Here is a 50468-nt window from a genome sequence, read left to right as displayed (position 1 = left end):
CGCAGAGGGGCTGGCATGGGGCAAGTATAATGGAGGGGCACCAAGGCACCCGCACGCAAAGGTTGCCCCACCGGCCAAAGTCGAAGTGGCGTGCTCATGGCCTCTTTGGGGCCCCCGCCGTGGCGCAAGCCACGACGGGGTACTTAGCGGGATGCCCGCGCGGGAGAGGGTCGCCCCAAGGGGGCTTTAGGCCGTAGAATGGCCGGCATGGAGCTTACCCCCGAGCTGCTGCGCAAGCTGGAGGGTCTGGCAAAGTTGCGCCTCTCCCCCGAGGAGGAAGCCCTTCTGCTTGACGATCTAAAGCGCATCCTGGAGTTCGTGGACGCCCTGCCCCGGGTAGAGGAGGAAAGAGAGGGGGAAACGCCAGGCCGTCTTCGGGAAGACGAGCCCAAGCCCTCCTTGTCCCAAGAGGAGGCCCTCTCCGTGGCCCCAGAGAAGGAAGAGGGCTTCTTCCGCGTGCCCAAGGTGCTGGAGTAGCCATGGTGGACCTAAAGCGCATCCGCCACGAGCCCGAGCTCTTTCGGGAGGCCATCCGCCTCAAAGGGGTGCGGCTGGACCTGGACAAAGTCCTGGCCTTGGATGAGGAGGTGCAGGAGCTGAAGAAACAGCTACAGGAGGTCCAGACCGAGCGCAACCAGATCGCCAAACGGGTGCCCAAGGCCCCGCCAGAGGAAAGGCCCCTCTTGGTGGCCCGAGGGAAGGCCCTGGCCGAGGAGGCCAAGGGGTTGGAAGAGGTCTTACGGGAAAAGGAAGCAAGGCTTTGGGAGCTCCTCCTCCAGGTACCCCTTCCCCCCTGGCCCGGCGCCCCTGTGGGCCCGGACGACTCCGCCAACGTGGAGATCAAGCGGGTGGGCACCCCGCCGGAGTTCCCCTTTCCTCCCCTGGACCACGTGAGCCTGCTGGAGAAAAACGGCTGGTGGGAACCGAGGGTGAGCCAGGTTTCGGGAAGCCGCACCTACGCCCTCCGCGGCGACCTCGCCCTTTATGAGCTGGCCCTCCTCCGCTTCGCCATGGACTTCATGGTGGGGAAGGGCTACACCCCCCTCACCCTCCCCTCCTACGCCCGGGAAAAGGCCTTCATCGGCACCGGCCACTTCCCCGCGGCCCGGGACCAGGTCTGGCCCATCGCGGGCACGGACCTCTACCTCACGGGCACCGCGGAGGTGGTCCTGAACGCCCTCCACAGCGGGGAGATCCTGCGGCATGAGGAGCTTCCCAAGCGCTACGCGGGCTACGCTCCCGCCTTCCGCTCGGAGGCGGGAAGCTTCGGCAAGGACGTGCGGGGCCTCATGCGGGTGCACCAGTTCCACAAGGTGGAGCAGTATGTGCTCACCGAGGCGAGCCTCGAGGCCTCGGACCGGGCTTTCCAAGAGCTTCTGGAAAACGCCGAGGAAATCCTGAGGCTTCTGGAACTCCCCTACCGCCTCCTGGAGGTCTCCACCGGGGACATGGGCCCGGGCAAGTGGCGGCAGGTGGACCTGGAGGTCTTTGTGCCCTCGGAGGGGCGGTACCGGGAGACCCACTCCTGCTCGGCCCTCTTGGACTGGCAGGCCCGGCGGGCGGACCTCCGCTACCGCGACCCCGAGGGGAAGGTGCAGTACGCCTACACCCTGAACAACACCGCCTTGGCCACCCCCCGCATCCTGGTGATGCTCCTGGAAAACCACCAGCTCCCCGATGGGCGGGTGCGGGTGCCCGAGGCCCTGGTACCCTACGTGGGGAAGGAGGTGCTGGAACCTTGCGGATAGAAGCGGCTGAGCTTCGCATCCTGGAGCTTCCCCTGAAGTTCCGCTTTGAGACCAGCTTCGGGGTGCAGACCAAGAGAACCATCCTCCTCCTTCGGCTCTTCGGGGAGGGGCTGGAAGGCCTGGGGGAGGGGGTGATGGAAAGGCTCCCCCTCTACCGGGAGGAGACGGTGATGGGGGCCCGCTACCTCCTGGAGGAGGTTTTCCTGCCCCAGGTGCTGGGGAAGGACCTCGCGAACCCCGAGGGCCTCCGGCAGGCCCTGGCGCCCTTCCGGGGCAACCCCATGGCCAAGGCGGTGCTGGAGATGGCCTTCTGGGACCTCTGGGCTAAGGGCCTGGGCAAGCCCCTGTGGCAGGTCCTGGGCGGGGTGCGCACCCGGGTGGAGGTGGGGGTCTCCCTGGGCATCCAGCCCACGGTGGCCGACACCCTGAAGGCGGTGGAGCGGCACCTGGCCCAGGGGTACCGGCGCATCAAGCTCAAGATCCGGCCCGGCTGGGACTACGAGGTGCTGAAGGCGGTGCGCCAGGCCTTCCCCGAGGCCACCCTCACCGCCGACGCCAACAGCGCCTACCGCCTGGCCGACTTCCCCCGGCTTAAGCGCCTGGACGAGCTTTTCCTGGACTACATCGAGCAACCCCTGGGCTACGATGACCTCCTGGACCACGCCCGGCTCCAGCGGGAGCTGGCCACCCCCATCTGCCTGGACGAGAGCCTCGCCTCGGCGGAGAAGGCGAGGAAGGCCATTGAGCTTGGAGCAGGGCGGGTCTTCAACATCAAGCCGGCCCGGCTTGGGGGCCACGGGGAAAGCCTCCAGGTCCACGCCCTGGCCCAAAGCGCCGGCATCCCCCTCTGGATGGGGGGGATGCTGGAGGCGGGGGTGGGCCGGGCCCACAACCTGCACCTGGCCACCCTGCCCGGCTTCACCAAGCCCGGGGACGTGAGTTCGGCCAGCCGCTACTGGGAAGAGGACCTGGTGGAGGAGGCCCTCGAGGCGGAGGAGGGCCTCATGCCCGTGCCGGAAGGCCCTGGCATCGGGGTGCACCTGAAGCTTCCTCTTGTGGAGCGTCTCACCCTATGGCAGAGGTACGTGTCCGCGAGCTAAGGGGCCCCGAGGAGATGGAGGCCGTGGTGGAGCTCCAGCGCCAGGTCTGGGGCCGTGCGGAGAGCGACCTGGTGCCCAAAGGGCTCCTCATCGCCGCCCAGGACGAGGGGGGGCTGGTGGCGGGGGCTTTCGTGGAAGGGCGGATGGTGGGCTTCGTCTTCGGCTTCCCCACAAGGGACCCCACCCTGCAGCACTCCCACATGCTGGGGGTCCTCGAGGCCTACCGGGGCACGGGAGCCGCCCTCCTCCTCAAGCGCTTCCAGCGGGACTGGTGCCTGGCCCGGGGCATCCGCAAGGTGGTCTGGACCTTTGACCCCTTGCGGGGCGTGAACGCCAACTTCAACCTGAGGAAGCTGGGGGCCACCGCCAAGACCTACCTTCCCGACCACTACGGCCCCATGACGGGCATCAACGCCGGGGCCCCCTCGGACCGGCTCTTGGCGGAGTGGGAGCTCCTCTCGGAGCGGGTCTACACCCGCATCTACGACCCGCCCCCTGAGCCCCAGGTGGAGGGCCTTCCCCAGGCCAACCGGGTGGAAGGGGAGGAGCCCGTGGAAGCCGACTTGGACCTCGAGGCCCCCCGCCTCCTCTTCCAGATCCCCGAGGACTGGGGGCGCATCCTGCGGGAAGACCCCACCCTCGCCCTGAGGTGGCGGGAGCATAGCCGCCTGGTCCTGGGCCACTACTTCGCCCAGGGCTACCGGGCGCTGGACTTCGCGCGGGGGCCCAACCGCTATGTTCTGGCTAAAGACTGAGCTCTGGACCGCAGAGGTGGTCTACACCGGCTTCGGCACCCCCATGCTCCAAGGGGCCATCGCCGTCCAGGGAAAGCACGTGGTGGGCCAAGGCCCCTTGGAGGAGCTGAAGCGCCGCTTCCCCGAGGCGGAGGTGGTGCATAAGGGCAAAGCCCTCTTCCCTCCCCCGGTGAACGCCCACACCCACCTGGACCTCTCCCTCCACCCCCGCTACCAAGGCCCCTTCTCCGGCTTTATCCCCCACGTGGTGGCCCACCGGGAAAAGCGGGGGCTGGAGGCGGCGCGGAAGGGCCTGGAGGAGCTTCTGGCCTCCGGGGTGGGGGCCTTCGCCGACATCGTGTTCCATGACGAGGTGATGGCGTTTCTCCTGGAGGAAAGCCCCCTCCCTGGGGTGGCCTACTACGAGGTCTTCGCCCCGGACCCCAGCGTGGCAGAGGAGGTCTTCGGAAGGGTACGGGCCAAGGTGGAGGCCTGGAGGCGGAAGGAGGGCCGGGTGCGGGTGGGCCTCGCCCCCCACGCCCCCTACTCCGTGAGCGCCCCCCTCCTCCGCAAGCTGGCCCAGTACGCCCAGGCGGAGGGCCTTCCCCTCATGGTCCACGCGGGGGAAAGCCCCGAGGAGGTGGCCTTTCTCCTAAGGGGGGAGGGCCCTTTGGCCGAGGTCCACCGCCGCTTCAGCCGGACCCCCTGGGAACCCCCAGGCCTCACCCCCGTGCGCTACCTCCACGCCCTAGGGGTCTTAGGGCCCGGCACCGCCTTGGTGCACGGGGTGCAGGTGGATGAGGAGGAAGCGAGGCTCTTGGCGGAAACGGGCACCAAGGTGGTCCTCTGCCCCCGCTCCAACGCGGGGCTGGAGGTGGGCGAAGCCCCCCTCGCCCTCTACGCCCGCCACGGGGTGGAGGTGGCCCTGGGCACCGACTCCCGGGCCAGTAGCCCCGACCTGGACGTGAAAAACGAGGTCCTTTCCCTCTGGGGGAAGGCGGACCCAAGGCTCCTGGTGCGGGCCCTGACCCGGGGAGGGTACCGGGCCTTGGGCCTCCCCACCCCCCGCCTGACCCGGGGAAGCCCCACCAGTCTGGTACACTCCCTCTGATGCGCCCCTTGGGCCGCGGCCCCCAGCTCAACCTCTCCTCCCTCTGGGACGAGGAGGTGCGGCAGACCGGCCCCCTCATCCTCTACAGCGCCTTTACGGGAGCCCTGGCAGGGTTGCTGGTAGCCCTGCTCAACGCCCTCCTCCGCTGGCTTAGTGAGCTTACGGGCCTCTTTTTCGGCTACCTGGCCCCCGAGCCCCCCGGGGAAGGAGGCCTGGCCCAGGCCTTCACCGGACCATCCCTCTGGCCCCTTGCCTTCCTCCTACCCCTCCTCTTCGCCCTCACCAGCTTCCTGGGAACCGGACAGGGGCTTGCCGCTTTTCTTCTACAAGCCCGGGAGGACCGGCCAAGCCCTCCTTTCTCCCACCTGCGGGCCGTGTTGGGAGGGATACTCCAGCTTTCCCTCTATTCCCCCATGGGGCGCGAGGGCCCCTTTGGGGTGCTGGGGCTTTGGCTAGGCCGGGGGCTGGACCGGCGCTTTCCTCGGCTGGGCGGGGGGCTGGCCTTTGCCGGGCTCGCCGCCGGGCTTGGAGCCAGCCTGCACGCCCCCGTGGCCGGAGCCCTTTTGGCCACGGAGATTCTCTATCGGAGCCTCCTCCTCGAGGCCCGAGCCCTTACCCCGGCTTTGATTGGCGCCTTGGCTGGTTTTGCCGTCTACGGAGCCTTCTACGGCTACACGCCCCTTCTAACCTTCCAGGCCCGGGTGGATATGGGTGCCCTCCCCGCCGGCGCCCTGGTAGGTCTGGTGGCCGCTGCCCTGACCACCCTGTGGGTGGAAGGCTCGCGCTTTCTGGAAGCCCGCATCCGCCCTCTTCCCTACCCCTGGCGCCATGCCCTCCTGGGCCTGGCCTTAGCCCTGGCCCTTCTCCTCCTGCCCGAAGCCCTAGGCAGTGGCCTGGCCTGGGTTGCCGTGGCCACCACTCCCCTTCTGCCCCCCCTAGCCGTGCTGTCCCTGCTTTTCGCCAAACTCCTCCTTCTCCTCCTGGCCAGCGGGATAAGGGCCTACGGGGGCCCCTACACCCCTGCCCTGGTCCTGGGAGGGCTCTTGGGAGCTTTCCTGGCCCACCTGCCGGGCCCGCTGGCCCTTCCTCCTGAAACCCTGGCCTTGGCCGGGGGTGTGGCGGTGCTGGCGGGGATAGCCCGGGCTCCCTTCGCCGCCACCGTTCTGGCAGCGGAGTGGGGCGGGTACGCCACCTTGCCCCTGGTCCTTCCCGCAGTGCTCTTAGCCTACGTGCTCACCCCTGCCTACAATCCCGCGGGAGGCGTCAGGGAAGAGCAGGCCACGCTGGAGGGGAGTCCGTCTGAAACGCCTCCGCAAAGGGAACCCCCGCCTCCCGACCTTGAAGGCGCCGGCGGGCGCGAAACTCCTCCAGGGTAAAGGGCCAGCGGTAGAACTCCTGGTAAAAGGCAAACACCGCTTCGGCCACCTCTTGGGTGACGGTGGTATCCACGTAGAGCCATGGTCTCGCAAGCTCCTTCCTGGGATAGTGGTAAAGCCGTACCGGCTTCCGGTGCGCTTCCCCCACGAGTTTGGGTATGCGGCAGAACTTCAAGGCGGAAAGGACCGCCTCGTGCGTGGCCCGGTGGTCAGGGTGGACGTCCAGGGGATCCCAGGTGATCACCGCATCCGGCCGAAACTCGGCCATCAACCGAGCCAAGGCCAGGGCTTCCTCCCTGCCCCCGGTGAGAAAGGTATCGCGAAAAGGTAGAAAACGATACTCGGCCCCGATCAACCGGGCCACGTGGGCCCCGTGCCCCTCCCGTATCTCAGCCACCCTGGCCTCTTCCAGGTCTCCGAACTGGCTCGCCAGCTCCCCCTTGGTCATCCAGACCAAAAGCACCCGGTCCCCCCGCTGGGCGTGGAGGGCCAAGGTGCCTGAAGCCCCGATCTCGTCATCGGGATGGGCGAACACCGCCATCAGATTCACAACTCCCAGTCTACCCGTCTTGTACCAAAGGCCTAAACCCCTTAGCATGGAGCCCAACTATGGTCCGGGGCATCAGGGGTGCCATCACCGTGGAAGAGGATACGCCGGAGGCCATCCATCAAGCCACGCGGGAGCTTCTCCTTAAGATGCTGGAGGCAAACGGCATCCAAAGCCACGAGGAGCTGGCAGCCATCATCTTCACGGTTACGGAGGACCTGTGTTCGGCCTTTCCCGCGGAGGCCGCCCGTCAGATCGGCATGCACCGGGTTCCCCTGCTCTCCGCCCGGGAGGTGCCGGTCCCGGGGAGCCTGCCCCGGGTGATCCGGGTGCTGGCCCTATGGAACGCGGACGTCCCCCAGGAAGCGGTGAAGCACGTCTACCTGCGGGAGGCGGTGCGCCTAAGGCCCGACTTGGAAAGCGCGCAGTAGGGTCACCCCGCCCCCAAGGTTCCGGGGCGGGGGTTTGGGCGCGGCCAGGGCCTAAGTATCCGCACGCAAAGGTTACCCCATCGGCCAAAGCCAAAGCGGCTTGCCCATGGCCTGTTTGGGGCCCCCGTCGTGGCGCAAGCCACGACGGGGTACTTAGAAACCTAGGACCTCGGCCCAGGGGGTAGGGGCCTTGGGGCTCACGTAGCCGGTGTCCATCTGGGCCAGTTGGAGCTTCCCCGAATATTCCTCGTTCACCGCATGCCAGTAGGTGTACTCCTCTATGACCCAAATCCCGGATTCCCGGGCCCCGTTGCCGCTGGCCTTCACCCCACCGAAGGGTAGGTGGGCCTCCGCCCCCACGGTGGTGTTGTTGATGCTGGTCATCCCGGCGCGGATGCCCACCTTGAAGAGGTAGGCCCAGTGGCGGTGGTTGGTGTAAATGGCGCTGGATAGGCCGTAGGGCGTGGCGTTGGCCACCTCGATGGCCTCCTCGATGCCGTCCACCCTCACCAGGTTGACCGTGGGGCCGAAGATCTCCTCCTCAAACTGGCGCATGCCGGGCCTGGCCTCCCAGACCGTGGGCCAGCCGTAAAGCCCGGCCTCTGGGTCCCCTAGGAAGTGCGGGTAGGGGTTTTCCCGGGTGATGCGCCCTTTGCCGAAGAGCAGGGTGGCCCCGTCCTCCTCCCCCCAGGCGTAGTGCTCCTGCCACCTCTGGAAAAGCCGCTCGTTGAGGAAGGGGCCGTAGGTGACCTCGGGGTGGAGGAGGGGGTTCCCCACCACCGTGGCCTCCGTCTTCTCCAGGAAGCGCCGTTTGAACTCCCCGTAAATGGGGGCGTCCACGATGATGTTGCCCGCAGAGGTGCACCGCTGCCCCCCTGTGGCGAAGGCGCTCCACCAAGCCCCCTCCACCGCCAGGTCCAAGTCCGCGTCCCGCATGACCACCAGGGGGTTTTTGCCCCCCAGCTCCAGGGTGGGCCTTATGAGGTTTCTGCCCGCCACCTCCCCGATCCAGCGCCCCACCTTGGTGCTCCCGGTGAAGGCGAACTTGTTGAGGAGGCCCTCGTCCATGAGCTCCACCAGCCACTGGCCCGTGGAGTCCTTTCCCCCGCCGAAGACCACGTTGATGACCCCGGGGGGCAGGCCCGCCTCCTCAAAGAGCTTGACGAAGAGATAGGAGAGGGTGGGGGAGTCGTCGGAGGGCTTCCAGACCACGGTGTTCCCGGCCAGCACCGCCGGGATCAACTTCCAGCTGGGCACGGCGATGGGGAAGTTCCCGGCGGTGATCATGCCCACCACGCCCAAGGGGCGGCGGAAGGTGAAGAGCTCCTTGTCCCGCATCTCGCTGGGCACGGTCTGGCCGTAGAGCCTGCGCCCCTCGGAGGCGAAGAAGATGGCGGTGTCGATGGCCTCCTGCACGTCCCCGCCCGCCTCCTTGAAGGTCTTCCCCACCTCCCTGACCATGAGGCGGGTCAGGGTGGGCTTCTCCCGTTCCAGGATCTTGGCCAGGTTAAAAAGCACCTGCCCCCGCACGGGAGCCGGGGTCTCGCTCCACTCCTTGAAGGCCTCCCGCGCCTTTAGGGCGGCTTTCCTCAAGGTTTCCTTGGTGCCCTCGGGGAAACGGGCCACCAGGTCCTCGAGGTCCGAGGGATTCCGCCTCTCCAGGACCCTCCCTTCAAAGACCTCCTCCCCCCCGATGAGGTGACCAAACTCCAAGGTGTTCCCGTACTTGCCGGAAAAAGCCTTCATGACAACCTCCAAGGGGATTTTACCCCTGGCCGAACTTGGCCTTGAGGGCCCTAAGGGTAGCCGGGGGCACCAGCTTGGACACATCCCCCCCGTAGCGGGCGATCTCCTTGACCATGGTGCTGGACACAAAGGAGTACCGGGTGGCGGCCAGGATGAAGAGGGTTTCCAAACCCGGCAAAAGCTGGCGGTTCAGGTGGGCCATCTGGAGCTCGTACTCGTAGTCGGAAACCGCCCTCAGGCCCTTGACGATGGCCTGGGCCCCCACCTGCCTCACGAAATCCACCAGAAGGCCTGAAAAGGTGCGGGCCTCCACGTTGGGCAGGTGGGCAGTGGCCTCCCGCACGATGTTGAGCCGCTCCTCGGCGGTAAAGAGGTACTGCCCCCGCTTGTTAGGGTTTTCCAGCACCGCCACCGTGACCCGGTCAAAGAGGCGGCTTGCCCGCTGGATAACGTCCAAATGGCCGTTGGTAAGGGGATCAAAGCTTCCGGGATAGACCACGTGCATCTAAGCCTCCACCAGGGTGAGGGCGTTTTCCCCGTAAACCCGCCTCTCCCCGAAGGGCAGGTGCAGGTCCTTAGGGTGCTGCAGGATGTAAAGCCCCCCCTTCTCCACCAGGCCGCTTTCCAAGAGGGCCTGGAAGGCTTGGACCAGGTCCATGGGGTAGGGGGGAGCCATGAAGGCCACCGTGTAGCGTTCGCCCCGGGCCTTGGCCTCAGGGAGGAAGACCTCCACGGGAAGGGGCACGATCCGGGCCCTTAGCCCCGTGCGGCGGAGGTTTTCCTTAAGAAGAGCCACCGCTTCCTGGTCCTTCTCCACCAGGGTGGCCTCAAAGCCCTCGCTGGCCGCCTCGAGGCCCACCGCCCCGCTCCCCGCATAGAGGTCCAAAAACCGCCCCCGCTTGGGGTAGCGGAGGCGCAGGTGGTCAAAAAGAGCCTTCCGCAGGCGCACGGGGGAGGGCCTAGCGGAAGCCGGCACCTTCAAGGGCACCCCCTTGGCCTTGCCGCCCAGGATCCTCACCACGCTTTCTAGCTTAAAGCTCCAGGACCAGGCGGCAAAGCCTATCCACCCCGCTGGAAACCTCCTCGAGGGTGATGAGGAGGTCCAGGTGGGCCAAGGTGGTGGCCCGGCTTTCCGCCCTGCCGCTCTCCAAACGGCTCAGGTGGGCCCGGCGCAGGCGATCCAGAAAGGCCGCCACCTCCCTTTCCTCAGACAAAACCCCCTCCGCCAGGGCCTTTTCCCCCGTGGCCAAGGCGGCTGCCATGCGCTCGAGGCGGCCTAGAACCAGCCTCCCCGCCTCTAAAAGGTCCTCCTTGCCTTCCGGGCTGAAGGTCAAGCCCTGGGCCCAAAGCTTCTCCGCCTGCCGTACCACCCGGCGCACCAGATCCCCCAGGTGCTCAAGCTCCGAGGCCGCCACGAAGAACCGCACCGCCCGCTCGTCCCGGGTGCGGGTGGAGAGCTCGGCGGTATAGAGGACCACCTCCCGGGTAAGCCGGTCCACCTTGCCCTCCAGCGCCTCGAGCTCCGCCTCGCCCCCTTCCTCCTGGGCCAGAATCCGCACCGTCCGCGCCAGCATGTCCCGCACGGCATCCGCCACCCGGCCCAGCTCCCGTTGCACCAGGGCGTAGGCCAGGCTAGGGGTTTCCAAAGCCTCGGGGGAGAGGTACTTGGGGCTTACGGTGCGGCGGGGAAAGAGATCTTCGGTAAGGCGCAGGTAACGCCCCTGGAGGGGAAGAAAGGCTATGGCGTAGGCCAGATGGCTTAGAAGGTGGAGCCCCACCACCCCTATCCCCCCAAGCGGCCCAAGCAGAAGCAAAAAGGGCAGGGAAAAGAGAAAGCGATGCCCCAAAAGGACCACCCCCAAAGCCCATCCCTCCCGCCTGCCCCCCAAGGCCGCCAGAAAAAGGGCACCCGAAACCCCCACCCCTGCCCCCAGGGTCAAGGCCATACTCCCCTCCTGTCCCAAAAAGGGCATAAGGGCTAGGGCCAAGGCCGCCACCCCGTTGGCGGTTCCCAGGAAAAAAGCCAGGACCATCCCCACCAGGTACAGGGCCCATGGACCTGGATTAAGCAGGCTCAAAAGGGGCGCAAAAGCCTTGGCCCCCTGGCCCATCTCCAAAAAGCCCAGGAAAAGAAGGCCCAAGCCCAAAAGGACCAACCCCCCGCTTCGGCTTCCCCGGAAGAGGAAAAGAGGGAGGCCCAGAGCCAGCAGGACCTCGGCCACCTCCCTCTGGGCCAGGGCCACCACCCCCACCCAGGCGCTGGCCCCGGCGGTGGCCGCCAGGGAAAGGAGGGCGGCCTGGCCCAGGAGAAAGATCCCTCCTTCCAAAAGCCCTAGGGCCAAGAGGGAAAGGCCGGTGCCGCTACCCGAAAGAAGCCCCAGGAGAAGACCGGAAAATAGAAGGCTCCCCGGCCTGGAAAAGGCCCGGGCCAGCAAGTATCTCTTTCCCTTGACCGAGGAAAGCCCTTCCCCGATCAGGTGCAAGCCTAAAAGCAAAAGGGCAAGGCCCGCCAGAAAGCCCACGGGAGGAGTATACGAAAAGCCGGCCCTTGGGCCGGCTTTCTGGTCGGGGAGACTGGATTTGAACCAGCGACCCCCTCGTCCCGAACGAGGTGCGCTACCGGGCTGCGCTACTCCCCGTAGCGGAGTTCAGTATAGGGGAGGAGGGCCAAAAGGTCAAAGGGTGTTGACGGCCAAGCCCCAAGCCCCTACACTGACCCTTAACCGCGCCGGGGCGCGGCGAAAACCAGCCCGTTCTCTTATCCAGAGCGGTGGAGGGTACGGCCCTGTGAAACCGCGGCAACCTCCCATCCCTTCCGTTTCATGGCCGGATGCGGGTGGGGCTGGTGCCAAGGCCGGCCCGGGTGGGGGAAACACCCGGGGACGATAAGAGAGGGGGGTAAGCGCCACGCCCAACCCCTTCCAGGCGAGAGAACGGTGCCTCTTGCTGGAAGGGGCCTCTTTTTGGCCCCTTCCCAAGCGCCCCAGGCGGGTTCTTGGAAAGGAGGCCAAGGATGCGCTTTGAAACCTTGCAGCTCCACGCCGGCTACGAGCCCGAACCCACAACCCTAAGCCGCCAGGTGCCCATCTACCCCACCACCAGCTACGTCTTCCAAAGCCCGGAGCACGCCGCCAACCTTTTCGCCCTGAAGGAGTTCGGCAACATCTACTCCCGCATCATGAACCCCACGGTGGAGGTGCTGGAACGGCGCCTAGCAGCCCTAGAAGGGGGAAAAGCCGCCTTGGCCACCTCCTCGGGCCACGCCGCCCAGTTCCTGGCCCTCACCACCCTGGCCCAGGCCGGAGACAACATCGTTTCCACCCCGAACCTCTACGGGGGCACCTTCAACCAGTTCAAGGTGACTCTGAAGCGGCTTGGGATAGAGGTGCGCTTCACCTCTAGGGAAGAGCGCCCCGAGGAGTTCTTGGCCCTCACCGATGAGAAAACCCGGGCCTGGTGGGTGGAGTCCATCGGCAACCCCGCCCTGAACATCCCGGACCTCGAGGCCCTGGCCCACGCGGCTCGGGAGGTAGGGGTGGCCCTCATCGTGGACAACACCTTCGGCATGGGGGGCTACCTCCTTCGGCCCCTGGAATGGGGGGCCGCACTGGTGACCCACTCCCTCACCAAGTGGGTGGGGGGGCACGGGGCGGTGATCGCCGGCGGCATCGTGGACGGGGGGAGCTTCCCATGGGATAACGGCCGCTACCCCCTCCTCACCGAACCCCAGCCCGGGTACCACGGCCTCAGGCTGGTGGAGGCCTTTGGGAACCTGGCCTTCATCGTGAAGGCCCGGGTGGATGGGCTTCGGGACCAGGGGCAGGCCTTGGGACCCTTTGAGGCCTGGGTGGTGCTTCTCGGCATGGAAACCCTTTCCTTAAGAGCCGATCGCCACGTGGAAAACACCCTGCACCTGGCCCATTGGCTACGGGAACAGCCCGAAGTGGCCTGGGTGAACTACCCAGGGCTTCCGGAACACCCCCACCATGCCCGCGCTCAGAAGTACTTCCGGGGGAAACCCGGGGCGGTCCTCACCTTTGGCCTCAAGGGAGGGTACGAGGCCGCCAAGCGCTTCATCTCCCGCCTTAAGCTCATCTCCCACCTGGCCAACGTGGGGGATACCCGTACCCTGGCCATCCACCCCGCCTCCACCACCCACTCCCAGCTCTCCCCGGAGGAGCAGGCCCTGGCGGGGGTTTTGCCGGAGATGGTGCGCTTGAGCGTGGGCCTCGAGCACGTGGAGGACTTGAAAGCAGAGCTTAAGGAGGCCCTGGCATGAGCGAGATCGCCCTGGAAACCTGGGGGGAGCACGAGGCCCTCCTCCTCAAGCCCCCCCGCTCCCCCCTTTCCATCCCCCCGCCCAAACCCCGGACCGCCGTCCTTTTCCCCAGGCGGGAGGGGTTTTACACCGAGCTTGGGGGCTTCCTGCCCGAGGTGCGCCTGCGGTTTGAAACCTACGGCCGGCTTTCCCGGCTTAGGGACAACGCCGTCTTGGTCTTCCACGCCCTCACGGGAAGCGCCCACCTGGCGGGCACCTACGACGAGGCCACCTTCCAAAGCCTTTCGCCCCTGGAACAAGCCTTTGGCCCCCAAGGCTGGTGGGACGCCCTGGTGGGCCCGGGGCGCATCCTGGACCCCGCTCTTTACTACGTGATCTCCGCCAACCACCTGGGAAGCTGCTATGGCTCCACCGGACCCCTTTCCGTAGACCCCCGCACGGGAAGGCCCTACGGCAAGGAGTTCCCCCCCCTTACCATCCGCGACCTGGCCCGGGCCCAGGCCAGGCTTTTGGACCACCTGGGGGTGGAGAAGGCCATCGTGATCGGGGGAAGCTTGGGCGGCATGGTGGCCTTGGAGTTCGCCCTTATGTATCCGGAAAGGGTGAAGAAACTGGTGGTCCTGGCCGCTCCCGCCAGGCATGGACCCTGGGCCCGGGCCTTCAACCACCTAAGCCGCCAGGCCATCCTCTTGGACCCCGAGTACCACGAGGGCCATCCTGCCCCCCAGGGCATGGCCCTGGCCCGGGGCATCGCCATGATGAGCTACCGCGCACCCAGGGGCTTCGAAGCCCGCTGGGGCCAGGAGCCCGAAAAGGGGGAAACCTACCTGGACTACCAGGGGGAGAAGTTCCTTAAGCGCTTCCACGCGGAAAGCTACCTGGTCCTCTCCCGGGCCATGGATACCCACGATGTGGGACGGGGAAGGGGTGGGGTGGAGGAGGCGCTGAAGCGGCTAAAAAACCTGCCCTCCCTCTTCGTGGGCATAGACACCGACCTCCTCTACCCCGCCGAGGAAGTGCGGCAGGTGGCCCGCTTAAGCGGAGGAAGGTACAGGGAGATCCATAGCCTCCACGGCCACGACGCCTTCCTGATCGAGACCGACCAGGTGGAGGCCATCCTGGATGCCTTTCTGCCCTGAAGGGCCCGGTTACTTCCCCACGCAGAAATTCTGGAAAACCCGGGCCACCACCTCCTCGGAAACCTCCTTCCTGCCCCTCAAGGAAGCCAGGGCCTTGAGGGCCTCCTCGAGGGCCAATCCCATGAGGTCCTCCGGGAGGTTTTGCGCCTCCAAAAGCCTCTCCCTGGCCTGATGAAGGGCCTCGATCTGCCGCTCGCTGAGGAGGTACTCCCCTTGCTCCTTGCCCAAAAGCACCTCCCGGATGGCCTCCTTCAGCCGCTCCAGGCCCTCCCCCGTCACGCTGGACACCGGGATGAACCCCGGGTCCTCCCAAAGGGGAGGTAGGTCCGCCTTGGTGGCCACCTTTAGACTCCGAGGGGGCAAGGGAGGGGGGGAAGGCTTGGGGGCAGAGCGGTCGGCCACGTAGAGCACGAGGTCGGCTTCCTCGGCGATTCTTAAGGCCCTTTCCACCCCCGCCCGCTCCAGGGGGTCCGAGGTGTCCCGGATCCCCGCGGTGTCCACCGCCACCAGGGGGATGCCGAAGAGCTCCAAGGGCGCCTCCAGGTAGTCCCGGGTGGTGCCGGGGATGGGGGACACCAGGGCCCGCTCGTAGCCCAAAAGGGCGTTTAGGAGGGAGCTTTTCCCGGCATTGGGGGCCCCGATCAGGGCTAGCCGGGCTCCCCGTTGGGCCAGGCGGGAGGACCGCGCCTGGGCCAAAAGGGCCTCCACCTCCTGGAGGACCTCCCCGATGACCCGCTTGGCCTCGAGGGGCTCCACTCCCTCCTCGGGGTAGTCCAGAAGGGCCTGGATGTGGGCGAGGAGGGAAAGGAGCCTGTCCTCCAAGGTCGCAATCTTTTTGGAGAAGCTCCCCTCGAGGCTCCTCAAAGCCTGGCGGCGCGCCAGGTCCCCTTCCGCCTCCACCAGGGCCAAGACCGCTTCTGCTTGAGCTAGATCCAGCTTCCCGTTCATGAAGGCCCGGAAGGTGAACTCCCCCGGGCCGGCCAAGCGGGCCCCCGCCTTCACCAGGGCCTCGAGGACCCTTCGCAACACCGCAGGCGAGCCATGGGTGTGGAACTCGCAGGCATCCTCCCCCGTGTAGGACCTGGGAGCTCGGAAGACCAAAAGCAGGGCTTGGTCCAACACCTCCCCTGTTTCTGGGTCCACCACCTCCCCCAAGGTGAACCGCCCCCCCCTAAGCCCCCTCGGGTCCTTTCCCCGCCAGACCCGGGCGGCCACCTCCAGGGCCCCTTCCCCGGAAAGCCGCACCACCCCTATGGCCCCCTTCCCCGGGGGAGTGGCGATGGCGCAGATGGGGTCCTTGAGGGGGAGGTTCACGCCACTTCCAGTTCCGCCTCCTGGCGCAATACCCGCAAAGGCCGCCCCAGATGCTCCTCCAAAAAGGACAAGGCGTCTTGGACCGCTTCCTCCGGCGTATGCCCGTAACCTTGGAGCTCGGGGTAGTCCAGGAGCCGGGCCACGTAGGGTTCGTGCGCCCCTTCCAGCTCTGGGTGGTATTCCACTAGGACTTTAAGCTTCATCTTCCAGCCTCGCAATGGCCCGTAGAAGGGCCTTGACCGCCTCGGGATGCACGGGCTTTCCCCGGGGATGGGGTTCGTGAACGCTCACCACCAGGCCCCCAGGATGGACCAGCCTCCGGCGGCTACCCTTCCCCGTCTTCAGGATAAACCCGTAAGCCTCCGCTAACCGCAAGAACTCCTCCCAGGAACACCGGTTCGCCCGCGCCCGGACCCGGGCCAGAAGCTCTTCCCTCACAAAGCCTTCTCCAAAGCCTCGAGGGTCATGGCCACCTCTTCTTCCCCGTGGAGGATGGAGAGGAAGGCCGCCTCGAAGTTGGAGGGGGGCCAGTACACCCCCCGGTCCAGAAGGCCATGGAAGAAGCGCTTAAAGAGCTCCGTGTCCGTGCGCTTGGCCTCGGCGAAGGTGCGCACCGGCCCTTCCGTGAAGAAAACCGTGAGCATGGAGCCCACCCGGTTCACCGCATGGGGGATGCCCTTGCGGGAAAGCACCTCCTCAAGCCCCGCCTCCAGCTTCGCCCCCACCGCCTCTAGGCGGGCGTAATAGTCGGGGTTCTTCTCCAGGATCTCCAGGGTGGCCAGGCCCGCAGCCATGGCCAGGGGGTTTCCCGAAAGCGTCCCCGCCTGGTACACGGGGCCCAGGGGGGCCACCTGCTCCATGACCTCCCGCCTTCCCCCGTAGGCCGCGGCGGGAAGCCCCCCGCCCAGGATCTTCCCCAGGGTGACCAGGTCGGGCTTGAGGCCAAACCGCTCCGTGGCCCCGCCGAAGCTCAGGCGGAAGCCCGTCATCACCTCGTCGGCGATGAGGAGGACGCCGTAGTCCTTGGCCTCGTGCAGGGCCTTGAGGAAGTCTTCGGTGGGAACGAGGACTCCGGCGTTCCCCACCACCGGCTCAAAGATGATGGCGGCGATCTCCTCCCCCCGCTCCTTCAGAAGGGCGCGGAGGGCCTCAGGATCGTTGTACTCCAGGACCAGGGTAAGCCGGGCGTACTCTTGGGGCACCCCAGCGCTGGAAGGGACCCCCAGGGTGAGGGCCCCGCTTCCCGCCTCCACCAGAAGCCCGTCCGCGTGCCCGTGGTAGTTGCCGCGGAACTTGACGATATACTTCCTACCCGTGTACCCCCGGGCCAGGCGCAGGGCGCTCATGGTGGCCTCGGTCCCCGAGTTCACGAAGCGCACCAGCTCCACCTGGGGAAAGGCCCGCTTCACCGCCTGGGCCAGCTCGGCCTCCAAGGGGTGGGGGGCCCCGAAGGTGAGGCCCCTTTCCGCCACCTCCTTCACCCTCGCCACCACCTCGGGGTGGGCATGCCCCAGGATGAGGGGGCCCCAGCTCAGCACGTAGTCCAGGTAGCGGTTTCCGTCAGCGTCCCACACGTAGGCCCCCTCCCCCCGCACCAGAAAAGGAGGGGTGCCTCCCACGGCCTTAAAGGCCCGCACTGGGCTACTGACCCCCCCCGGGATGTGCCGTTGCGCCTCGGCGAAAAGCCGTTCGGAGAGAGGACGCTCCATACCCCCACTTTACCAGGGGGCAGGGCGCCAACCCGGGCTCAAGGGCGCATGGGTCGGAGGCCCAGGGCCTCGAGGCGGGCCAGCAGGGGCCTTACGTCCAGGGCACCCACGTGGAGGAGGAGCCGGAAGCCCAAGCCCCCGACCTCCCGGAAAAGGTGCAGGCCCACCAAGGGTGTGCCTGTAGCCTGCAGGGCCTGGAACACCTCTCCCAGGCGCGGCAAATCCGGCACCAGAAGGTCCAGGCGGGTGGCGGGAGCCTTGGGGCGGAGAAGTTCTAAAAGGCCACGCAGGAGGTCATAGGCGGTCACCAGGCCCAAGAGGGTTTCCCCCTCCACCACAGGCAAGGCCCCCACCCGGGCAGCCTCCAAGCGAAAGGCGGCTTCCTCCAAAGGCTCCTCGGGATGGGCCTGGGGAAAAGGTTGCAGGAAGCGGACCACGGGGGCCTGGGGATCCGCCCGCAAGTGCCCAGGGACCCAAGGGGCCAGAGGCAGGCGAAGCTGCCGCTCGCCCACAAGGCCCAGGTACCGCTCCCCCTCCACCACAGGCAGATAGCGAACCCCCGTGCGGACCAGGAGGCGGTGAGCCTCCTCCAGGGTGGTTTGCGGTTCCGCCACCACCAGGTGGGTGCGCATCAGGTCTTTAAGGGTCGGTCCACCAGGCGGCCCCCAGCTCATAAGATTATGGTGTGTAAGTAATGGCTAATTGTCAAGTCTGTTCCTTACGTTAGGCCATCACTACCAGAATGTAAAGTTAACTTATTGCCAAAATCCGGTTCTACAGGAAGGCCATACCCTGCCAACCCACAACCCACCCGTTACGGCATCTGCTTTGGGGAAAGCGCAGTATCCCCAGAGAGCAAGCGCTCCCTCAAGCCTGTGGAGAGTAAACCGCTCAATGGGTGAGCACCCGGCGCAAAGCGGCGAGGACCCGCTTGGCGCTGGGGCGGTAGTGGTGCTCAATGGCGCTGAAGGGGGGGTAGGGAGCGTCGTAGCCCGCCACCCGGACCACGGGGGCCTGGAGATAATCGATGGCCCCCTCGGCGATGCGGGCAGCGACCTCGGCCCCAAAGCCCCCGGTGCGCATGGCCTCGTAGACCACCACCGCCCGGCCGGTTTCCCGAACGGCTTCCAGAAGGGTGTCCTCGTCCAAAGGGACCAGGGTTTCCAGGTCCACCACCATGACCTCCACCCCCTCCTTGGCCGCCACCTCTGCCGCCTCCAGCATCACCTCCACCATGCCCCCGTAGCCGATGAGGGTGGCCGCGCCCCCTTCCCGCACCACCCGGGCCCGGCCCAGGGGCAGGGTGTAATACCCTTCCGGCACCTCGGCCCGGGAGCCCCGGTAGAGCTTGATGGCCTCCAGGAAGAAGACGGGGTCCTCGTCCTCTATGGCGGCGAGGAGGAGGCCCTTGGCCCTTTCAGGGCTCGAGGGGATCACCACCTTCACCCCAGGGGCATGGGCCAAGAGGGCCTCGGGGGAGTCCGCGTGCTGCTCGGGGGTGTGGACCCCGCCCCCATAGGGGGCCCGCACCACCACGGGAAGGCCCACCCGCCCCCGGGAGCGGTGGCGCCAGCGCCCAAGGTGGGAAAGGATCTGGTCCAGGGCAGGGTAAAGGAAGCCGGCAAACTGGATCTCGGCCACGGGCCGCATCCCCCCCATGGCCAGGCCGATGGCCAGGCCCAGGATGCCGCTTTCCGCCAAGGGGGTGTCGAAGACCCGGGCCTCCCCATGCTTGGCCTGGAGGCCCTCCGTGACCCGGAAGACCCCCCCAAGCCTTCCCACGTCCTCCCCGAAGACCAAGACCCGCTCGTCCCGAGCCAAGGCCAGGTCCAGGGCCTCGTTGATGGCCTGGACCATGTTGAGCACGCGGGCCCTTTCGGCTACCATACCTCCTCCACGTGTCTCCCCTGGCGCAGGGCTTCCCAAGCCCGCCTTTGGTCGGGGCCCATCTCAGCGTAGACGTGCTCTACTATCTCCTCAGGCCGGGGCTCGGGGACGCTGTCCGCCAGGGCCAGCTCCCGAGCGAACTCCTCCTCCAGCTGGGCGAGGAGCTCCCCTTCCCGCTCCTCGTCCCAAAGGCCCCGCGCCTCCAAGGCCCGGCGGAAGCGGAGGAGGGGGTCCTTGGCCCGCCAGGTCTCCTCCTCTTCCCGGGTGCGGTAGCGGGAGGGATCGTCGGAGGTGGTGTGGGGGGCCAGGCGGTAGGTGAGAGCCTCCAAAAGGGTAGGCCCCTCCCCCTTCCGCGCCCTTTCCACCGCCTTCTTGGCCTCGAGGTAGACCGCCACGGCGTCGTTCCCGTCCACCACCACCCCCGGCATCCCATACCCCTCGGCCCGCCGGGCGATGTAATCCACCCGCATCTGCTTGGCCCGGGGCACGCTGATGGCGTAGCCGTTGTTCTGTACAAGGAAAAGGACCGGGGCGTTGAAAACCGCGGCGAAGTTCAGCCCCTCGTGGAAATCCCCTTCGCTGGTCCCGCCATCCCCGATGGAAGTGGCCACCACCCAGTCCTCCCCCCGGTACCGGCCAGCCAGGGCCAGACCCACCGCCTGGGGGATCTGGGTGGCGATGGGGATGTAGGGATTCACCGCCCGCACCCCCTCGGGGAAGCGCCACCCCGCAGGGTGCGCCCGCCAGTAAAGGAGAAGGGTGTGGATGGGTAGGCCCCGGGCCAGGAGCAGGGCGGACTCCCGGTAGCTGGGCACCACAAAGTCCTTCTCCCCCAAGGCCAGGGCCACCCCCACCTGGGCCGCCTCCTGGCCCATAAAGGGGGCATAGACCCCAAGCCGCCCCTGACGCTGGAGGGTGACGGCCTTCTCGTCAAAAAACCGGGCCCGGCGCATGGCCCGGTAGAGGGCGAGGGCTTCCCCCTCGCCCAGGGGAAACTCCCCCTTGTCCAGGTACTGGACCACCTTGGGTTTCACGCAGGGGAGTTTACCACACGGTCCAGGCGCTCCAGGGCCAGGGATAACTCTTCCTCGCTCTTGCAGAAGGCAAAGCGGAAGAGGTAGGGGGGCGGGTCCTCCCGGTAGAAGGCCGAGGCCGGGATCAGGGCCACCCGGGCCGCCTCCACCAGCCCAAAGGCATCCCATCCTGGAAGCTCAGCCATGAGGAAGTAGGTGCCCTCAGGCTCGTAAGCCTTAAGGCCCATGGACCTAAGCCCCGAAAGGAGGAGGTCGCGCCTCCGGTGGTAGCCTTCCCGCAGGGCCTCGTAAAACCCCTCTTTCCGGGCCATCCTCAAGGCCTCCGCCACCCCTGCCTGCAGGGGGCTTGGAGCGGAGAAGCTGGTCCACTGGCGCATGCCCGCCAGGACGGGCATGAACTCCTTGGGCCCCACGATCCAGCCCACCCGGTAGCCGGTGGCCTCGAGGCGCTTCCCCGCACTTCCCACGGTAAAGGTGCGCTCGGGAGCAAACTCCCTCAGACGCCTTGGCCTTTGCCCAAAGTAAAGCTCGTCGTACACCTCGTCGGAAACCAGGAAGAGGTCGTACCTTTGGGCCAAGGTTGCCAGGGCCCTTAGCTCCTCCTCGCGGAAAACCAAGCCCGTGGGGTTCATGGGGGCGTTGACCAGAAGCAGGCGGGTGCGGGGGGTGATGGCTTTTTCCAAGGCCAAGAGGTCCAGACGGAAGCCCTTTTCCCCAAGTTCAAGCCGCACCAGCCTGGCCTCGGCCCCAGCCAAGAAGGCATCGGGCAAGTACACGTCGAAGAAGGGTTCCAGGACCACCACCTCGTCCCCGGGACCCACCAGGCTTTGCAGGAGAACATGGATGGCCTCCGTGGCCCCGGAGGTGACCACCACGTTCTCGGGCTCCACCCCGAACTCCTCCGCTAAGGCCTCCCTGAGCAGGGGAAGCCCCGCCGGGGGAGCGTACTGGTCGTAGCGCCCCAAGGCTTTGCGGACCGCCTCGAGGAGGAAGGCAGGCGGTGGGTTGGAGGGAAAACCCTGGCCCAGGTTAACCGCCTGGAGCCTAGCCGCAAGCTGGCTCATCTTGGGAAAGATGCTTTCCCGGGCCACCCGAGTGCGGGGATGGAGCCGCATAGGTATCAGGGTAGCCCAAAGCCCTTTAAGGCTCAACCGGCAATCCGGAGGAGGCTTAGGAAACTTTCCAGTTCCAAGCTGGCCCCGCCCACCAGTCCCCCGTCCACGTTGGGCATGGAAAGGAGATCGGCGAAGTTCTTGGGGTTCACGCTCCCCCCATAAAGGATCCGCACCCTCCTGGCGAACCCCTCGCCGTAAAGCTCGGCCAGGGCCTGCCGGATGGCCCGGTGCATGGACTCGGCATCCTCGGGGGTGGCGTTCTGACCGGTGCCGATGGCCCAGACCGGCTCGTAAGCGATCACCAAGGCCTCGGGACCCGGGGGGTTCAGGCCCTCGAGGCTTCCCCTTAGCTGGGCCAGGGTATAGGGCACCGCCTCTCCCCTTTCCCTCACCTCCAAGGGCTCCCCCACGCAAAGGATGGGGGTAATCCCCTCCTCCAGAAGCCTCTTGGCCTTCTCCGCCACCAGGGCGTCGGTCTCGTGATGGTAGCGCCGCCTCTCCGAGTGCCCCACGATGGTGTAGCGGCACCCCAGATCGGCAAGCATCCGGGAGGACACCTCCCCCGTGTAGGCGCCTTCCCGGTGGGGGGAAACATCCTGGGCCCCGTAGGCCACCTGGGTGCCGGAGAACACCTCCTTGGCCGCAGGGAGCATGGGAAAGGCGGGCAAGACCGCCACCTCGGACTCCAGGGGAGGAAGAAGCCTTTTGAGCTCGGCAAACCACACCCGGGCTTCCGAGGGCACCTTGTGCATCTTCCAGTTACCCGCTACCAGCACGCGACGCATAGCGCCATCCTACAGGAAAACCCCGCCCGTGAGGGCGGGGCTAGGCCAAGCCTCCCTACTCTAGGACCTCGATACCGGGGAGGGTGCCCTTCTCCAGGTACTCGAGGCTGGCCCCACCCCCGGTGGACACGTGGCTAAACCGGTCCTTAAGGCCCAGGCGGTTCACCGCCGCCACGGAGTCGCCCCCTCCCACCACGGTGAAGGCTCCCTCCAAGGCCGCTACCGCCCGGCCCACCGCCAGGGTACCCTCGTCGAAGGGCGGTACCTCAAAGACCCCCATGGGCCCATTCCAGAAAACCGTTCTGGCCCCCTTCAAGGCTTCGGCGAAAGCCTCCTGGGTCTTGGGCCCGATGTCCAAACCCATATAGGGCACGGGAATGGCGTCCGCGGGGAAGGTGCGGGTTTCCACCCCAGCCTCGATTCGCTCGGCCGCCACCACATCCACCGGCAGGTGCACCCTCACCCCCAAGGATTCTGCCCGCCGAAGCAGGTCCTTGGCCAGATCCAGCCGGTCCTCCTCCACCAGGCTCTTCCCCACCTCGCCCCCCAGGGCCTTGATGAAGGTAAAGGCCATGGCGCCGCCGATGAGAAGGCGGTCTATGCGGGGAAGGAGGTTTTCTATGACCCCGATCTTGTCGGAAACCTTGGCCCCCCCGAGGACCACCGCATAGGGCTTCTCCGGATCCCGAAGGAGCCGGGAAAGGGCCTTCACCTCCTTTTCCATGAGGAGCCCAGCAAAGGAAGGGAGAAGCCTCGCCACCCCCACCACGCTGGCGTGGGCCCGGTGGGCGCTGCCGAAAGCGTCCAGCACGAAGGCTTCCCCCAACCGGGCGTAGCGGGCAGCAAGGTCAGGGTCGTTCTTCTCCTCCCCTGGCTCAAAGCGCACGTTTTCCAGGAGGGCCACCTCCCCCGGGGCCAGGGCCTGCACCGCCTGGTGCGCCTGGTCGGAACCGGGGCTATGGGGCACGAAGCGGACACCGGAAAGGTACCGGCCCAAGGCCTCCGCCACCGGAGCCAAGGAGTACTTGGGGTCCACCCCCTTAGGCCGCCCCAGGTGGGAGAGGAGGACCAGGGAAGCCCCCTGGTCCAGGAGGTGGCGCAGGGTGGGAAGGCTTTCTTGGATGCGGGTATCGTCCTGCACCACGCCCTCCTGGATGGGGACGTTGTAGTCCACCCGCACCAGGATGCGCTTCCCCCGGGGGTCCAGGTCCTTAAGGGTACGCATCTAAACCCCCTTCTTCAGCACCAGCTCCACCAGATCCGCCACCCGGTTGGAGTAGCCCCACTCGTTGTCGTACCAGGCAAAGACCTTTACCAGGTTGCCCAGCGCCTTGGTGAGCTTGCCGTCCACGATGGAGGAGTGGGGATCCATCACGATATCCTGGAGGACGATCTCGTCCTCGGTGTAGGCCAGGATGCCCTTCAAGGGCCCCTCGGCCGCCGCCTTGAGGGCGGCGTTCACCTCTTCCGCGGTCACCTCCCGCCTGAGAAGGGCGGTGATGTCGGAGATGCTTCCTGTGGCCGTGGGCACCCGCAAAGCGCTCCCGTCAAAACGGCCCTTCAGGGAAGGAAGCACCAAGGCGGTGGCCTTGGCGGCCCCGGTGGTGGTGGGGATGATGTTGATGGCCGCCGCCCGCGCCCGGCGCAGGTCCTTGTGGGGAAGGTCCAGGACCCGCTGGTCGTTGGTGTAGGAGTGGACCGTGGTCATGAGGGCCTTTTCCACGCCAAAGGCCTCCTCCAACACCTTCATCACCGGGGCCAGGGAGTTGGTGGTACAGGAGGCGTTGGAGATGATGTGGTGCCTGGCCGGGTCGTACTGCTCGTGGTTCACCCCCATGACGATGGTGATGTCCTCTCCCTTGGCTGGGGCGGTGATGATGACCTTCTTGGCTCCCGCCTCGAGGTGGGCCTTAGCCTTGTCGGCATCGGTGAACACCCCCGTGGACTCGATGACCACATCCACACCCAGGCTTCCCCAAGGAAGCTCCCTGGGATCCTTGATGGCGGTGGCCCGGATGGCCTTGCCGTCCACGTAAATGTTCTCGTCATCGTATCCCACCTCGCCGGGGAAGCGGTGGTAGATGGAATCGTACTTGAGCAGGTGGGCCAGGGTCCGGTTGTCGGTAAGGTCGTTGATGAGGGCTACCTCCACCCCTCGCCCGTGGAGGATGCGAAACACCTGACGGCCGATTCTGCCGAATCCGTTGATGCCTACCTTCATAGCTTACCTCCCCACGTGGCTCCTCGCCCCCTTGCCCCAGGGGTCAAGAGCTATGGCTTTAGTATATCGGCTTTTTCATAAGTGATTGACGGCACTTGCCTTAAGCAAACCCTCCCCCTTGACCCGTCAACCAGAAAAGCATATTTTTGTTGACGACCACCCCGCGTGGTCCGGGAGGTACGGACGATGAAAACCGAGGTTCTCCCCTATCCACCCCTGGTTAAAACCCTCTGGCCCCACCGCACCCTGGCCCGGGACCTGGCCCTGATCCTGGCAGGCAGCCTCCTGGTAGCCCTGGCCGCCCAGATCAGCATTCCCCTGCCCTTCACCCCCGTGCCCATCACCGGCCAGACCCTGGCAATCCTCCTGGTGGGAGCAGCCTTGGGAAGCCGCCTTGGCTTCCTGTCTCTTTTGGCCTACCTGGCGGAAGGAGCCATGGGCCTACCCGTCTTTGCCGGGGGTACAGGGGGCTTGGCCAAGATCCTCGGCCCCACCGGGGGGTTCCTCCTGGCCTTCCCCCTGGCCGCGGGCCTAGTGGGGCTACTGGTGGAGCGGTTCGGCCTGGACCGGAGCTTCCTGGGAACCCTTTTGGCCATGCTGGCGGGCAACGCCCTGCTCTACCTGGTGGGGCTTCCCTGGCTTGCCGCCTGGCTCATGGGGGCAGGAAAGTTTGCCGGCAGCGGCGCCCTTTTGGCCATGGGGCTTTTCCCCTTCATCCCCGGGGACCTGGTGAAGGCAGTGGTGGCGTCCTTGGTCCTGCCCTCTGCCTGGAAGGTCCTGGGAAGGCGCTAGCGTGCGGCTGGCCCTGGCGCATCTTGGAAGGCAGGAGAGCCTACCCAGGCTTTTAAAGATCCCCGTCCCCCTGGTGCACCAGGCCCGGGAAGAGGGGGCCTTGGCCCTCCTCCTCCCGGTTCCGGTCCTGGGGAGGCAAGGGGAAGAAGACCTTCCCCAAGCCCTCGAGGCCCTGGCGGAGGAAAGCATGAGGGTGGTGGCGGGCCACCTGGCCCAAGGAACTGGCTTGGGGTCTTCCCCCAGGGCCCCTTCTACGACAAGGTGCATCCCTTTCTGGCTCTGGGAAAGGGAACGAAGGCGTTGAGCCCGGGGACGGCCCCGTGGTGTGGGAGTTCCAGGGACGAAGGTTTGGGCTTGCCCTTTGCTATGGCTTGGATCTCCCCGAACTTTTACGCCGCGATGGGCGCCGAGGTTTTTCTGGTGGGCTCGGCCTGGCCCGGGGAGTACCAGGAGCTTCTTGCAGTCCTGGCCCGGGCGAGGGCCGCGAAGAACCTGGCCTACCTTCTCCTCGCCAACCGGGCAGACACGGGAAACCCCTCCCTGGCGGTAGCCCCCGATGGGCGCCTTTTGGCCTCGAGGCAATGAAGAAGGCCTCCTCGTGGTGGACCTAGACCTGGGTTTCCTGGAACAGTACCGGGCCCGCTACCCCATCCTCCGCCCCCGCCGGATAGAGGCCCACCGGCTCTGGTAAGATGGCCCTCGTGCTGGAGAACCGCCGGGCACGGCACGACTACGAGATCCTGGAAACCTACGAGGCGGGGATCGTCCTGAAGGGAACCGAGGTCAAGTCCCTGCGCGCCGGTAAGGTGGATTTCACGGGAAGCTTTGCCAAGTTTGAGAACGGCGAGCTATACCTGGAAAACCTTTACATCGCTCCCTACGAAAAGGGATCCTACACCAACGTGGACCCCAGGAGAAAGCGCAAGCTTCTCCTTCACCGCCACGAGCTCAACCGGCTAAGGGGCAGGGTGGAACAGAAGGGCCTCACCCTGGTACCCCTTAAGATTTACTTCAATGAAAGAGGCTACGCCAAGGTGCTCCTGGGCCTAGCCCGGGGCAAAAAGGCCTATCAGAGAAAGGAAGACGACAAGAAGCGGGCCGTGCGCCGCGCCCTGGAGGAGCTATGAGGTTTTTTGCCCTAGCCCTGGTTCTCTTTACCGCCTTGGCCCAGGCCCCAAAACCCCTCCTGGTGGGGGGCGAGGTGGGCCAGGCCCTCTACCCAGGAGGGCGGGGTGTGGCCTATGGGGAGGTGCGCCTGATAGCCCGGGGCCTAGGGCTCGCCCTGTGGCAAGGGGAAGGCCAGGTGGCCCTGGGCCTGGGAAGCCGCTACAAGGCTTTCCCCCTGGTGGAGAACGAGGCCCAGGCCGCCGCCCGGGGGGCTGGCTGGAAACGGGGACAGGAGGTCTTTGTCCCCTTGCGGCCGTTAAGCGAGGCTTTGGGCCTGGTATACCGGGCCCAGGAGGGCATCCTTCTCCAACTGCCCTGGGCCAGGCTTTTGGGAGTGGAGCGGAGGCCGGGCCAGATCCTCCTTCGCTTCTCCCGGGAGGTGAACGCCCTGGTGGAGGGCAATGGCGTCCTCTTCCTCCTGGCCCAGGGGGAAGGAGCGGGCCTTAGCCAGGAAGCCCAGGGACTTCGCCTCACCCTGGAAACCCCACCCACTAGGCTTTACTACCCCGGGGGAGGCCAGGTGATCCTGGAGTGGAACCCCCCAACTAGACCCAGGCCCATGGTCCTCCTGGACCCCGGCCACGGGGGGAAGGACCCGGGCATCTCGGCAGGAGGGCTTCTGGAGAAGGACCTTACCCTGGACCTAGCCAGGCGGGTGGCCGCCCGCCTACCCGAGGCCCGGCTCACCCGACAAGGGGATGAAACCGTACCCCTCGAGGCCCGCCTACGCCTGGCCCAGGCGGCCTCGGTGGTGGTTTCCCTGCACATCACCCGGGGAGGCGTGGTTAACCTCTACCTGCCCAAGGCCCGCTCCACCCCCTTAGCCCAAAACGCTGAGGCCCTCCTGGCCTCGGCCCCGGCAGAGCAGGCCACCTTGCTAAAGGTCTACGCCGGCGACCCCCGGCGCCTGGCCGAGGCCCTGGAAAAGGCCTTCTCCGCCCTGGGCATCGTGCTGGCCCGGGCCGAGGGTCCCTACGCCCTCACGGATACTCCCGGGGCAGGGGTGCTCCTGGAGGTAGGGGTGGAACGGCTAAAGACCCTCGAGGCCCGCAACCAGGTGGCGGAGGCCATCGCCCAGGCCATCCGCACCTACTTGGGGGAGTAGCCATGCGCCGACTTTTGACCTTCTGGAACCTCCTTGGCCTGGTCTTCTTCGCCCTGGGAGCCATGGTCTATTGGCGAAGCCCAGGGCCCCAGGCCTTCTCCGCCCTGCCCTTGCCCTCGGAGGAAACCCAGGCCGCAAGCAGCCTGCCCATGATCCTCTACCTACCCAACCCGCCCCAGGGCCTCCTGAAGGAAACCCGCACCCTGGAGCTGGCCCCGGGGGATACCCCGGAAAATAAGGTCCTGGCCGCCTGGGCTGAGGCCCTGGGGGCCCCCAAGCCACAGGCCCTCTACCGGCTGGGCAAGCTTCTCGTGGTGGATCTTCCCGCCGACTTTGCCCTGGGTCTGGATGCCAGCCAGGAAGCCCTGCGCCTCTACAGCCTGGCCTATACCCTCCTTTCCACCTTCCCGCAGGCCCAGGAGGTGCGCTTCCTGGTGGAGGGGGAACCCAAGCCGGGCCTAGCCCATCTGGACCTAAGTCAACCTTATCGCCTGCCATGAGGGAAAAAGAAGCCTGGCGCATTGACCGCTTGGTCCTCCAGGGGTTCAAGTCCTTTGCGGAGCGCACCGTCTTAGACTTCCCGGACCCCATCACCGGCATCATCGGGCCCAATGGCTCCGGCAAGAGCAACCTGGTGGAAGCCTTGCGCTTCGTGACCGGGGCCCGCGCCCACGAGCTGCGCGGGCAGGAACTGGGCACCTTTCTCTTCCATGGGGGCGAGGGCTGCCCGCCCCAGGCCATGGCGGAGGTACGCTTGGAGCTTTCCCGGGGAAGGGAAAGGCTCACCGTGGAACGGCGCATCGAAGGGGACCGCTCGCTCTTTCGGGTAAACGGCCGCCCCCTAAGCGCCAAGGCCCTGGCCCTCCACCTGGCGGGCACGGGCCTGGGCCGCGGGGGATACGCCATCGTGGGCCAAGGGGAGGTGGCCGCCCTCCTGGAAGCCCCCGCGGAGGTCCTGCTGGCCCACCTGGAGGAGGCCGCCGGGCTGAGGCCGGTGGCGGAAGCCGCCCGGGTGGCGGAGAGGGAACTGCAAGAGGCAAGCCGCCTTCTGGAAGAGCGGGAGCGGGAACTCCAGGAGCTTAAGGCCCAGGCAGCACGGCTTAGAGGGGAAGCCCACCGGGCCAGGCGCGCCCAGGCCCTAGACCTCGAGGCCCTTGCCCTTAGGGCAAGCCTCCTGGAAGCCCGCATGGAGGAAGCCCAAGCCGAGATGGCGAGGGCTGAGGAACGGCTTAAGGCCCTGGCCAGGGAGGAGGAAGCCCTAGAGAAGGAGCGTCAAGCCCTGGAGCAAAAGCGCCTGGCCCTGGCCCGCGAAGAGGAATCCCTGCGCCAAAAGCTGGAAGCGGTGCGCCTGCGCCTGAAGGAGCGGGAGGGCATTGAGCGGGAGCTTAAGGAACTCGCCCGGCTGCAAAGGGCCCTGGACCGTCCCCCACCCGAAGACCCCGGCCCCCCAATACCTCCTCCCCCCCGGCCCCTCGAGGAGCTTCGCACCCAGCTGAGGCATTTGAAAGCGGAAGAAGCCCGCCTGTTGGCCGCCAAGAAGCGCCACGAGGACGCCTTCCGCCGGTACCTGAAGGAAACCGCCCGCTATGAGGAACGCCTAGAGGCTTACCAGAAAGCCCTGGCGGAACGCACCCGCTTGGAGGAGGAGCTTGCCCATAGGCTTGAGGAACTGCAAGACCTCGAGGGAAAGGTGGCCGAACGGAAGCGGTTGGAAACCCGCCTTGCCGACCTGCGCGCCCAAGCCCAGGGAGCCCTGAAGGAGGCCGAGCGGCTTAGGCGCCTTCTGGAAACGGGCAGCGACCTGCACGAGGGACCCCGAAAGGTACGGAAGCTTCCGGGGGTACTGGGGGTGGTGGCGGACCTGGTGCGGCCTGAACCGGGGTTGGAGCTGGCCTTGGAGGTGGCCCTAGGCCCCCGGCTCCAATGGGTCCTCACCCAAGACGAGGAGGCGGCCAAGGCCGCCATCGCCCTCCTGAAACGGGAAGGGGGTCGGGCCACCCTCCTGCCCCTAACCCTTCTATCCCCGCCACCTCCCCCCTCTCCCCCTCCCGCGCCCGGCCTCCTGGGACCTGCCTTCCGCCTGGCCCGGCTCCGGCATCCAGGCCTGCCGGAGGACAAGGTTCTCCTGGCTCTCCTAGGGGATACCCTGGTCTTCGAGGATCTGGACTCGGCCCTGGCCTACCGAAAGGCCGGAGGCCGGGAAAGGCTGGTCACCCGAGAGGGCGAGGTGCTGGAGCGCCTGGGGGCCCTATCCGGCGGACGCCTAAAGGGGGGTGGGGAAACCCTTCTTTTGAGGCGGCGCCTGGAGGACCTGGAAACCGAACAGGAGGAGCTCGCCAGGGAGATCAGCGCCCTGGAGGAAGCCCTGGCCTCCTTTCCTCCCCATCGCCGCCTGGAGGAAGCCCGGGCCCAGGTGGGGGCCCTGCAAGCTAGGCTTCGCTCCCCCCTACCCTCGCCTCCCCAACCCCCCACACCTCCTGAGGAAACCTGGGAGGAGGCCCGGCTTCTGGCCCTGGAGAAGGAAAAAGAGGAGCTGGAAGGCATCCTGGCCCAAGCGGAGGCCCACGAGCGCTGGCGCCTGCTCTCCCAGGCCCGGGAGGCTTGGGCGGCATCCCAGGAGGAAGTGCGCCGCATCCAGGCCAGGATGGAGGAACTGAAGGCCAAACTCGCCGCCACCCAGCCCCTTCTGGCCAAGGCCCAGGAGCTAGAGGAACGCCTTAAGGCCGTGCGGGCGGAAAGGACAAACCTTGAGGACCAGCAAACCCAGGCCCTCACCCGGGCCAACGCCCTCTTGAGCGAGCGGGAAAACCTGCGCCTGCTCTTGGCCCGCCGGGAAGCCCTCCTGGAGGAACTTGGCCGGGAGAGGGCCTCCTTCCCTCCGCTAAACCGCCTGCCCGGCACCCCCAGGGCCCTCCAGGCCAGGTTAGCCCAGGTGGAGCGGGAACGGGCAGCCTTGGGACCCGTAAACGCCCTGGCCGAAAGAGAGCTAAGGGAGTTGGAAGCCCGCCTCGAGGTTCAGGAAAAGGAGGTGCGGGAGGCTAGGGAAGCCCTCCTCCGCCTCGAGGCCGAGGCCAAGGCGGTGGAAAAAGCCTATGGGGAGAGGTTGAAGGAAAACTACCAGGTGTTCCAAAGCGCTTTTCAGAAATACGCCCTAGCCCTCCTCGGGGCCCGGGCCGAGGTGAAGCGGGAAGGCCAAGGGCTGAAGCTGGTGGTGATCCCGGCGGGAAAGCGCACCCAAGACCTCCGCCTCCTCTCCCTGGGGGAAAAGACCCTGGGAGCCCTCGCCTTCCTCTTTTCCCTGGGCGAACTCCAGGGCGGTTTACCCTTGGCCGTGCTGGACGAGGTGGACGCCGCTCTTGACGAGGCCAACCTCGTCCGCTTCACCCGCTTCCTCAACTCCGGAAAGCAATTCATCCTGGTCACCCATCAGAAACGCACCATGGAAGCCTGCCACGCCCTCTATGGGGTCACCGCCCAAGGGGGCGTGAGCCGGGTGTTCTCCATCCGCAAGGAGGCTAGCCATGACCCTAAATGAGTACCAGCAGGAGGCCAAGAAAACCGCCCTTTACCCCGAAGCCTACCGGCTTCTTTACCCCACCCTGGGCCTGGCAGGGGAAGCCGGGGAACTGGCCAACAAGGTGAAAAAAGTCCTTCGGGACCATGGAGGAAACCTCAGCCAAGCTGCCCGGGAGGATCTGGTGGCTGAGCTCGGGGATGTGCTCTGGTATGTAGCCCAGCTGGCCACCGACCTGGGGGTGAGCCTGGAGGAGGTGGCTCAAGGCAACCTGACCAAGCTCCGCTCCCGCCTGGAACGGGGGAAGCTGGGGGGCTCAGGGGATAATCGCTAACGAAAATCGCTTGCATCTGATACCCCGTTGGGGTATGATGGCCTTTGGCTGGCGTAGTAAAAGATGGAAGAAACCGTTACCCTACCCCGTTTGAACGAACCCGCCCCGGACTTCGTGGCCAAGACCACGGCTGGAGAACTTCGGCTATCCGACTCAAGGGTAAATGGGTGGTGCTCTTCAGCCACCCCGCCGACTTCACCCCAGTGTGCTCCACGGAGTTCCTGGCCTTCGCCCGGCGTCAAAAGGAGCTTGAAGAATTGGGAGTCCAGCTGGTGGGCCTTTCCATTGACTCCATCTACTCCCACCTAAGTACCCGCACGCAAAGGTTGCCCCACCGGCCAAAGCCAAAGTGGCGTACTCATGGCCTTTTTGGGGCCCCCGTCGTGGCGCAAGCCNGTGGCCAAAGCCACGACGGGGTACTTAGCCTGGCTTAAGGACCTCGAGGAGATGTCCGGGATCTCCATCAACTTCCCGGTCATCGCCGACCTGGACATGAAGGTGTCCAGGCTCTACGGCATGATCCACCCCGCCGCCAGCGAAACCGCTGCGGTGCGGGCGGTCTTCATCATCGACCCCAACGGCATCCTCCGGGGCATGCTCTACTATCCCCTCACCACCGGCCGCAACATCGACGAGATCCTACGCTTCATCCGGGCCCTCCAGTTCACCGACCGCACCGGCTTGAACACCCCCGCCGACTGGCAGCCGGGCGATCCCGCCATCGTGAAGCCCCCAGCCACCCTGGATGAGGCCAAGGCCGACGAGGCCAGGAAGGCCGAGTACACGGAGTACAAGCGCTGGTATCTACGCCTTAAGAAGGCGGAGTAAGAAGGCGGTGTAGGAAAATCCCCCGGGGACCCCACCCCGGGGGGCTTTCCTTAAAGCCTAATCAAAGAGGTCAAAGATCTCCAGGAAGCCCTTTTTCTTTCGGTAGGGCTTCCCCTCCTTGCGGTAGTAGGCCTCCCGCTCCTCCTCGTAGGCCCGCTCCACCTCCTTGGCCTCTGCCAGGAGTTTCTCCAGCTCCCCCTTATCCAGCCACACCCCCCCGCACTGGGGGCAGACGTCGATGAGGACCCCGCGCCTTTCCACCTCCTTCATGCCCACCTGGCAGTTGGGACAAAGGAGGAGGGGCATCTACTCCTCCCTCCGGCCCATGAGGAGGCTGGCGTAGTAAAGGATGGTGGCCAAGGAGCTGGCCAAGGCGGCCACGTAGGTAAGGGCTGCCCAGGTGAGCACCCGCCGGGCAGGGGCCATCTCCTGCTGGGAGAGGAAGCCCATGCGCCGCAGGAACTCCAGAGCCCGCCTGGAGGCGTCAAACTCCACGGGCAGGGTCACCAGCTGGAATAGGGCCACCGCCAGGTAGAGGTAAAGCCCGAGCTTGGCCAAACCGATGGCCCCCAGCATCAACCCGCCCACCACCAGGATCGGGCCCAGGTTGGTGCCCAGGCTGGCCGCTGGCCACAAGCTGGCCCGCACCCGAAGCCAGGTGTAGCCATGGGCATCCTGGACCGCATGCCCCACCTCGTGGGCGGCCACCGCCAGGGCCGCCAGGCTGGGCGAGGCGTAGTTGGGTTCGGAAAGCCGCACCGCCTTGGCGTGAGGATCGTAGTGATCCGTGAGGGCTCCGGGCACCGGCTCCACCCGGACGTGGGTGAGGCCATGGGCATCCAGGATGGCCCGGGCCACCTGGGCCCCCGTAAGCCCCCGGCTGTTGGCCACCCGGCTGAACCGGGCAAAGGTGGCCTGGAGACCACCTTGAATCACCAGGCTGGCCACAAAGACCAGCCCCATGAGCAAGAGCGCCAGTATGTCCATTCCCGTCCACCTCCTTCCGAGGAGTAGCAAAAACCGAGGCCACCCATACAGGTGGTCTCGCCATGCGCCCTCAGGCGCCCCAGCCGACCGGGGATCTCTCCCGTACTGACGACCGGCTGGCCCCACAAGGGGCGGCTACTCCCCGCAGTTCCCTTTATACCAGACTCAGCCCTTCCTGGCAAGGATCGGGATGGGAATGTGCACGAACCCTCTTTACTTTCACTCGCTCAAGGGTATCTTGTGGGCGGGAGGTGAGGTATGGGCTATGCGCATCCCGAGGTTCTGGTAAGCACGGACTGGGTCCAGGAGCACCTGGGGGATCCCAAGGTGAGAATCCTCGAGGTGGACGAGGACATCCTGCTCTACGAAACCGGCCACATTCCTGGGGCACAGAAGGTGGACTGGCAACGGGATTTCTGGGATCCGGTGGTGCGGGACTTTGTGGACGAAGAGGGGTTCGCCAACCTCATGGAAAGGCTTGGGATCTCCAACGACACCACCGTGGTCCTTTACGGGGACAAGAACAACTGGTGGGCCGCCTATGCCTTCTGGTTCTTCAAATATAACGGCCACCAGGACGTGCGCCTCATGAACGGAGGACGGCAAAAGTGGGTGGAGGAAGGCCGTCCCCTTTCCACCGAGGTGCCCACCTACCCCAAGGGGAGCTACCGGGTACCCTACCGGGACGAGTCCATCCGCGCCTACCGGGACGAGGTTCTCAAGCACATCCTCAAGGTTAAGGAGGGCAGGGGTGCCCTGGTGGACGTGCGGAGCCCCGAGGAGTACCGGGGGGAGCTCACCCACATGCCCAACTACCCTCAGGAAGGAGCCCTGCGGGCCGGCCACATCCCGGGGGCCAAAAACATCCCCTGGGCCAAGGCGGTAAACCCCGACGGCACCTTTAAAACGTTTGAGGAACTTCAGGCTCTTTACCAGTCCGCGGGCATCACCCCGGATAAAGATGTGGTGGTCTACTGCCGCATCGCCGAGCGCTCCAGCCACTCCTGGTTTGTCCTCAAGTACCTCCTCGGCTACCCCCACGTGAAGAACTATGACGGCTCTTGGACGGAGTGGGGCAACCTGGTGGGGGTTCCGGTAGCCAAAGGGGAGGAATAGCTCAATCCTTGGAAGCCTCCCCCAGGGCCTGGGCGGCCAGCCGACGCCCCGTGGGGGTGTCCGCTAACCCCCCCAGGCCCGTTTCCTTGAGCTCCAAGGGCAGGAGGCGGCCGATGCCCGCCATGGCCAGGATCACCTCGTCAGGGGGGATCACGCTCCTTATCCCCGCCAGGGCCATGGAGGCGGCGCTCACCGCGTGAACGGCGTAAAAGCCATTGCGCATCACGCAGGGTACCTCCACAAACCCCCCCACGGGATCGCAAACCAAGCCCAGGGTGTTCTGCAAGGCTAAAGCGGCTGCGTGGGCGCAAGCCTCGGGGCTCCCACCGAGGAGCTCGGTAACGGCGGCTGCCGCCATGGCTGCCGAAGAACCGATCTCCGCCTGGCACCCCCCGCTGGCCCCAGCGATGTAGATCTGGCGGTGGATGATCTTGGCCACCCCGGCGGCCAGGACCATGGGCATGAGGAGGTCCTCATCGGGGATGCCCAGGTGATCCGCCACTCCCAGCAAGGCTCCGGGAAGCGTCCCGGCGCTGCCCGCCGTGGGAGCAGCCACAATCCGACCCATGCGGGCATTTTCCTCGTTGACCGCCATGGCGTAGGCCTGGACCCGCTTTAAAAGCGGATCCCGCAAGGGATCCGGGGCTTCCCACAAGGTCTTGGCATTCTTCCCCACCATTCCCGCCACGCTGGGAGCATCCGAGGCGAGACCCCTCCGGATGGAATCCCGCATGATGCCCAAGCGCTCCCGAAGCTTATTCAGGATTGTCTCGGGAGCCAGACCGCTTTCCTCCACCTCCTCGCGGAGCAGGGCCTCCGACGCCCGGCCGGGAAGGGCGGCAAGGCCGTTCAGGGTCAAGGGCATAGCCTAAGTATAGGCTTTGGCCTCGTTTTCACACCGCAGGCCTATGCTAAAGGCCAGGATGGGCAACCCTGGATCCCGCCTCCGTGTGCTGATCGCCGACGACCACCCCCTTTTCCGCCTAGGGCTTAGGGCGGGCCTCGAGGGGGAAGGGCTCGTGGTGGTGGCTGAGGCCCAGGATGGGAAGGAGGCCTTGGAAAAGACCCTGGCTTTGAACCCGGAAGCGGTTCTCTTAGACCTGAGGATGCCCGTATTGGATGGGCTAGAGTGCACCCGTATGCTCCGGAGGAAGGGGTATTCCGGCCTCATCGCCCTCCTCACCACCTACCAGGAGCCCGCCCTGGTGCGGGAAGCGTTTTTGGCCGGGGCTGACGCCTACTTTTCCAAGGAGCTCTCCGCTCCCGAGCTCAAAAGGCGCCTTCTCCGCGTGGCCCAGGGGGAGGAAAAACTGAAGCCCCCTGACCTGCCCAGCCTCACCTCGAGGGAGGAGGAAGTCCTCCGCCTCCTGGCCCAAGGGCTTTCCGTGAAGGAAATGGCCAAGGCCCTGGGCCTTTCCCCGGACACGGTGAAGGACCATCTGGAAAGCCTCTACGGCAAACTCTTGGTCCGAAACCGGGTGGAAGCCCTGGAAAAGGCAAGGTCCCTGGGATTCCTGGCGAAGAAATAAGGAAGGGCGGGTTTGCCCGCCCTTCCTAATGGCCCCCGGTTTACTCGGGGGAGGGTTCCCCCTCGGAAGCCGCCTGAGTAGCGTCCTGGGCAGCTTCTGCCTCTTCCTTGGCCACCTGGGCCCTTTCCTGGTCCTGGCCGATGCGCTTGCGGTCGGCGCGGAGTTTGCGGCGGATCTCCCTTTCGGAAAGCTCGCGGATGAAGTAGAGCTTGGCCCGCCGGGCCCGGCCCCGCTGGACGATCTCGATCTTCTCGATGAGGGGGGAGTTCAGGGGGAAGATGCGCTCCACCCCCACGCCGTAGCTCACCTTGCGCACGGTGAAGCTGGTGTTGTACCCGTTCCGCTTGATCTTGATGACGATGCCCTCAAAGTTCTGCACCCGGGTGCGGTTGCCCTCCTTCACCCGGTAGGCCACCCGCACGGTGTCGCCGGGCCGGAACTCGGGGAGATCGGCGCGGGTATACTTGGCCTCTACTACCTTAAGCAGCGCTCCTCGGTTCATGTTCTCCTCCCTCCCAGAGGAACCCCGAGGGGTTCATGGGCAACAAACCTAAGTCTAGCCCTCGCGGTCTATTTCCGCAAGCCAGGCCACCTCGAGGGGCCCAAGCCTGGCCTCCCGCACCAGTTCCGGCCTCACGGCAAGGGTCTTCCTCAAGGCTTCCCGCCTGCGCCACCGATCCACCTCAGGGTGGTTTCCCGAAAGGAGAACCTCCGGCACCCGAAGCCCGCGGAACTCCGGGGGGCGGGTGTAGTGGGGGTGGTCCAGGAGCCCGCGGACAAAGGAATCCCTCCGGTGGCTTTCCGGATCCCCGATCACCCCAGGGATGAGCCGGGCGGTGGCCTCCAGCACCGCCAGGGCTGCCACCTCCCCCCCCATGAGCACGTAGTCCCCGATGGAAAGGGAGCGGGTCACAAAGGCCTCCACCCGGGCGTCAAATCCCTCGTACCGCCCGGAAAGCAGGACCAGGTGATCCCTTCGGGCCAGCTCCTCCGCCACCCGTTGGGTGAAGGGTTCCCCCGCCGGGGAGAGGAGGATCACCTCGTCCGCGGGGAGCACTGTTTCCAAAGCCGCCACCGCCACGTCGGGGCGGATCACCATCCCCGCCCCGCCCCCATAGGGGGTGTCGTCCACGGTGCGGTGCCGCCCCAGGCCATAGGCCCTAAGGTCCACCACCTCCACCTGGATGAGACCCCGCTCCTGGGCCTTCTTCAGGAGAGATTCCGAAAGCCAGGGGCGTATGAGGCCGGGGAAAAGGGTGAGGATAGTGTAGCGCATTCAGTCAAAGAGGCCGGGGATGGGCTCCACGTGGATACCCTCCTCCCCCACCCGTACATAGGGCGCCTGCAGGGGTACCAGGCGCTCCGTTTGGTCGCGAAGCCTTTCCCCCACGCCCCTGATCACCAGGACATCCTGGGCTCCTGCGTCCAGGATGTCCACCACCTCCCCCATCTTTAAGCCCCCCACGTAAACGGGTAGGCCAATAAGGGCAAAGTAGTAGTACCGGCCCTCCTCGAGGGGGGGAAGTTCCTCCACCTCGGCATACACCCGGAGGCCCACCAAGGGCTCGGCCAGCTCCCGGCTGGAAACCCCCGCCAGGTGAACCACCAGGTCATCCCCCACCTGGTAGAGATCCTCCACCGCCCGCCAGCCATGCCCTTCCACGTAGACCCGCTCCAGGTGAGCCACCACCGGCTCACCCCGGAACTTTAGCCCCCCGCGCAGGGCATAGGGGGCACCGAACCGACCGATCTCCACCAGGCGCATCCCTAATCCATTATGCCAAAGCCCCGGGAGCCTAGCGCACCTCCACCCCCACCTTGCGCTTGGCGTAGGCCCTTACCAGGGTACGGATGGACTCAATGACCCGGCCCTGCTTGCCGATGAGCCGGCCCTTGTCCTCCGGTGCCACCTCCACCACGTAAAGGGGACCTTCCCGGGTACGCCTTTCCTGCACCCGGACCCGCTCCGGCTGGTCCACCACGCTCTTGGCCAAATACTCCACCAAGTCCTTCATGGCCCCATGTTAAGGCAAAGGCGCCGGGTGGGTACACCCACCGGCGCCATCAGGGACCCTAACCCCTAGCCTTCCTTCCGGAAAACCCCCGCCAGCCGGAGAAGCCTCCGGGCGGTGTCCGTGGGCTGGGCCCCCACGGAAAGCCAGTACTTGGCCCGTTCCACGTCCACCTTCAGCCACTCGGGAGTGGTCTTGCGGGGATCGTAGTAGCCGATCTTTTCGATGTAGGCGCCGTCGCGCTTCCTGCGGCTGTCGGTGACCACGATGCGGTAGTGCGGGTTGTGCTTGGAGCCGAAACGAGAAAGCCGGATCTTTACCATTCCTTCCTACCTCCTGAACATTCCCATGAGTCCCCGGCCCTTGTTCTTCTCCAGGGACTTCATTAGGGCCTTGGTTTCCTCGAAGGCCTTGATGAAGCGGTTGATCTCCTGCACGCTGGTGCCGCTTCCCCTGGCGATGCGCTTACGCCGGGAGGCATTCAGGATGCGGGGGTCCTTTCGCTCCTCGGGGGTCATGGAAAGGACGATGGCCTCCAGGCGCTTGATGGCCTTGTCGTCCACCTGGAGCCCAGCGGGCAAGGCCTTACCCACCCCGGGCAGCATGGCGAGGATCTCTGAGAAAGAGCCCAGGCGCTTGAGGTTCTGCATCTGCTTAAGAAAATCCTCCAGGGTGAGCTCCTTGGCGGACTTGGGGGTTTCGGCCTCGAGGCCCGCAGCCCGAACCTTTTCCGCCAGGGTGGCCACATCCCCCATGCCCAGGATGCGGCTCGCCAGCCGGTCGGGGTAGAAGGGCTCCAGACCCTCGGGGCGCTCGGAGACCCCAGCGAAGTAGATGGGCTTCCCCGTCACGTGCCGGGCGGAGAGGGCCGCCCCACCTCGGGCATCCCCATCCAGCTTGGTGAGGATGAGCCCCGTGACCCCCACCCGCTCGTCGAAGGCCTTGGCCACCGAAAGGGCCTCCTGGCCCGTCATGGCATCCAGGACCAGAAGCACCTCGTCAGGACTCAGGGCCTCCTTGAGGCGGGCAAGCTCCGCCATCAAGGGCTCGTCGATCTGCAGGCGCCCGGCGGTGTCCACCAGGATGAGGTCGCGAACCTCCTGCCTGGCCCTCTCCTCCACCCGGCGGCGGATGGACTCAAAGCTCTCCCCATCCTGCACCTCCAGGACCGGTACCCCGATCTTTTCCCCCAGGATGCGAAGCTGCTCCCGGGCTGCCGGGCGCTGGGTGTCGGCCGCCACCAGCAGGGGCCTCCTTCCCTTCCCCTTGTAGAAAAGGGCCAGCTTGGCCGCGGTGGTGGTTTTACCGGATCCCTGGAGCCCCACCAGGAACCACAGGTTCTGGTTCTTCAGGGTAGGGAAGCGGGGTTCCCCGCCCAAGGCCTCCTTCAGGGCCTCGTAGACCGTGGCCAGCACCACCTCCGCCGGGGTGAGGCTTTCCAGGACCTTCTGGCCCAGGGCCTTCTCCCGGACGCTTTCCACGAAGGCCCTCACCACCTCCAGGTTCACGTCGGCCTCCATCAGGGCCCGACGGATCTCCCTGAGGGTAGCCTTCAGGTCCTCCTCGGTGATACGGCCACGTCCCCTTAAGCGGTCTATGGCCTCCTGCAGTCTTCCCGCCAGCTTCGCAAACATGAGCCTCCCGGCCACCAGGCCGGGCCTTAGGATAGGCCAGACCCCTTGAGCGTGTCAACCTCAATTTTTCCCACATTTCTAGTGGGCACGGTTGACGGTCCCCACCGGGAACCCTAGGCTAAGGAAGGTATGCTAGGGGCTTTGCCCTCGAGTCCTAGGCCCTGAAGGCCGCCTCAGGCGGCCTTCGGGAGAAAGGAGGCCGCCTGTGGAGACGACCCTTTCCCCTCTGCGCCAAGCCCTGCAAGAAGGCGACACCCTGAAGCTAAAGAGGCTTCTGGAGGAAACCCATCCCCAGGACCTCTTGGCCGTGTGGAATGACCTCGAGGGGGAACACCGCTACGTGGTCCTCACCCTCCTCCCCAAGGACCGAGCGGCGGAGGTTTTCGCCAACCTACCTGCGGAGGCGCAGGCGGAGTACTTAAAAACCCTGCCTCCCTGGCGGGTGCAAGAGCTCTTGGAGGAGCTCTCCCTGGACGACCTGGCCGACGCCCTCCAGGCGGTGGAGGAGGAAGACCCCGCCCTCTTCCGCCGCCTCAAGGAGGCCCTGGACCCCAAGACCCGGGCCGAGGTGGAGGAGCTCACCCGGTACGAGGAGGACGAGGCGGGGGGCCTCATGACCCCCGAGTACGTGGCGGTGCGGGAGGGCATGACCGTGGAGGAGGTCATTCGCTTCCTGCGCCGGGCCGCCCCCGATGCGGAAACCATTTACTACATTTACGTGGTGGACGAGGCAGGCCGCCTCAAGGGGGTTCTGTCCCTGAGGGACCTCATTGTGGCGGATCCGAAGACCAAGGTGGCAGAGATCATGAACCCCAAGGTGGTCTTCGCCCGCACGGACACCGACCAGGAAGAGGTAGCCCGCCTCATGGCCGACTACGACTTCACCGTCTTGCCCGTGGTGGACGAGGACGGGATACTGGTGGGTATTGTCACGGTGGACGACGTGCTGGACGTATTGGAAGAGGAAGCCACCGAGGACATCCACCGTATGGCGGCGGTGGACGTGCCCGACCTGGTCTACAGCCAGGCCTCCCCCATCGCCCTCTGGATGGCCCGGGTGCGTTGGCTGGTGATCCTCATCCTCACGGGCATGGTGACCAGTTCCATCCTCCAAGGGTTTGAAAGCCTCCTGGAAGCCGTCACCGCCCTGGCCTTCTACGTCCCGGTCCTCATCGGCACCGGGGGCAACACCGGCAACCAGTCGGCCACCCTCATCATCCGCGCCCTGGCCACCCGGGACCTGGATCTTAAGGACTGGCGCCGAGTCCTGCTAAAGGAGGGTGCCGTGGGCTTTCTCCTGGGCCTCACCCTGGCCCTCTTCCTCCTGGGCAAGGTGGTCCTGGACGGGCAGTGGGCCCTGGTGCCGGTGGTGGGCCTAGCCCTCTTCCTCATCGTCCTCTTTGCCAACCTGGTGGGAGCCCTCCTGCCCTTTGCCCTGAGGCGCCTCGGGGTGGACCCGGCCCTTCTCTCCAACCCCCTCATCGCCACCCTCACCGACGTCACGGGCCTGCTCATCTACCTCACCTTGGCCCGCCTCCTCCTAAACTTGGCATGATGCGGCTACGCATGGTGGTGGAGTGGAGCAAGGGAAGCCCCTTCCGCTATGCCTGGAAGGAGGGACGCCTAACCCTGGTGGCCGTGGACCAACCGGCCCCCGTGAACTACGGCCTTATCCCCGGCCTGATCAACCCTGCGGACGGGGAGGAGGTGGATGCGGTGCACCTGGGTCACCCCCTTCCCCCGGGAACCCAGGCGGAAGGGAACCTCTTAGGCATGGTGTGGCTGGCCGATGGGGACCATAAGCTCCTCCTGGGGGAAGGAGGGGAAGGTCCGGGCCTCGAGGACCTTCCCTCCCTCCTTGCCTGGTTCGCCCCCACCCGCCACCCCACCCTCCTCGGCCCCAGGGAAGCCCAGGCTTGGGTGGAGGCGTTGCGGAGACTCCAGGACCGCTACCTCGGGGCCTTGCTGGGCCTGGCCGTGGGGGACGCCCTGGGGGCCCAGGTGGAGTTCCAGCCCAAGGGGAGCTTTCCCCTGGTCGCAGGCATGAAAGGGGGCGGACCCCATGACCTCTTCCCAGGGGCCTGGACCGACGACACCAGCATGGCCCTCTGCCTGGCGGAAAGCCTGGTAGAGAAGGGCTTTGACCCCCAGGACCAGATGGCGCGCTACCTGCGCTGGTACCGGGAGGGGTACCTGAGCGCCAAGGGCTACTGCTTCGACATCGGGAACGCCACCCGAAGGGCCCTGGAGCGCTTCGCCCGCACGGGGGACCCCTTTTGCGGGGATGAGGAAGGGGCAGGCAACGGCCCCCTGATGCGCCTCGCCCCCCTGGTCCTGGCCTACCGCCAGCACCCCAACCTGCTCCAGCTGGCCCGCCTTTCCGCCCGCACCACCCACGGGGCCCGGGAAGCCTTGGAGGCCACGGAGTTTCTGGCCTGGCTCCTAAAAGAAGCCCTGGAGGGGGCTTCCAAGGAGGAACTCTTGCGCCTGGAACCCTTCCGGGACCGCGACCTGCACCCCGCGGTGCGCCGGGTGGCGGAAGGAGGCTTCTGGAACGAGCCAGAGGAGGGACCGGGGTACGCTCCAGGGACCCTCGAGGCCGCCCTCTTCGCCTTCGCCACCACCTCCTCCTTTGCCGAGGGCATGCTCCGCGCGGTGAACCTGGGTGGGGATGCGGACACCGTGGGTGCGGTCTACGGCCAGCTGGCGGGAGCTTTCTACGGCAAGGAAGCCATCCCCGAGGCTTGGCTAGCCCCCCTTTTCCTAAGGAGGCGCATGGAAGCCCTGGCCCTAGACCTCCTCCGGGCCAGCCACAGGTTCGCCCTGCCCTAGACCTAGACCGCCCAGCCAACGTTTTTGAGGAACTGCCTAGAGGATAAGCATGGCGTCCCCCAGGGAGTAGAACCGGTACCGCTCCGCCACGGCCAGCCAGTAGGCCTCCATGGTTCGTTCGTAGCCCAAAAAGGCAGCCACCAGCATGATCAGGGTGGAGCGGGGCAAGTGGAAGTTGGTGAAAAGACCATCGATCACCCGGAAGGTATAGGGCGGCCGGATGAATAGCCGGGTCTCCCCTCCCCCAGCCACTACCCCTACCCCCTCCCGGTAAGCGCTTTCCAGGGCCCGCACCACGGTGGTGCCCACTGCCACCACCCGCCGGGCCTCCTCCTTGGCCCGGTTGATGGCTTCCGCCGTTTCCTCAGGGATTTCGTAGGGCTCAGGATGCATCTCGTGCTCCTCGGGATCCCCCTTCACCGGGCGGAAGGTGCCGGGGCCCACGTGCAGGCTCAGGAAGCGGAGCTCCACCCCCATGCCCCTCAGGCGGGAGAGGAGCTCTGGGGTGAAGTGGAGGCCCGCGGTAGGGGCGGCCACGGAACCCGGGCGCTTGGCGTACACGGTCTGGTAGCGTTCCGGAGGGATTTTGGTCTTGATGTAGGGGGGCAGGGGCACCTCCCCCACCTCCTCCAGGTGGGCCATCAGATCCCCTTGGAAGCGGAGAAGCCGTACCCCGCCCTCCTCCACCCCCACCACTTCCGCCTCGAGATCCGGAACCACCCGGAGGTCCCGGGGAGATAGAAAGCGGAGCCTGGTGCCAGGCTTGGCCTTGCGGCCGGGACCCACCAGGGCCTCCCAAAGCCCTGGAGTCCTTTCCCGTACCAAGAGCACCTCCACCCTTCCCCCCGTGGGCCTTTGGGCCAAGAGGCGGGCGGGGATTACCTTGCTCTCGTTAAACACCAGCACATCCCTCGGGCGGAGGTATTCGGGAAGGTCCCTGACCTGGCGGTGCTCGGCCCGGAAGAGGCCCTCCCGGTAGACCACCAGCATCCGCGCCGCGTCCCGGGGTTCCACCCCCTCCTGGGCAATGAGCTCTTCGGGCAGGAAGTAGTCGTAGGCCTCGAGGCTCATCGCTCCGTGTTCTTGGGCTCCATGAAGGCATTGGGGATATCAGGAAGGTGCACGAAGCGGTCCACGGCATCGATGAGCTTCTGGGCGGTGGTCTCCCGGAAGGCGATCACCTCCACCCGGATGCCCCGTTCCATGAGGACCTCGAGGATCTCCACAAAGTCCCCATCCCCGCTTCCCAGGACCACCACATCCAGGTGGGGCATAAGCCGCACCATGTCCGCGGCGATGCCCATGTCCCAGTTCCCCTCGTAGATGGGCTTGCCCCCCTCACCCAACTCCTTCACCGTGAGGTACATGCGCCGCACCCGGTAGCCGATGGTGGAAAGCTTGTAGATGAAGGGCCAGGCGGAGGTATCTCCCTCCTTCTCCACCACATAGGCGGTGGCCCGCACCAGACGCCTTCCCCCCACGGCAAAGCGCAGGAGGCTTTCAAAGTTCACGTTGCGCTCGTAGTAGTCCCGAGCGGAGTGGTAAAGGTTCTGGGTGTCCACGAAAACGCCCACCCGCTGGTCAGGATGCTGGCCAAGCTCCATCGACCTCCATCTTAACCCGCATTTCTAAGGCCCGCCGCCACCCCCAGGATGGAAAGGAGAAGGGCCTTCTTCAAGGCCTCATCCTCCCTGCCCCCAGGAGCGCGGTAGCGGCGGAGAAGCTCCACCTGCACGAAGTTGATGGGGTCCACGTAGGGGTTGCGCAAGGCGATCTGCCTTTCCAAGGTCTTTTGGTTGTGAAGGAGGGGAGCCTGGAAGATGCTTTCCAAAAGCGCCACCGTCTTTTGGTACTCCTGGGCAAGGCTGTGGAAGAGGGAGTGTAGCTTTTCCGGAACCAGGCGCAGGTAAAGCTCCGCTACCCCCAGGTCCGCCTTGGCCAAGGCCATGGCGGCATTCTCCAGGGTGGTGGCGAAGAAGGGCCACTCCCGGTACATCTGCCTGAGAAGGTCCAGGGGCAAGGCCTCCAGGGCCGTAAGCCCGTACCAGCCGGGCAGGAGCAGGCGCACCTGGGTCCAGGCCATCACCCAGGGAATGGCCCTGAGGTCGCGGATCTCCCGCACCCGGCCGTGGCGGTACACAGGACGGCTGGCGATGGGGAGTTCCCCGATCTCCCGGATGGGGGTAAAGGCCTCGAAAAAGGGGAAGAAACCCTCCTGGGCCAAAAGGGCTCGGTAGCGGCGCATGCTCTCCTCCCCTGCCTGCCACAGGGCCTCCCGCCACTCAGGTCTAGGCTCCACCCCCTCGCCCAAGGCCGCCTGGGCGAAGTAAAAGAGAAGTTGCTCCAGGTGGCGCACGGCCAGCTCGGGGTGGCTGTACCGATCCGCCAGGGCCTCCCCCTGTTCCGTGAGGCGGATGCGGTGCCCCACGCTCCTGGGGGGCAGGCTGGCGATGGCCCGGCCCGCAGGCCCCCCGCCCCGGGCGGTGGAGGTACCCCGGCCGTGGAAGAAGAAAACCGGCAGGCCGAAGCTCTGCCCCACCTTGGCCAAGGTCTCCTGGGCCTCGTAAAGGGCCAGATTGGCGGCTAGGAAGCCAGCGTCCTTATTGGAGTCAGAGTAGCCGATCATGATCTCCACCCCGCCCCGGCCCCGGGCGTGGGCCAGGAAGACGGGGTTTTGCAGAAGGCGGGTGAGCACCTCCGGGGCCCGGTGGAGGTCCTCGAGGGTCTCAAAGAGGGGCACCACATCCAGGGGCAACGGGGCTCCCGGCCGGTAAAGCCCCACCTCCCGGGCGAGAAGGAACACAGCAAGGAGATCCCCGGGGTGGTGGGTCATGGACACCACGTGGGCCCCCTTGTCCCGCCAGGCCCGAAAGGCCCCGAGCGCCACCCGCAGGGCCTCCCCCTGGGGCTCATGGCCCACGGGCAGAAGGGGACGGGCGCTTCTCAACTCCTCGGTGAGGAGGGCCTCCTGGGCCTCGGGGGACAAGGAGAGGAAATCGGGGTGGACCCCCCCAACCCTCAGGAGTTCCGCCGCCGCCTCCAGGAGTTTCCCGGACTCCTCCCTCAGGTCCAAGGGCGCAAGCTCCAGGCCGAAGGCGAAAAGGCGGGCCTCGAGGGGACGGAGGAAGGAGGCCGCCACCTGTTCCAAGCCCACGGAGGCCAGGCCCTCCTCTGCCACCCTCAGGGCTCGCAAAAGCTCCTCCGTGCTCACCTCACCCTTCTCCAGACGGGCATAAAGCCTGGCGAAGAACCGCCGGTAGGGCTCCCCGGGGAAGCGCTCCGTTTCCTCCCCTCCCTCCCGCACCCCCCTGGGCACGGGAACTTTGCTTTCGGAAAGGGAAAGGTCCCGCACCAGGTTTTCCAGTTCCAGCAAAAACCGCTCCCGGGCCACCTGGCGGGCATATCGAGCGGCAAAGGCGGTCACCTCAGGGGTAACGAAGGGGTTGCCATCCCGGTCCCCCCCGATCCAGCTCCTGAAGCGCACCGGGCTCTTCAGGCGGGGACGCTTGCCATAGACCTTCTCCAGGGCAGCCTCGAGGCCCTCCACCACCCGGGGTACCGCCTGCCAGAGGGTGGTGGGCAGGTAGTAAAGCCCGCCTTTGATCTCGTCCTCCACCGTGGGCCTGGCCTTGCGCACCTCCTCGGTGGCATAGAGCAGGGCCACCCTGGCCGCCAAGCGGGAACGGTCTTGGGCCTCCAGCTCTTCCTGTAATTTTTCCAAATGATGCCTTAGGGTCCGCCTGCGGGTTTCGGTGGGATGGGCGGTAAAGGTGAGCCATAGCTCCAGCCGGTTCAGGTGGGCCTCCACCTCTTCCAGGGAAAGCCCCCTTTCCTTCAAGGCCCTGGCTAGGGCCAAGAAGCCCTCGGGCCTCGGGCTCTCTGGGGTTTCCGCCTCAGCCCTAAGGCGGTTCACCCGCACCCGGTGCCTCTCCTCCGCCAGGTTGACCAGGTGGAAGTAGTGGGTAAAGGCCCGCACCAGGGCCTCGGCCTCCTCGAGGGAAAGCCCCTCCACCCGTTTCAAAAGGGTGGTCCTCGCTCCTTCGTCCCCCTGTCGTCGGGCCTTGGATAGGAGGCGCACCTCCTCCACCAAGGCGAAAAAACGTTCCCCCGAAACCGCCCGGATGGCCTCGCCCAAAAGGCGGCCCAGAAGGTCCACCTCTGCCCGCAAAAGGTCAAAGGTATCCTCCCTCGCAGGCTTCACGGCTCCTCCCACACGTAAGGGCCTATGGAAACCCCTTTGCCGCCCTCCAAAACCAGCTCGGTGGCGTGGAAACGCGCCCTTCCCTGGGCAGCCCGAAAAGGTTGGGGCCTGCCCGTAAGGAAGCGGGCCAGGAAGGTCTCCACCTCCCCGCCGATGATGGATGCATACGTACCGGTCATGCCCACATCGGTCTGGTACAGGGTGCCCTTCGGCAAGCGCATGGCGTCCAGGGTGGGCACATGGGTGTGGGTGCCCAGCACAGCGGTAACCCGGCCATCCAGGTAGTGGGCCAGGGCCATCTTCTCGCTGGTGGCCTCGGCATGCACCTCCACCAGGATGTAATCCGCCTTCTCCTGGGCTAAAAGGGCATCCAGGGTGCGGAAGGGATCGTCCAGGGGATCCATGAAGACCCGGCCCATCACCTGCACGAAGAGAAGGCTCTCCCCACCTGCGTCAAGCCGCCACCACCCTCGCCCTGGGGTGCCGGGAGGGTAGTTTAAGGCCCGCACCACGGGCTCCCGTTCCAAGAGCTCGTAGACCTCCTTGTGATCCCAAGCGTGGTTTCCCAGGGAAACCAGGTCCACCCCCGCCTCGCGCAGGATGCGGTAGGAACGGCGGTCCAACCCCTTACCCTTGGCGGCGTTCTCCCCGTTAGCTATGACCAGATCGTACTGATCCCGAATATCCGGCAGGTGAAGGCTCACCACCCTTAGGCCGGGCTCAGCCATCACATCGCCGATGAAGAGAACCCGCATGGGGGCATTATACGCACCCATGCGGGTCCCGGGACCTTGAAGGGGTCGTTGTCGTAGACGGAGAGGTGGTTGCTGATGTTGGTCAGCATCTGCCCAAAGCGGTTGGGGTCCCCGAAGTCCAGGTGGTACACCACGGCCACCGGGGTTTCCTTCTCGAAGTCTTTGTAGGCCACCCGCTCGTTGGCCCGGGCTCCCAACAGGGAACCCACCCCCAGAAAAGCTCCTAGCCTCAACAGAAACCTGCGGTCCATGCTCCCTCTCTTCTATTGGGGGAATGCGTACACCCCTAACGTCCCCTTCGTCAAGGGTATGAAACACCCTAAAGAGAAGCCCAACCCCTTAAACGGGGGCCGGGCACTTATCTCAAGCCCCAGGCTTTCCTCGAGCCGCTACCCTATGCGGTGCGCTTCTGCAATAGGTAAACCACCCCGTAGCCGATGGCCGCCAGGATCAGCAAAGGGATAGCGAACTTCAAAAGTTCCCAGATCAAGCCGGAAAGCGCAAGGAGTACCCGGCCCAAGAAGGTGAACACCCATCCCCCCACCCAAAGGGCCAAAAGGACCCCCACCACCACCAAGAGGCCCAAGACCACCCATTCCAGGATGTCGCGCAAGCTCCGTTCCATACTCTAAGCATACACTGGAATGGTGGAGCGTTATCGTCTGGAGGAAGGCGTGGTGGTGGGGCGTAAGGCCCTGCCCCAAGGGGATCTTCTCCTACGTTTCCTGACCCCTCAAGGGAGCCTCGAGGCCGTGGCCCGCAAGGGGGTGCGGCCCTCGGGGCGCTCGGGCAGGCTCTCCCTGTTCCATCACGTGCGCTTCCAGCTTTACACCAAAGGAGAAGGCCTTCCCACGCTTACCCAGGCGGAGCTTCTGGGGAGGCTACACGGCCTGGAGGAACCCAGGCGCTTCCTTCTGGCCTCTTTTCTGGCGGAGCTCTCCTACCGCTTAGCCTCCCCGGAGGCCGCCCCCAGGATCTATCCGGTCTTCATCTCTGGCCTGAGGGGCATCGCCAAGCACGAAAGGCCCCTTCTGCCCCTGGTATGGGCCGGATGGCGGGTGGTGAAGGCGGGGGGCTTAAGCCCAAACCTTCTGGGGCCCGGCCTATATCTGAAAGCAGGCCGCCTCGTGCACGGGTCCGGCCCGCGCGGGGAGGAGGGCATCTACTTGGGGGAAAAGGGCGTGGAGGCCCTCCGGGCCATCCTCCACCTCCCGGGTAGCGAGGCCCTCCCCTACCTGGAAGACGCTCCCCTGGAAAGGCTATTCTTCGCCCTGAAGCACCATGCGGAAGAGGCCCTAGGCCCCCTTAAGGCCACACCTACGCTCACCGCAGAACTATAGGGGCTTGATCTCCAGGATGGTGTAGACCTGGGCTCCCTTCTTGCCCCTTATCTCCACCACGTCCCCCACCTTCTTACCTAAAAGCGCTTGGCCCAGGGGGGACTCGTCCGAGATCTTGCCGCTGAAAATATCCGCCTCGTGGCTACCCACGATGGCCAACGAAAGCCTTTCCCCGGATTCGGTTTCCAGCTCCACCTGGCAGCCCAGGGCCACCTGGTCGTAGGAGCCATTCCCCTCCACCACCACCGCCCGGGCCAGGAGGTCCTCCAGCTGGGCGATGCGGGCCTCGTTCTGCCACATGGCCCGGCGCGCCTCGTCGTAACCGGCGTTTTCCCTTAAATCCCCTTCCTCCAGGGCCTGTTCAAAGTCGGCGGAAATCTCCTGCCGCTTGGTGGTCTTCAGGTGATGCAGCTCCTCCTGAAGGCGCCTAAAGCCTTCCGGGGTCAGGTAAACCGGCTTCTTCATCCCTTCCCTCCGCGTAAAAAGGGGCACCAGCCCATGAGGATGGGCTGGAGGTACCGCTATTTAGTATAGCAGGCGGGAAGGAAGCGCTCCACCAAGGGGGCCAAGGCCTCGGGAAGCGGCCCCACGGGCAAAAGCCCCACCCCGCTTCCCGCCAGGAGCAACACCCCCCTCGCTCCCTCCCGCTCTCCTCCCCGGCGGCGCAGTGCCTGGTGGGGGGGAAGAGGGGGGGGCGCGGCCAGGGGAAGCTCCCAGGGGTAAAGCCGGGCCCGCTCCACCCGAAGGCCCATCTCCCGGGCTACCCGGGCCACCTGTTCCCGGGTGATGCCCTCGATGCCCCCCTCCAAAAGAAAGAGCACCCCATCCCGGTAAAGAAGAGGGCTGGTGCGGCTTCCATCCACCACGTAGCCCTCGCCATCCTGCAAAAGCCCCTCAAAGGCCCCCTGCCCCTCCGCCTCCTTCAAGGCCAGGCGGTACGGGAGGTAGTTGCCCGTCTTGAAGCGGTACAGGTCCGGATGCACCCGGTAGGGGGTCAGGAGAACCCGCACCCCCTCTTGGTAGGCGGCTAGGGGAAGGGGGGTATAGGGCCGGGCCTCGGAAAGCCATACCCCCTCCCCCACGGTGAAGCGGAGGCGAAGGCAAGGCAGACGGGCAAGCTCCTTCTTAAGGGCCTCGAGGTCTTTTAGGAATGCCCCATCCCCCGGATAGGGAAGCCCCAAGGCCGAAGCATGCCGGCGCAGGCGGTGGAGGTGATCCTCCAGCCAAAGGGCTTCTCCCCTTTCCACCCGCAAGGTGGTGAAGACGCTTAGGCCATGGTACAAAAACCCTTCCGGAAGGGGCTCGCTGAAAGGCTCCCCTTTTAGGAGCACCCGCCTTAGGCCTCTTCCAGGAACCTTGCCAAAAGCTCCATCCCCCACGGGGACAGGATACTCTCCGGGTGGAACTGGACGCCATAAGCCTGCCTGCCGTCCCAAATGGCCATGGGTACCCCCTCCGCCGTCCAGGCCAGAAGGCGTATATGGGAAGGAAGGTTTCGCAGGGCCAAGGAATGGTACCGGGCAAAGGGAAGGGGATTGGGTAGACCGGCAAAAAGCCTTTCCCCGCTATGGAAAATGGAGTGGGCCTCCCCGTGCACCGGCCTTTCCCGGTAAAGCTCCGCCCCCAAGGCCACCCCCAGGGCCTGGTGGCCGAGACAGACCCCAAGGAAGGGAAGGCCCTCCGCCACGGCCCTCTGGGTCCACTCCAGCACCCGGCCCGCGGTGAAGGGATCCTTGGGCCCCGGGCCCACCACCAGGTGGGTGAAGCCCTGGAAGCGGGGGACCTCCTCTTGGTCCACCACCTCCACCTCGGCCCCCAGGGCCCGCAGGTAGTCCACCAGGTTGTAGCTGAAGGAGTCCCGGTTCTCCAGGAAGAGCACCCGGGCCCGCACCCGCCTGGGGGGCGGGGGTGGGGCCCAGGCGGCGGTGGCCTTGGGGGGTTCGGGCCTCCGGCCTGGACGGCCCCGCTCCAGGGCCAGGAGGAGGCTTTCCGCCTTGTGCAGGGTTTCCCGGTACTCTGCCCCTGGGTCCGAGGCGATGACGATCC

General features: G+C 66.0%; 58 protein-coding genes, 1 tRNA gene and 1 riboswitch (1 of these 60 cut by a window edge). Of the genes, 23 read left to right on the top strand and 36 right to left on the bottom strand.

Annotated features, from left to right (window positions below):
* The first annotated feature begins 207 nt into the window (after positions 1–207).
* The 6 genes from gatC to L1087_RS07265 are packed head-to-tail and all read left to right on the top strand — an operon-like array spanning position 208 to position 6069.
* Entirely contained in the window at positions 208–477 is a 270-nt protein-coding gene (gene gatC / locus L1087_RS07290) for an Asp-tRNA(Asn)/Glu-tRNA(Gln) amidotransferase subunit GatC (protein ID WP_200874483.1), read from the top strand.
* Positions 478–479: 2 nt separating this feature from the next.
* On the top strand, positions 480–1748 hold the full coding sequence (gene serS, locus L1087_RS07285) for a serine--tRNA ligase (protein ID WP_234558276.1): 1269 nt from the start codon (positions 480–482) through the stop codon (positions 1746–1748).
* Positions 1739–2848, top strand: a complete 1110-nt coding sequence (gene menC, locus L1087_RS07280; protein WP_038042361.1) for an o-succinylbenzoate synthase — start codon at positions 1739–1741, stop codon at positions 2846–2848. The genes serS and menC overlap by 10 nt, the downstream gene beginning before the upstream one ends.
* Complete coding sequence (locus L1087_RS07275) at positions 2821–3603, top strand: GNAT family N-acetyltransferase (RefSeq protein ID WP_234558275.1); 783 nt, start codon at positions 2821–2823, stop codon at positions 3601–3603. The genes menC and L1087_RS07275 overlap by 28 nt, the downstream gene beginning before the upstream one ends.
* Positions 3584–4693, top strand: a complete 1110-nt coding sequence (locus L1087_RS07270) for an amidohydrolase family protein (protein WP_234558274.1) — start codon at positions 3584–3586, stop codon at positions 4691–4693. The genes L1087_RS07275 and L1087_RS07270 overlap by 20 nt, the downstream gene beginning before the upstream one ends.
* Positions 4693–6069: a chloride channel protein gene (locus tag L1087_RS07265; protein WP_185747576.1), complete on the top strand. Its 1377-nt coding sequence runs from the start codon at positions 4693–4695 to the stop codon at positions 6067–6069. The genes L1087_RS07270 and L1087_RS07265 overlap by 1 nt, the downstream gene beginning before the upstream one ends.
* Here L1087_RS07265 and L1087_RS07260 read toward each other — a convergent pair.
* The gene (locus L1087_RS07260; RefSeq protein ID WP_038042355.1) at positions 5957–6610 is read right to left on the bottom strand and encodes a PIG-L deacetylase family protein; all 654 of its coding nucleotides are present in this window, start codon (positions 6608–6610) and stop codon (positions 5957–5959) included. The two genes, L1087_RS07265 and L1087_RS07260, sit on opposite strands and share 113 nt — an antisense overlap.
* Positions 6611–6678: 68 nt before the next feature.
* On the opposite strand from L1087_RS07260, the gene aroH reads away from it, so the two are divergent.
* On the top strand, positions 6679–7047 hold the full coding sequence (gene aroH / locus L1087_RS07255; RefSeq protein WP_038042353.1) for a chorismate mutase: 369 nt from the start codon (positions 6679–6681) through the stop codon (positions 7045–7047).
* Positions 7048–7200: 153 nt separating this feature from the next.
* On the opposite strand, the gene L1087_RS07250 is transcribed toward aroH, so the two are convergent.
* From L1087_RS07250 to L1087_RS07230, 5 genes are all read right to left on the bottom strand, one after another.
* Entirely contained in the window at positions 7201–8793 is a 1593-nt protein-coding gene (locus L1087_RS07250; RefSeq protein WP_234558273.1) for an aldehyde dehydrogenase family protein, read from the bottom strand.
* Positions 8794–8812: 19 nt separating this feature from the next.
* Complete coding sequence (gene coaD / locus L1087_RS07245) at positions 8813–9298, bottom strand: pantetheine-phosphate adenylyltransferase (RefSeq protein WP_015717233.1); 486 nt, start codon at positions 9296–9298, stop codon at positions 8813–8815.
* Complete coding sequence (locus L1087_RS07240; protein WP_038042350.1) at positions 9299–9814, bottom strand: RsmD family RNA methyltransferase; 516 nt, start codon at positions 9812–9814, stop codon at positions 9299–9301. It lies immediately after the preceding gene.
* Between the two features lie 10 nt (positions 9815–9824).
* On the bottom strand, positions 9825–11315 hold the full coding sequence (locus L1087_RS13205) for a Na/Pi cotransporter family protein (protein ID WP_326490709.1): 1491 nt from the start codon (positions 11313–11315) through the stop codon (positions 9825–9827).
* Between the two features lie 40 nt (positions 11316–11355).
* Positions 11356–11432 (bottom strand) — tRNA-Pro (locus L1087_RS07230).
* Between the two features lie 116 nt (positions 11433–11548).
* A riboswitch (SAM riboswitch) is annotated at positions 11549–11685 on the top strand.
* A 121-nt stretch (positions 11686–11806) separates the two neighbouring features.
* Between L1087_RS07230 and L1087_RS07225 the strand changes: the two genes are divergently transcribed.
* Entirely contained in the window at positions 11807–13072 is a 1266-nt protein-coding gene (locus tag L1087_RS07225; RefSeq protein WP_234558272.1) for an O-acetylhomoserine aminocarboxypropyltransferase/cysteine synthase family protein, read from the top strand.
* A complete protein-coding gene (gene metX, locus L1087_RS07220) occupies positions 13069–14211 on the top strand; it encodes a homoserine O-acetyltransferase MetX (RefSeq protein ID WP_135342944.1) in 1143 nt (380 codons plus the stop codon). The genes L1087_RS07225 and metX overlap by 4 nt, the downstream gene beginning before the upstream one ends.
* Before the next feature lie 9 nt (positions 14212–14220).
* Here metX and mnmE read toward each other — a convergent pair whose 3' ends face one another.
* From mnmE to gap, 11 genes are all read right to left on the bottom strand, one after another.
* Entirely contained in the window at positions 14221–15525 is a 1305-nt protein-coding gene (gene mnmE / locus L1087_RS07215) for a tRNA uridine-5-carboxymethylaminomethyl(34) synthesis GTPase MnmE (RefSeq protein ID WP_234558271.1), read from the bottom strand.
* A complete protein-coding gene (locus L1087_RS07210) occupies positions 15522–15728 on the bottom strand; it encodes a hypothetical protein (RefSeq protein WP_038042346.1) in 207 nt (68 codons plus the stop codon). Before L1087_RS07210 ends, mnmE begins: the two co-directional genes overlap by 4 nt.
* A complete protein-coding gene (locus tag L1087_RS07205) occupies positions 15718–15963 on the bottom strand; it encodes a type II toxin-antitoxin system HicA family toxin (RefSeq protein ID WP_038042345.1) in 246 nt (81 codons plus the stop codon). Before L1087_RS07205 ends, L1087_RS07210 begins: the two co-directional genes overlap by 11 nt.
* Positions 15960–17234 carry a glutamate-1-semialdehyde 2,1-aminomutase gene (gene hemL / locus L1087_RS07200; protein ID WP_234558269.1) on the bottom strand — a complete coding sequence of 425 codons (1275 nt, stop codon included), beginning with the start codon at positions 17232–17234 and terminating at the stop codon, positions 15960–15962. Before hemL ends, L1087_RS07205 begins: the two co-directional genes overlap by 4 nt.
* Positions 17235–17272: 38 nt before the next feature.
* Positions 17273–17866 carry a CBS domain-containing protein gene (locus tag L1087_RS07195; protein WP_234558267.1) on the bottom strand — a complete coding sequence of 198 codons (594 nt, stop codon included), beginning with the start codon at positions 17864–17866 and terminating at the stop codon, positions 17273–17275.
* 259 nt (positions 17867–18125) lie between these two features.
* Positions 18126–19121 (bottom strand): alpha-ketoacid dehydrogenase subunit beta, encoded by a 996-nt coding sequence (locus L1087_RS07190; protein ID WP_038042340.1) that lies wholly within the window; start codon positions 19119–19121, stop codon positions 18126–18128.
* A complete protein-coding gene (gene pdhA / locus L1087_RS07185; RefSeq protein WP_234558265.1) occupies positions 19115–20155 on the bottom strand; it encodes a pyruvate dehydrogenase (acetyl-transferring) E1 component subunit alpha in 1041 nt (346 codons plus the stop codon). Before pdhA ends, L1087_RS07190 begins: the two co-directional genes overlap by 7 nt.
* The gene (locus L1087_RS07180; protein ID WP_234558264.1) at positions 20152–21270 is read right to left on the bottom strand and encodes a pyridoxal phosphate-dependent aminotransferase; all 1119 of its coding nucleotides are present in this window, start codon (positions 21268–21270) and stop codon (positions 20152–20154) included. The genes pdhA and L1087_RS07180 overlap by 4 nt, the downstream gene beginning before the upstream one ends.
* 32 nt (positions 21271–21302) lie before the next feature.
* Positions 21303–22055 (bottom strand): triose-phosphate isomerase, encoded by a 753-nt coding sequence (gene tpiA, locus L1087_RS07175; RefSeq protein WP_038042336.1) that lies wholly within the window; start codon positions 22053–22055, stop codon positions 21303–21305.
* A gap of 55 nt (positions 22056–22110) precedes the next feature.
* The gene (locus L1087_RS07170; RefSeq protein ID WP_234558263.1) at positions 22111–23280 is read right to left on the bottom strand and encodes a phosphoglycerate kinase; all 1170 of its coding nucleotides are present in this window, start codon (positions 23278–23280) and stop codon (positions 22111–22113) included.
* Entirely contained in the window at positions 23281–24276 is a 996-nt protein-coding gene (gene gap / locus L1087_RS07165; RefSeq protein WP_038042333.1) for a type I glyceraldehyde-3-phosphate dehydrogenase, read from the bottom strand. It lies immediately after the preceding gene.
* A gap of 186 nt (positions 24277–24462) precedes the next feature.
* On the opposite strand from gap, the gene L1087_RS07160 reads away from it, so the two are divergent.
* Positions 24463–25068, top strand: coding sequence for a biotin transporter BioY (locus L1087_RS07160; RefSeq protein ID WP_234558262.1), 606 nt, complete (start codon positions 24463–24465; stop codon positions 25066–25068).
* Positions 25069–25120: 52 nt separating this feature from the next.
* On the opposite strand, the gene L1087_RS07155 is transcribed toward L1087_RS07160, so the two are convergent.
* Entirely contained in the window at positions 25121–25285 is a 165-nt protein-coding gene (locus L1087_RS07155; protein ID WP_234558261.1) for a hypothetical protein, read from the bottom strand.
* Positions 25286–25467: 182 nt separating this feature from the next.
* On the opposite strand from L1087_RS07155, the gene L1087_RS07150 reads away from it, so the two are divergent.
* From L1087_RS07150 to L1087_RS07115, 8 genes are all read left to right on the top strand, one after another.
* Positions 25468–25653 carry a carbon-nitrogen hydrolase family protein gene (locus L1087_RS07150; protein ID WP_234558260.1) on the top strand — a complete coding sequence of 62 codons (186 nt, stop codon included), beginning with the start codon at positions 25468–25470 and terminating at the stop codon, positions 25651–25653.
* Positions 25654–25760: 107 nt separating this feature from the next.
* The gene (smpB, locus tag L1087_RS07145) at positions 25761–26195 is read left to right on the top strand and encodes an SsrA-binding protein SmpB (RefSeq protein ID WP_038042331.1); all 435 of its coding nucleotides are present in this window, start codon (positions 25761–25763) and stop codon (positions 26193–26195) included.
* Positions 26192–27340 carry an N-acetylmuramoyl-L-alanine amidase gene (locus L1087_RS07140; RefSeq protein ID WP_234558259.1) on the top strand — a complete coding sequence of 383 codons (1149 nt, stop codon included), beginning with the start codon at positions 26192–26194 and terminating at the stop codon, positions 27338–27340. The genes smpB and L1087_RS07140 overlap by 4 nt, the downstream gene beginning before the upstream one ends.
* 2 nt (positions 27341–27342) lie before the next feature.
* Entirely contained in the window at positions 27343–27840 is a 498-nt protein-coding gene (locus L1087_RS07135; protein WP_234558257.1) for a GerMN domain-containing protein, read from the top strand.
* The gene (locus L1087_RS07130) at positions 27837–30875 is read left to right on the top strand and encodes an AAA family ATPase (protein ID WP_234558256.1); all 3039 of its coding nucleotides are present in this window, start codon (positions 27837–27839) and stop codon (positions 30873–30875) included. Before L1087_RS07135 ends, L1087_RS07130 begins: the two co-directional genes overlap by 4 nt.
* A complete protein-coding gene (locus L1087_RS07125) occupies positions 30862–31188 on the top strand; it encodes a nucleoside triphosphate pyrophosphohydrolase family protein (RefSeq protein WP_135261069.1) in 327 nt (108 codons plus the stop codon). Before L1087_RS07130 ends, L1087_RS07125 begins: the two co-directional genes overlap by 14 nt.
* A 167-nt stretch (positions 31189–31355) precedes the next feature.
* Positions 31356–31622 carry a redoxin domain-containing protein gene (locus L1087_RS07120; RefSeq protein WP_326490708.1) on the top strand — a complete coding sequence of 89 codons (267 nt, stop codon included), beginning with the start codon at positions 31356–31358 and terminating at the stop codon, positions 31620–31622.
* Positions 31585–32016, top strand: coding sequence for a redoxin domain-containing protein (locus L1087_RS07115; protein WP_234558255.1), 432 nt, complete (start codon positions 31585–31587; stop codon positions 32014–32016). Before L1087_RS07120 ends, L1087_RS07115 begins: the two co-directional genes overlap by 38 nt.
* A 57-nt stretch (positions 32017–32073) precedes the next feature.
* Here L1087_RS07115 and L1087_RS07110 read toward each other — a convergent pair whose 3' ends face one another.
* Together L1087_RS07110 and L1087_RS07105 are read right to left on the bottom strand one after the other, a co-directional pair.
* The gene (locus L1087_RS07110; RefSeq protein ID WP_038042318.1) at positions 32074–32322 is read right to left on the bottom strand and encodes a TFIIB-type zinc ribbon-containing protein; all 249 of its coding nucleotides are present in this window, start codon (positions 32320–32322) and stop codon (positions 32074–32076) included.
* Positions 32323–33003, bottom strand: a complete 681-nt coding sequence (locus L1087_RS07105) for a zinc metallopeptidase (RefSeq protein ID WP_135261111.1) — start codon at positions 33001–33003, stop codon at positions 32323–32325.
* A 258-nt stretch (positions 33004–33261) separates the two neighbouring features.
* Here L1087_RS07105 and L1087_RS07100 point away from each other — a divergent pair, with 258 nt between their 5' ends.
* A complete protein-coding gene (locus tag L1087_RS07100; RefSeq protein WP_038042316.1) occupies positions 33262–34119 on the top strand; it encodes a sulfurtransferase in 858 nt (285 codons plus the stop codon).
* A 1-nt stretch (position 34120) separates the two neighbouring features.
* On the opposite strand, the gene sdaAA is transcribed toward L1087_RS07100, so the two are convergent.
* Entirely contained in the window at positions 34121–34984 is an 864-nt protein-coding gene (sdaAA, locus tag L1087_RS07095; RefSeq protein ID WP_234558254.1) for an L-serine ammonia-lyase, iron-sulfur-dependent, subunit alpha, read from the bottom strand.
* 43 nt (positions 34985–35027) lie between these two features.
* Here sdaAA and L1087_RS07090 point away from each other — a divergent pair, with 43 nt between their 5' ends.
* The gene (locus L1087_RS07090; protein ID WP_234558253.1) at positions 35028–35648 is read left to right on the top strand and encodes a response regulator; all 621 of its coding nucleotides are present in this window, start codon (positions 35028–35030) and stop codon (positions 35646–35648) included.
* 40 nt (positions 35649–35688) lie between these two features.
* Here L1087_RS07090 and rplS read toward each other — a convergent pair whose 3' ends face one another.
* From rplS to ffh, 6 genes are all read right to left on the bottom strand, one after another.
* Positions 35689–36150, bottom strand: coding sequence for a 50S ribosomal protein L19 (gene rplS / locus L1087_RS07085; RefSeq protein WP_135342932.1), 462 nt, complete (start codon positions 36148–36150; stop codon positions 35689–35691).
* Positions 36151–36204: 54 nt separating this feature from the next.
* A complete protein-coding gene (gene trmD, locus L1087_RS07080) occupies positions 36205–36924 on the bottom strand; it encodes a tRNA (guanosine(37)-N1)-methyltransferase TrmD (protein WP_135261109.1) in 720 nt (239 codons plus the stop codon).
* The gene (gene rimM / locus L1087_RS07075; RefSeq protein WP_038042311.1) at positions 36925–37413 is read right to left on the bottom strand and encodes a ribosome maturation factor RimM; all 489 of its coding nucleotides are present in this window, start codon (positions 37411–37413) and stop codon (positions 36925–36927) included.
* Positions 37414–37444: 31 nt separating this feature from the next.
* Entirely contained in the window at positions 37445–37663 is a 219-nt protein-coding gene (locus L1087_RS07070) for a KH domain-containing protein (RefSeq protein WP_015717278.1), read from the bottom strand.
* Positions 37664–37728: 65 nt separating this feature from the next.
* The gene (rpsP, locus tag L1087_RS07065; protein WP_234558252.1) at positions 37729–37983 is read right to left on the bottom strand and encodes a 30S ribosomal protein S16; all 255 of its coding nucleotides are present in this window, start codon (positions 37981–37983) and stop codon (positions 37729–37731) included.
* 6 nt (positions 37984–37989) lie between these two features.
* Positions 37990–39294 (bottom strand): signal recognition particle protein, encoded by a 1305-nt coding sequence (gene ffh, locus L1087_RS07060; RefSeq protein WP_135261108.1) that lies wholly within the window; start codon positions 39292–39294, stop codon positions 37990–37992.
* Between the two features lie 205 nt (positions 39295–39499).
* Here ffh and mgtE point away from each other — a divergent pair, with 205 nt between their 5' ends.
* Entirely contained in the window at positions 39500–40849 is a 1350-nt protein-coding gene (gene mgtE, locus L1087_RS07055; protein ID WP_234558251.1) for a magnesium transporter, read from the top strand.
* Positions 40849–42126 (top strand): ADP-ribosylglycohydrolase family protein, encoded by a 1278-nt coding sequence (locus L1087_RS07050; protein ID WP_234558250.1) that lies wholly within the window; start codon positions 40849–40851, stop codon positions 42124–42126. The genes mgtE and L1087_RS07050 overlap by 1 nt, the downstream gene beginning before the upstream one ends.
* 36 nt (positions 42127–42162) lie before the next feature.
* Here L1087_RS07050 and queA read toward each other — a convergent pair whose 3' ends face one another.
* From queA to L1087_RS07020, 6 genes are all read right to left on the bottom strand, one after another.
* On the bottom strand, positions 42163–43197 hold the full coding sequence (queA, locus tag L1087_RS07045; protein ID WP_234558249.1) for a tRNA preQ1(34) S-adenosylmethionine ribosyltransferase-isomerase QueA: 1035 nt from the start codon (positions 43195–43197) through the stop codon (positions 42163–42165).
* A complete protein-coding gene (locus L1087_RS07040) occupies positions 43194–43730 on the bottom strand; it encodes a LabA-like NYN domain-containing protein (protein ID WP_015717284.1) in 537 nt (178 codons plus the stop codon). The genes queA and L1087_RS07040 overlap by 4 nt, the downstream gene beginning before the upstream one ends.
* Positions 43731–43741: 11 nt before the next feature.
* Positions 43742–46327 (bottom strand): phosphoenolpyruvate carboxylase, encoded by a 2586-nt coding sequence (locus L1087_RS07035; protein WP_234558247.1) that lies wholly within the window; start codon positions 46325–46327, stop codon positions 43742–43744.
* A complete protein-coding gene (locus L1087_RS07030; RefSeq protein ID WP_038042303.1) occupies positions 46324–47082 on the bottom strand; it encodes a TIGR00282 family metallophosphoesterase in 759 nt (252 codons plus the stop codon). The genes L1087_RS07035 and L1087_RS07030 overlap by 4 nt, the downstream gene beginning before the upstream one ends.
* On the bottom strand, positions 47055–47333 hold the full coding sequence (locus L1087_RS07025) for a hypothetical protein (RefSeq protein WP_234558245.1): 279 nt from the start codon (positions 47331–47333) through the stop codon (positions 47055–47057). The genes L1087_RS07030 and L1087_RS07025 overlap by 28 nt, the downstream gene beginning before the upstream one ends.
* A gap of 143 nt (positions 47334–47476) precedes the next feature.
* On the bottom strand, positions 47477–47707 hold the full coding sequence (locus L1087_RS07020; protein ID WP_234558244.1) for a hypothetical protein: 231 nt from the start codon (positions 47705–47707) through the stop codon (positions 47477–47479).
* 19 nt (positions 47708–47726) lie between these two features.
* Between L1087_RS07020 and recO the strand changes: the two genes are divergently transcribed.
* Positions 47727–48422: a DNA repair protein RecO gene (gene recO, locus L1087_RS07015; protein WP_135260749.1), complete on the top strand. Its 696-nt coding sequence runs from the start codon at positions 47727–47729 to the stop codon at positions 48420–48422.
* On the opposite strand, the gene greA is transcribed toward recO, so the two are convergent.
* The 3 genes in view from greA to L1087_RS07000 are tightly spaced (at most 56 nt apart) and all read right to left on the bottom strand, a layout consistent with a single transcriptional unit that may run on beyond the window.
* Complete coding sequence (greA, locus tag L1087_RS07010) at positions 48417–48887, bottom strand: transcription elongation factor GreA (RefSeq protein WP_015717289.1); 471 nt, start codon at positions 48885–48887, stop codon at positions 48417–48419. The two genes, recO and greA, sit on opposite strands and share 6 nt — an antisense overlap.
* A 56-nt stretch (positions 48888–48943) precedes the next feature.
* Positions 48944–49801, bottom strand: coding sequence for an aminotransferase class IV (locus tag L1087_RS07005; RefSeq protein ID WP_234558243.1), 858 nt, complete (start codon positions 49799–49801; stop codon positions 48944–48946).
* Positions 49759–50468: the 3' portion of a chorismate-binding protein gene (locus L1087_RS07000; protein WP_234558283.1), read on the bottom strand. The gene runs 1105 nt beyond the window's last position; the window shows 710 of its 1815 coding nt (coding positions 1106–1815); the start codon falls outside the window, past its right edge — the gene reads right to left on this strand; its stop codon occupies positions 49759–49761. Before L1087_RS07000 ends, L1087_RS07005 begins: the two co-directional genes overlap by 43 nt.

Source organism: Thermus tengchongensis (assembly GCF_021462405.1).
GTDB classification, from domain to species: Bacteria; Deinococcota; Deinococci; order Deinococcales; family Thermaceae; genus Thermus; species Thermus tengchongensis.
The sequence above is the reverse complement of the archived record's forward strand: the minus strand, read 5'-3'. Positions and strand labels throughout refer to the sequence as shown.

Excerpts from the sequence above, each read along its gene's own strand:
- gatC (WP_200874483.1), top strand. The coding sequence starts at position 208 with ATGGAGCTTACCCCCGAGCTGCTGCGCAAGCTGGAGGGTCTGGCAAAG.
- serS (WP_234558276.1), top strand. The coding sequence starts at position 480 with ATGGTGGACCTAAAGCGCATCCGCCACGAGCCCGAGCTCTTTCGGGAG.
- L1087_RS07275 (WP_234558275.1), top strand. The coding sequence starts at position 2,821 with ATGGCAGAGGTACGTGTCCGCGAGCTAAGGGGCCCCGAGGAGATGGAG.
- L1087_RS07270 (WP_234558274.1), top strand. The coding sequence starts at position 3,584 with ATGTTCTGGCTAAAGACTGAGCTCTGGACCGCAGAGGTGGTCTACACC.
- L1087_RS07265 (WP_185747576.1), top strand. The coding sequence starts at position 4,693 with ATGCGCCCCTTGGGCCGCGGCCCCCAGCTCAACCTCTCCTCCCTCTGG.
- L1087_RS07260 (WP_038042355.1), bottom strand. The coding sequence starts at position 6,610 with ATGGCGGTGTTCGCCCATCCCGATGACGAGATCGGGGCTTCAGGCACC.
- aroH (WP_038042353.1), top strand. The coding sequence starts at position 6,679 with ATGGTCCGGGGCATCAGGGGTGCCATCACCGTGGAAGAGGATACGCCG.
- L1087_RS07250 (WP_234558273.1), bottom strand. The coding sequence starts at position 8,793 with ATGAAGGCTTTTTCCGGCAAGTACGGGAACACCTTGGAGTTTGGTCAC.
- coaD (WP_015717233.1), bottom strand. The coding sequence starts at position 9,298 with ATGCACGTGGTCTATCCCGGAAGCTTTGATCCCCTTACCAACGGCCAT.
- L1087_RS07225 (WP_234558272.1), top strand. The coding sequence starts at position 11,807 with ATGCGCTTTGAAACCTTGCAGCTCCACGCCGGCTACGAGCCCGAACCC.
- metX (WP_135342944.1), top strand. The coding sequence starts at position 13,069 with ATGAGCGAGATCGCCCTGGAAACCTGGGGGGAGCACGAGGCCCTCCTC.
- L1087_RS07210 (WP_038042346.1), bottom strand. The coding sequence starts at position 15,728 with ATGAAGCTTAAAGTCCTAGTGGAATACCACCCAGAGCTGGAAGGGGCG.
- hemL (WP_234558269.1), bottom strand. The coding sequence starts at position 17,234 with ATGGAGCGTCCTCTCTCCGAACGGCTTTTCGCCGAGGCGCAACGGCAC.
- L1087_RS07195 (WP_234558267.1), bottom strand. The coding sequence starts at position 17,866 with ATGCGCACCCACCTGGTGGTGGCGGAACCGCAAACCACCCTGGAGGAG.
- L1087_RS07190 (WP_038042340.1), bottom strand. The coding sequence starts at position 19,121 with ATGGTAGCCGAAAGGGCCCGCGTGCTCAACATGGTCCAGGCCATCAAC.
- L1087_RS07180 (WP_234558264.1), bottom strand. The coding sequence starts at position 21,270 with ATGCGGCTCCATCCCCGCACTCGGGTGGCCCGGGAAAGCATCTTTCCC.
- tpiA (WP_038042336.1), bottom strand. The coding sequence starts at position 22,055 with ATGCGTCGCGTGCTGGTAGCGGGTAACTGGAAGATGCACAAGGTGCCC.
- L1087_RS07170 (WP_234558263.1), bottom strand. The coding sequence starts at position 23,280 with ATGCGTACCCTTAAGGACCTGGACCCCCGGGGGAAGCGCATCCTGGTG.
- gap (WP_038042333.1), bottom strand. The coding sequence starts at position 24,276 with ATGAAGGTAGGCATCAACGGATTCGGCAGAATCGGCCGTCAGGTGTTT.
- L1087_RS07160 (WP_234558262.1), top strand. The coding sequence starts at position 24,463 with ATGAAAACCGAGGTTCTCCCCTATCCACCCCTGGTTAAAACCCTCTGG.
- L1087_RS07150 (WP_234558260.1), top strand. The coding sequence starts at position 25,468 with ATGGGCGCCGAGGTTTTTCTGGTGGGCTCGGCCTGGCCCGGGGAGTAC.
- smpB (WP_038042331.1), top strand. The coding sequence starts at position 25,761 with ATGGCCCTCGTGCTGGAGAACCGCCGGGCACGGCACGACTACGAGATC.
- L1087_RS07140 (WP_234558259.1), top strand. The coding sequence starts at position 26,192 with ATGAGGTTTTTTGCCCTAGCCCTGGTTCTCTTTACCGCCTTGGCCCAG.
- L1087_RS07135 (WP_234558257.1), top strand. The coding sequence starts at position 27,343 with ATGCGCCGACTTTTGACCTTCTGGAACCTCCTTGGCCTGGTCTTCTTC.
- L1087_RS07130 (WP_234558256.1), top strand. The coding sequence starts at position 27,837 with ATGAGGGAAAAAGAAGCCTGGCGCATTGACCGCTTGGTCCTCCAGGGG.
- L1087_RS07125 (WP_135261069.1), top strand. The coding sequence starts at position 30,862 with ATGACCCTAAATGAGTACCAGCAGGAGGCCAAGAAAACCGCCCTTTAC.
- L1087_RS07110 (WP_038042318.1), bottom strand. The coding sequence starts at position 32,322 with ATGCCCCTCCTCCTTTGTCCCAACTGCCAGGTGGGCATGAAGGAGGTG.
- L1087_RS07105 (WP_135261111.1), bottom strand. The coding sequence starts at position 33,003 with ATGGACATACTGGCGCTCTTGCTCATGGGGCTGGTCTTTGTGGCCAGC.
- L1087_RS07100 (WP_038042316.1), top strand. The coding sequence starts at position 33,262 with ATGGGCTATGCGCATCCCGAGGTTCTGGTAAGCACGGACTGGGTCCAG.
- sdaAA (WP_234558254.1), bottom strand. The coding sequence starts at position 34,984 with ATGCCCTTGACCCTGAACGGCCTTGCCGCCCTTCCCGGCCGGGCGTCG.
- L1087_RS07090 (WP_234558253.1), top strand. The coding sequence starts at position 35,028 with ATGCTAAAGGCCAGGATGGGCAACCCTGGATCCCGCCTCCGTGTGCTG.
- rplS (WP_135342932.1), bottom strand. The coding sequence starts at position 36,150 with ATGAACCGAGGAGCGCTGCTTAAGGTAGTAGAGGCCAAGTATACCCGC.
- trmD (WP_135261109.1), bottom strand. The coding sequence starts at position 36,924 with ATGCGCTACACTATCCTCACCCTTTTCCCCGGCCTCATACGCCCCTGG.
- rimM (WP_038042311.1), bottom strand. The coding sequence starts at position 37,413 with ATGCGCCTGGTGGAGATCGGTCGGTTCGGTGCCCCCTATGCCCTGCGC.
- L1087_RS07070 (WP_015717278.1), bottom strand. The coding sequence starts at position 37,663 with ATGAAGGACTTGGTGGAGTATTTGGCCAAGAGCGTGGTGGACCAGCCG.
- rpsP (WP_234558252.1), bottom strand. The coding sequence starts at position 37,983 with ATGGTAAAGATCCGGCTTTCTCGTTTCGGCTCCAAGCACAACCCGCAC.
- ffh (WP_135261108.1), bottom strand. The coding sequence starts at position 39,294 with ATGTTTGCGAAGCTGGCGGGAAGACTGCAGGAGGCCATAGACCGCTTA.
- L1087_RS07050 (WP_234558250.1), top strand. The coding sequence starts at position 40,849 with ATGCGGCTACGCATGGTGGTGGAGTGGAGCAAGGGAAGCCCCTTCCGC.
- queA (WP_234558249.1), bottom strand. The coding sequence starts at position 43,197 with ATGAGCCTCGAGGCCTACGACTACTTCCTGCCCGAAGAGCTCATTGCC.
- L1087_RS07040 (WP_015717284.1), bottom strand. The coding sequence starts at position 43,730 with ATGGAGCTTGGCCAGCATCCTGACCAGCGGGTGGGCGTTTTCGTGGAC.
- L1087_RS07030 (WP_038042303.1), bottom strand. The coding sequence starts at position 47,082 with ATGCGGGTTCTCTTCATCGGCGATGTGATGGCTGAGCCCGGCCTAAGG.
- L1087_RS07025 (WP_234558245.1), bottom strand. The coding sequence starts at position 47,333 with ATGGACCGCAGGTTTCTGTTGAGGCTAGGAGCTTTTCTGGGGGTGGGT.
- L1087_RS07020 (WP_234558244.1), bottom strand. The coding sequence starts at position 47,707 with ATGGAACGGAGCTTGCGCGACATCCTGGAATGGGTGGTCTTGGGCCTC.
- recO (WP_135260749.1), top strand. The coding sequence starts at position 47,727 with ATGGTGGAGCGTTATCGTCTGGAGGAAGGCGTGGTGGTGGGGCGTAAG.
- greA (WP_015717289.1), bottom strand. The coding sequence starts at position 48,887 with ATGAAGAAGCCGGTTTACCTGACCCCGGAAGGCTTTAGGCGCCTTCAG.